Origin of the sequence: Flavobacterium luteolum (genome assembly GCF_027111275.1) — a bacterium.
GTDB lineage: Bacteria > Bacteroidota > Bacteroidia > Flavobacteriales > Flavobacteriaceae > Flavobacterium > Flavobacterium luteolum.
On the sequence record NZ_CP114286.1, the window covers coordinates 1,326,444 to 1,384,114 of the forward strand.

General features: G+C 31.8%; 56 protein-coding genes and 2 tRNA genes. 19 read left to right on the plus strand and 39 right to left on the minus strand.

The features are described from left to right. The first annotated feature begins 32 nt into the window (after nt 1–32). The 4 genes from htpG (at nt 33) to OZP10_RS05510 (ending at nt 5,221) form a co-directional block, all read left to right on the plus strand. Nucleotides 33–1,913: a molecular chaperone HtpG gene (gene htpG, locus OZP10_RS05495; RefSeq protein WP_281633839.1), complete on the plus strand. Its 1,881-nt coding sequence runs from the start codon at nt 33–35 to the stop codon at nt 1,911–1,913. Between the two features lie 177 nt (nt 1,914–2,090). After that, nucleotides 2,091–3,356 carry a patatin-like phospholipase family protein gene (locus tag OZP10_RS05500; protein ID WP_281633840.1) on the plus strand — a complete coding sequence of 422 codons (1,266 nt, stop codon included), beginning with the start codon at nt 2,091–2,093 and terminating at the stop codon, nt 3,354–3,356. A 146-nt stretch (nt 3,357–3,502) separates the two neighbouring features. After that, nucleotides 3,503–4,336: a hypothetical protein gene (locus OZP10_RS05505; RefSeq protein ID WP_281633841.1), complete on the plus strand. Its 834-nt coding sequence runs from the start codon at nt 3,503–3,505 to the stop codon at nt 4,334–4,336. 132 nt (nt 4,337–4,468) lie between these two features. After that, nucleotides 4,469–5,221 (plus strand): DUF4369 domain-containing protein, encoded by a 753-nt coding sequence (locus OZP10_RS05510; protein ID WP_281633842.1) that lies wholly within the window; start codon nt 4,469–4,471, stop codon nt 5,219–5,221. 247 nt (nt 5,222–5,468) lie between these two features. Here OZP10_RS05510 and OZP10_RS05515 read toward each other — a convergent pair. From OZP10_RS05515 to idi, 7 genes are all read right to left on the minus strand, one after another. Then, nucleotides 5,469–5,542, minus strand: a tRNA-Thr gene (locus tag OZP10_RS05515). A 112-nt stretch (nt 5,543–5,654) separates the two neighbouring features. Continuing rightward, a tRNA-Thr gene (locus OZP10_RS05520) sits at nt 5,655–5,728 on the minus strand. 76 nt (nt 5,729–5,804) lie between these two features. Continuing rightward, on the minus strand, nt 5,805–6,071 hold the full coding sequence (locus OZP10_RS05525; RefSeq protein WP_012022371.1) for a hypothetical protein: 267 nt from the start codon (nt 6,069–6,071) through the stop codon (nt 5,805–5,807). A 57-nt stretch (nt 6,072–6,128) separates the two neighbouring features. Further along, the gene (locus OZP10_RS05530; protein WP_281633843.1) at nt 6,129–7,097 is read right to left on the minus strand and encodes a type I phosphomannose isomerase catalytic subunit; all 969 of its coding nucleotides are present in this window, start codon (nt 7,095–7,097) and stop codon (nt 6,129–6,131) included. Nucleotides 7,098–7,153: 56 nt separating this feature from the next. Further along, entirely contained in the window at nt 7,154–7,612 is a 459-nt protein-coding gene (locus tag OZP10_RS05535) for a peroxiredoxin (RefSeq protein ID WP_177212126.1), read from the minus strand. A gap of 3 nt (nt 7,613–7,615) precedes the next feature. Further along, nucleotides 7,616–8,026: a 6-carboxytetrahydropterin synthase gene (locus OZP10_RS05540; protein WP_177212125.1), complete on the minus strand. Its 411-nt coding sequence runs from the start codon at nt 8,024–8,026 to the stop codon at nt 7,616–7,618. Between the two features lie 20 nt (nt 8,027–8,046). Beyond that, a complete protein-coding gene (gene idi, locus OZP10_RS05545) occupies nt 8,047–8,574 on the minus strand; it encodes an isopentenyl-diphosphate Delta-isomerase (protein WP_177212124.1) in 528 nt (175 codons plus the stop codon). Between the two features lie 294 nt (nt 8,575–8,868). Here idi and msrB point away from each other — a divergent pair, with 294 nt between their 5' ends. From msrB to OZP10_RS05570, 5 genes are all read left to right on the plus strand, one after another. Continuing rightward, complete coding sequence (msrB, locus tag OZP10_RS05550) at nt 8,869–9,423, plus strand: peptide-methionine (R)-S-oxide reductase MsrB (protein WP_281633844.1); 555 nt, start codon at nt 8,869–8,871, stop codon at nt 9,421–9,423. 7 nt (nt 9,424–9,430) lie between these two features. Beyond that, entirely contained in the window at nt 9,431–10,036 is a 606-nt protein-coding gene (gene msrA, locus OZP10_RS05555; RefSeq protein WP_203418280.1) for a peptide-methionine (S)-S-oxide reductase MsrA, read from the plus strand. Nucleotides 10,037–10,395: 359 nt separating this feature from the next. After that, complete coding sequence (locus tag OZP10_RS05560) at nt 10,396–10,848, plus strand: carboxymuconolactone decarboxylase family protein (RefSeq protein WP_177212121.1); 453 nt, start codon at nt 10,396–10,398, stop codon at nt 10,846–10,848. Nucleotides 10,849–10,930: 82 nt separating this feature from the next. After that, nucleotides 10,931–11,269 (plus strand): YciI family protein, encoded by a 339-nt coding sequence (locus OZP10_RS05565; RefSeq protein WP_281633845.1) that lies wholly within the window; start codon nt 10,931–10,933, stop codon nt 11,267–11,269. A gap of 62 nt (nt 11,270–11,331) precedes the next feature. After that, complete coding sequence (locus OZP10_RS05570; RefSeq protein ID WP_281633846.1) at nt 11,332–12,576, plus strand: RNA polymerase sigma factor; 1,245 nt, start codon at nt 11,332–11,334, stop codon at nt 12,574–12,576. A 66-nt stretch (nt 12,577–12,642) separates the two neighbouring features. On the opposite strand, the gene OZP10_RS05575 is transcribed toward OZP10_RS05570, so the two are convergent. Beyond that, nucleotides 12,643–13,080, minus strand: a complete 438-nt coding sequence (locus tag OZP10_RS05575; RefSeq protein ID WP_281633847.1) for an META domain-containing protein — start codon at nt 13,078–13,080, stop codon at nt 12,643–12,645. A gap of 261 nt (nt 13,081–13,341) precedes the next feature. Here OZP10_RS05575 and OZP10_RS05580 point away from each other — a divergent pair, with 261 nt between their 5' ends. Both OZP10_RS05580 and OZP10_RS05585 read left to right on the plus strand, forming a co-directional pair. Further along, on the plus strand, nt 13,342–14,754 hold the full coding sequence (locus OZP10_RS05580) for an aminopeptidase P N-terminal domain-containing protein (protein WP_281633848.1): 1,413 nt from the start codon (nt 13,342–13,344) through the stop codon (nt 14,752–14,754). A 169-nt stretch (nt 14,755–14,923) separates the two neighbouring features. Next, the gene (locus OZP10_RS05585; RefSeq protein WP_281633849.1) at nt 14,924–15,883 is read left to right on the plus strand and encodes a quinone oxidoreductase family protein; all 960 of its coding nucleotides are present in this window, start codon (nt 14,924–14,926) and stop codon (nt 15,881–15,883) included. Nucleotides 15,884–15,975: 92 nt separating this feature from the next. Here OZP10_RS05585 and OZP10_RS05590 read toward each other — a convergent pair whose 3' ends face one another. The 4 genes from OZP10_RS05590 to OZP10_RS05605 all read right to left on the minus strand — a co-directional run bounded on the left by OZP10_RS05590 (nt 15,976) and on the right by OZP10_RS05605 (nt 19,873). Beyond that, on the minus strand, nt 15,976–17,061 hold the full coding sequence (locus tag OZP10_RS05590; protein WP_281633850.1) for a DUF6630 family protein: 1,086 nt from the start codon (nt 17,059–17,061) through the stop codon (nt 15,976–15,978). Between the two features lie 23 nt (nt 17,062–17,084). Next, complete coding sequence (locus OZP10_RS05595) at nt 17,085–17,786, minus strand: SMI1/KNR4 family protein (protein ID WP_281633851.1); 702 nt, start codon at nt 17,784–17,786, stop codon at nt 17,085–17,087. Between the two features lie 76 nt (nt 17,787–17,862). Continuing rightward, nucleotides 17,863–19,422: an NAD(P)/FAD-dependent oxidoreductase gene (locus tag OZP10_RS05600; RefSeq protein ID WP_281633852.1), complete on the minus strand. Its 1,560-nt coding sequence runs from the start codon at nt 19,420–19,422 to the stop codon at nt 17,863–17,865. 25 nt (nt 19,423–19,447) lie between these two features. Further along, the gene (locus OZP10_RS05605; protein ID WP_281633853.1) at nt 19,448–19,873 is read right to left on the minus strand and encodes a hypothetical protein; all 426 of its coding nucleotides are present in this window, start codon (nt 19,871–19,873) and stop codon (nt 19,448–19,450) included. A gap of 245 nt (nt 19,874–20,118) precedes the next feature. On the opposite strand from OZP10_RS05605, the gene OZP10_RS05610 reads away from it, so the two are divergent. Beyond that, nucleotides 20,119–20,358: a hypothetical protein gene (locus OZP10_RS05610; protein ID WP_281633854.1), complete on the plus strand. Its 240-nt coding sequence runs from the start codon at nt 20,119–20,121 to the stop codon at nt 20,356–20,358. A gap of 71 nt (nt 20,359–20,429) precedes the next feature. On the opposite strand, the gene recQ is transcribed toward OZP10_RS05610, so the two are convergent. Beyond that, nucleotides 20,430–22,625, minus strand: coding sequence for a DNA helicase RecQ (gene recQ / locus OZP10_RS05615; protein WP_177212110.1), 2,196 nt, complete (start codon nt 22,623–22,625; stop codon nt 20,430–20,432). An 86-nt stretch (nt 22,626–22,711) separates the two neighbouring features. On the opposite strand from recQ, the gene OZP10_RS05620 reads away from it, so the two are divergent. The 5 genes from OZP10_RS05620 to OZP10_RS05640 all read left to right on the plus strand — a co-directional run bounded on the left by OZP10_RS05620 (nt 22,712) and on the right by OZP10_RS05640 (nt 26,171). Next, nucleotides 22,712–23,677: a KpsF/GutQ family sugar-phosphate isomerase gene (locus OZP10_RS05620; RefSeq protein ID WP_281633855.1), complete on the plus strand. Its 966-nt coding sequence runs from the start codon at nt 22,712–22,714 to the stop codon at nt 23,675–23,677. Next, complete coding sequence (gene tatC / locus OZP10_RS05625; RefSeq protein ID WP_177212108.1) at nt 23,677–24,495, plus strand: twin-arginine translocase subunit TatC; 819 nt, start codon at nt 23,677–23,679, stop codon at nt 24,493–24,495. Before OZP10_RS05620 ends, tatC begins: the two co-directional genes overlap by 1 nt. Continuing rightward, entirely contained in the window at nt 24,488–24,838 is a 351-nt protein-coding gene (locus OZP10_RS05630) for a carboxymuconolactone decarboxylase family protein (protein ID WP_111379891.1), read from the plus strand. The genes tatC and OZP10_RS05630 overlap by 8 nt, the downstream gene beginning before the upstream one ends. Nucleotides 24,839–25,071: 233 nt before the next feature. Further along, nucleotides 25,072–25,812 carry an LPS export ABC transporter ATP-binding protein gene (gene lptB / locus OZP10_RS05635; RefSeq protein ID WP_111379889.1) on the plus strand — a complete coding sequence of 247 codons (741 nt, stop codon included), beginning with the start codon at nt 25,072–25,074 and terminating at the stop codon, nt 25,810–25,812. A gap of 137 nt (nt 25,813–25,949) precedes the next feature. Continuing rightward, complete coding sequence (locus tag OZP10_RS05640) at nt 25,950–26,171, plus strand: DUF5808 domain-containing protein (RefSeq protein ID WP_281633856.1); 222 nt, start codon at nt 25,950–25,952, stop codon at nt 26,169–26,171. A gap of 127 nt (nt 26,172–26,298) precedes the next feature. Here OZP10_RS05640 and OZP10_RS05645 read toward each other — a convergent pair whose 3' ends face one another. Beyond that, nucleotides 26,299–27,153, minus strand: a complete 855-nt coding sequence (locus OZP10_RS05645; RefSeq protein ID WP_281633857.1) for a glycoside hydrolase family 25 protein — start codon at nt 27,151–27,153, stop codon at nt 26,299–26,301. Between the two features lie 9 nt (nt 27,154–27,162). Continuing rightward, entirely contained in the window at nt 27,163–27,873 is a 711-nt protein-coding gene (locus OZP10_RS05650; protein WP_281633858.1) for a CDP-alcohol phosphatidyltransferase family protein, read from the minus strand. Nucleotides 27,874–28,064: 191 nt separating this feature from the next. Here OZP10_RS05650 and OZP10_RS05655 point away from each other — a divergent pair, with 191 nt between their 5' ends. Beyond that, nucleotides 28,065–29,132, plus strand: coding sequence for a putative type IX sorting system protein PorV2 (locus OZP10_RS05655; RefSeq protein WP_489886151.1), 1,068 nt, complete (start codon nt 28,065–28,067; stop codon nt 29,130–29,132). A 35-nt stretch (nt 29,133–29,167) separates the two neighbouring features. Beyond that, complete coding sequence (locus tag OZP10_RS05660) at nt 29,168–30,304, plus strand: lipoprotein N-acyltransferase Lnb domain-containing protein (protein WP_281633859.1); 1,137 nt, start codon at nt 29,168–29,170, stop codon at nt 30,302–30,304. A 3-nt stretch (nt 30,305–30,307) separates the two neighbouring features. Here the strand turns inward: OZP10_RS05660 and OZP10_RS05665 are convergent, their stop codons facing one another. The 24 genes from OZP10_RS05665 to OZP10_RS05780 form a co-directional block, all read right to left on the minus strand. Beyond that, a complete protein-coding gene (locus tag OZP10_RS05665) occupies nt 30,308–31,702 on the minus strand; it encodes a sugar transferase (protein ID WP_281633860.1) in 1,395 nt (464 codons plus the stop codon). Between the two features lie 57 nt (nt 31,703–31,759). Then, on the minus strand, nt 31,760–33,109 hold the full coding sequence (locus tag OZP10_RS05670; protein WP_281633861.1) for an O-antigen ligase family protein: 1,350 nt from the start codon (nt 33,107–33,109) through the stop codon (nt 31,760–31,762). Between the two features lies 1 nt (nt 33,110). Beyond that, nucleotides 33,111–34,199: a glycosyltransferase gene (locus tag OZP10_RS05675; RefSeq protein ID WP_281633862.1), complete on the minus strand. Its 1,089-nt coding sequence runs from the start codon at nt 34,197–34,199 to the stop codon at nt 33,111–33,113. After that, nucleotides 34,184–35,173 (minus strand): glucosamine inositolphosphorylceramide transferase family protein, encoded by a 990-nt coding sequence (locus OZP10_RS05680; RefSeq protein ID WP_281633863.1) that lies wholly within the window; start codon nt 35,171–35,173, stop codon nt 34,184–34,186. Before OZP10_RS05680 ends, OZP10_RS05675 begins: the two co-directional genes overlap by 16 nt. Nucleotides 35,174–35,176: 3 nt before the next feature. Further along, a complete protein-coding gene (locus OZP10_RS05685) occupies nt 35,177–36,298 on the minus strand; it encodes a glycosyltransferase family 4 protein (RefSeq protein ID WP_281633864.1) in 1,122 nt (373 codons plus the stop codon). A 5-nt stretch (nt 36,299–36,303) separates the two neighbouring features. Next, entirely contained in the window at nt 36,304–37,320 is a 1,017-nt protein-coding gene (locus OZP10_RS05690) for a hypothetical protein (protein WP_281633865.1), read from the minus strand. A gap of 173 nt (nt 37,321–37,493) precedes the next feature. Beyond that, on the minus strand, nt 37,494–38,489 hold the full coding sequence (locus OZP10_RS05695; protein ID WP_281633866.1) for a glycosyltransferase family 2 protein: 996 nt from the start codon (nt 38,487–38,489) through the stop codon (nt 37,494–37,496). A 63-nt stretch (nt 38,490–38,552) separates the two neighbouring features. Then, entirely contained in the window at nt 38,553–39,701 is a 1,149-nt protein-coding gene (locus OZP10_RS05700) for a glycosyltransferase family 4 protein (RefSeq protein WP_281633867.1), read from the minus strand. Between the two features lie 2 nt (nt 39,702–39,703). Further along, nucleotides 39,704–40,585, minus strand: coding sequence for a hypothetical protein (locus OZP10_RS05705; RefSeq protein ID WP_281633868.1), 882 nt, complete (start codon nt 40,583–40,585; stop codon nt 39,704–39,706). Beyond that, complete coding sequence (locus OZP10_RS05710) at nt 40,585–42,018, minus strand: MBOAT family O-acyltransferase (RefSeq protein ID WP_281633869.1); 1,434 nt, start codon at nt 42,016–42,018, stop codon at nt 40,585–40,587. Before OZP10_RS05710 ends, OZP10_RS05705 begins: the two co-directional genes overlap by 1 nt. A gap of 31 nt (nt 42,019–42,049) precedes the next feature. Continuing rightward, nucleotides 42,050–43,447, minus strand: a complete 1,398-nt coding sequence (locus OZP10_RS05715) for a UDP-glycosyltransferase (protein ID WP_281633870.1) — start codon at nt 43,445–43,447, stop codon at nt 42,050–42,052. Nucleotides 43,448–43,639: 192 nt separating this feature from the next. Continuing rightward, nucleotides 43,640–44,425, minus strand: coding sequence for a glycosyltransferase family 2 protein (locus OZP10_RS05720; RefSeq protein ID WP_281633871.1), 786 nt, complete (start codon nt 44,423–44,425; stop codon nt 43,640–43,642). 9 nt (nt 44,426–44,434) lie between these two features. Beyond that, nucleotides 44,435–46,153, minus strand: a complete 1,719-nt coding sequence (gene asnB / locus OZP10_RS05725) for an asparagine synthase (glutamine-hydrolyzing) (RefSeq protein ID WP_281633872.1) — start codon at nt 46,151–46,153, stop codon at nt 44,435–44,437. Between the two features lie 36 nt (nt 46,154–46,189). Then, the gene (locus OZP10_RS05730) at nt 46,190–47,140 is read right to left on the minus strand and encodes an NAD(P)-dependent oxidoreductase (protein ID WP_281633873.1); all 951 of its coding nucleotides are present in this window, start codon (nt 47,138–47,140) and stop codon (nt 46,190–46,192) included. Continuing rightward, complete coding sequence (locus tag OZP10_RS05735) at nt 47,106–47,804, minus strand: acylneuraminate cytidylyltransferase family protein (RefSeq protein ID WP_281633874.1); 699 nt, start codon at nt 47,802–47,804, stop codon at nt 47,106–47,108. Before OZP10_RS05735 ends, OZP10_RS05730 begins: the two co-directional genes overlap by 35 nt. A gap of 1 nt (nt 47,805) precedes the next feature. Next, nucleotides 47,806–48,963: a UDP-N-acetylglucosamine 2-epimerase gene (gene neuC / locus OZP10_RS05740; protein ID WP_281633875.1), complete on the minus strand. Its 1,158-nt coding sequence runs from the start codon at nt 48,961–48,963 to the stop codon at nt 47,806–47,808. Nucleotides 48,964–49,058: 95 nt separating this feature from the next. Continuing rightward, entirely contained in the window at nt 49,059–50,102 is a 1,044-nt protein-coding gene (locus tag OZP10_RS05745) for an N-acetylneuraminate synthase family protein (RefSeq protein WP_281633876.1), read from the minus strand. A gap of 254 nt (nt 50,103–50,356) precedes the next feature. Next, nucleotides 50,357–51,208: a glycosyltransferase family 2 protein gene (locus OZP10_RS05750; protein ID WP_281633877.1), complete on the minus strand. Its 852-nt coding sequence runs from the start codon at nt 51,206–51,208 to the stop codon at nt 50,357–50,359. Further along, entirely contained in the window at nt 51,205–52,167 is a 963-nt protein-coding gene (locus tag OZP10_RS05755; protein ID WP_281633878.1) for a glycosyltransferase family 2 protein, read from the minus strand. Before OZP10_RS05755 ends, OZP10_RS05750 begins: the two co-directional genes overlap by 4 nt. 638 nt (nt 52,168–52,805) lie before the next feature. Further along, nucleotides 52,806–53,645, minus strand: coding sequence for a glycosyltransferase (locus tag OZP10_RS05760; protein WP_281633879.1), 840 nt, complete (start codon nt 53,643–53,645; stop codon nt 52,806–52,808). After that, complete coding sequence (locus OZP10_RS05765) at nt 53,642–54,625, minus strand: glycosyltransferase family 2 protein (protein WP_281633880.1); 984 nt, start codon at nt 54,623–54,625, stop codon at nt 53,642–53,644. Before OZP10_RS05765 ends, OZP10_RS05760 begins: the two co-directional genes overlap by 4 nt. Beyond that, nucleotides 54,626–55,459, minus strand: a complete 834-nt coding sequence (locus OZP10_RS05770; protein ID WP_281633881.1) for a class I SAM-dependent methyltransferase — start codon at nt 55,457–55,459, stop codon at nt 54,626–54,628. A 13-nt stretch (nt 55,460–55,472) separates the two neighbouring features. After that, nucleotides 55,473–56,762 (minus strand): ABC transporter ATP-binding protein, encoded by a 1,290-nt coding sequence (locus OZP10_RS05775; protein WP_281633882.1) that lies wholly within the window; start codon nt 56,760–56,762, stop codon nt 55,473–55,475. Further along, nucleotides 56,763–57,626, minus strand: a complete 864-nt coding sequence (locus tag OZP10_RS05780) for an ABC transporter permease (RefSeq protein WP_281633883.1) — start codon at nt 57,624–57,626, stop codon at nt 56,763–56,765. Between the last annotated feature and the right edge of the window lie 45 nt (nt 57,627–57,671).

Genomic DNA, 57,671 nt, shown 5'->3' on the forward strand with positions numbered 1-57,671 from the left:
AAATCATCAAATTAAATCAAAAATTAAAAAATATGGCAACAGGTAAAATTAATGTTTCAGTAGAAAACATTTTTCCCTTAATTAAAAAGTTCTTATACAGCGACCACGAAATTTTCTTACGCGAGCTTGTTTCTAATGGTACTGATGCTACTTTAAAATTAAAACACCTTATCAGCATTGGTGAAGCTAAAGTTGAATACGGAAACCCGATTATCGAAGTAAAAGTGGATAAAGAAGGAAAAAAAATCCACATTATCGATCAAGGTTTAGGTATGACTGCTGATGAAGTCGAAAAATATATTAATCAAGTAGCTTTTTCTGGCGCTGAAGAATTCTTAGACAAATACAAAGATTCTGCTAAAGATTCTGGTATTATCGGACATTTTGGTCTTGGTTTCTATTCTGCTTTTATGGTAGCTGAAAAAGTTGAAATCATTACAAAATCATACAAAGATGAGCCAGCTGCACACTGGACATGTGACGGAAGTCCTGAATTCACTCTAGAACCAGCTGACAAAACTTCACGCGGAACAGAAATCATTCTTCATATTGCAGAAGATTCTTTGGAATTCTTAGACGATTCTAAAATCAGCGGCTTATTAAACAAATACAATAAATTCATGCCTATTCCGATTAAATTCGGAACAAGAACTGAAACGCTTCCAAAACCAGAAGATGCTCCAGAAGATTATGTGAATGAAACTGTTGAAATTGACAACATCATCAACAACCCAAATCCAGCTTGGACAAAACAGCCTTCTGAATTAACTGATGAAGATTACAAAAACTTCTACAGAGAATTGTATCCAATGCAGTTTGAAGATCCGTTGTTTAACATTCATTTAAATGTAGATTATCCGTTTAACTTAACTGGTATTTTGTACTTCCCGAAATTAGGAAGCGACATGCAGATCCAGAAAGACAAAATTCAGCTGTACCAAAACCAAGTTTACGTTACAGATAACGTAGAAGGAATTGTACCTGAATTCTTGACGATGTTAAAAGGTGTAATCGATTCTCCAGATATTCCATTAAACGTTTCTCGTTCTGGTTTACAGGCTGACGGTGCGGTTAAGAAAATTTCGAACTACATTACTCGTAAAGTAGCCGATAAATTGAAAGCTTTATTCAATGAAAACCGTGCTGATTTTGAAGCAAAATGGAATGATATTAAAATCGTTTTAGAATACGGAATGCTTTCTGAAGATAAGTTCTACGAAAAAGCGGGCGCATTTGTTTTGTATCCAACTGTAGACGATAAATATTTTACTTTAGAAGAATTAAAAGAAAAACTAAAAGAGAACCAAACTGATAAAGATGGTAAACTTGTAGTTCTTTATGCTGGAAACAAAGATGCACAGCACTCTTATATTGAAGCGGCGAAAGACAAAGGATACGAAGTATTGCTTTTAGATTCTCCGATTATTTCGCATTTGATTCAAAAAATTGAAAACGACAATAAAGATGTAACTTTTGTTCGTGTAGATTCTGACCATATTGATAACTTAATCAAAAAAGAAGAAAATACGATTTCAAAATTATCTGATGACGAAAAAGCAGCTTTAAAAACTTCATTAGAAGCATATATTCCAAAAGCATACAGCGTTCAGCTAGAAGCTATGGATTCTAAGGCTGCTCCTTTCATTATAACGCAACCAGAATTTATGCGAAGAATGAAAGAAATGAGCCAGACAGGCGGCGGAATGTTCGGAATGGGCAATATGCCAGAAATGTACAATCTGGTTGTAAACACCAATTCTGATTTGGCTTCAAGCATCTTAAATACAGAAGACAAAACGCACCAAGAGCATTTGGTTAAACAAGCATTAGATTTAGCTAAATTGTCTCAAAACCTTTTAAAAGGTGAAGCGCTTACTGCTTTCGTAAAAAGAAGTTTTGAAATGATTAAATGATCATTCGAAAATAAATATTTCCAAAATCCTGCAAATTAAGTTTTGCAGGATTTTTTTTTGCCCTAAAATCACCCTTGAAAAAAGGGCTATTCTCCCCTTTTCTTGCAAAACATGATTGCATAATTTTGAAAGTCAATAAATTAAAACCAAAACAACAAATCTAAAATTCTAGAAATCATGGATAAAAGAAAGTTTACAGAAAATGGAGAAATTCTAGCAATTATAAAGGATTTAAAAGAACAGATTAAAGGCAAAAAATTCTCTGACATTGTCGACAACAACAATTGCCAATATGTAGATCTTGTACAAGAAGGCGGTGGCGTGCTTGGAATTGCACTTGTTGGATATGTATATGTATTAGAAAAAATGGGAATTCGGTTTTTAAGTCTCGCAGGAACTTCTGCAGGAAGCATCAATACTATGCTGATGGCTGCCGCGGGAACTTGTGATATTGAAAAATCGGAATGGATCCTGGATTGTTTATGCAATAAAAATTTATACGATTTTGTTGATGGCGATCATGATGCACGCGAATTTATTGACGCACTTTTAAGTGATGCCGGAAATCTGAAATTAATAATGAAAGGCTGTCAAGTGGTGGACAATTTTAAAGATGATTTAGGGCTGAATCCTGGAAATAATTTTCACCAATGGATGACAAATCTGCTTTCTCAAAAAGGGATAAAAAATTATGCCGATTTGAAAGCTTTGAGAGAAAAAGGGGTTTCAGACAAAAATCAACTATATCGAATAAACAGATTAAATAATGGAGACAAAGAAGAATATACTCGGATAGATCATTGGAGCCAAATGGCCATAATTACTGCCGATATTACTACCGAAAGCAAAATCATCTTTCCAAAAATGATCGATTTGTTTTACTCCAACCCTGATGTTCAAAATCCAGCCGATTTTGTTCGCGCTTCTATGTCGATTCCTTTATTTTTCACTCCTTTTAAAATTAAAAACATTCCAAGCGGAATTGATGCTTGGAACAAATGGAATGATGCAACCTGTCTACGAACATCAGTGCCTTCGGAAGTTATGTTTATGGATGGCGGTATTATTTCAAATTTCCCGATAGATATTTTTCATGAAAATATGAATGTTCCGGCTTCTCCAACTTTCGGAATCAAATTGGGTTACGACAAAAACGAAATCAATAAAAATGAAAAATTCTCCAATTTAATAGGCTCAATGTTTGACACTTCACGCTACGGTTACGATTCTGAATTCCTGCAGAAAAATCCAGATTTTAAAAACCTCATCGGATATATTGATACCGGAAGCCATAATTGGCTAAACTTTAATCTTACTGATGATGCAAAAATTGATCTGTTTATTCGTGGCGCTCAAAATGCGGCCGATTTCTTAAACCGATTTAATTGGGAAGAATACAAAAAAATCAGAAAGGCCAAAAGCAATTACTACAAATCTGTTTAAACTACTTCTAGCAACACCAACCATAATTTTTTCACCAAAAAACCGTTATAAAATCCTGTAACTAACCATTACAGGATTTTTTAATTGTAATTCGTTTTTTTATTACTTTTGATTGCCTTATTAATCTAATCCAAAACACCCCCATTATGAAAAAAACAGCTATTTTACTATCAGCTATTTGCGCTACAGCACTTTTATACGTTTCTTGCTCAAGCGACAATCACGAAGACACAGTCTCAACAAACCTAACAAGCATTGGAGCCTCAATTGCTGTTGACACTTCAAACGAAATGGATCTTAACACCGGTCTTTCAATCTCGACGACCACCTCAACAACTGGAAAAACTACAGAGACAGCACCTGGAGTTTGCGCAACGATTACCATTTCATCCCCAAATGGCACAGAATATCCAAAAGTTTTTCTCGCAGATTTCGGAACAGCGGGCTGTACAGACAACAACAAACTTACGCGAAAAGGAAAACTAAAAGTCACACTTTCTGGGCCAATTACTGCAACTGGAAGTAAAATGACAATTGAAAGAATTGATTATTCTATAAAAGACATCAAACTAGAAGGCACTATCGAGTACACCAATACCACAACTGTCGCTACTGTACCGCAATGGACTAGAAAAGTTACTAATGGTAAATTAACTGATCTGCAAGGAGGAGTTTATACTAATTCTGGAATTTACACTACCAAACAAACTGCCGGTGTAGATACCCCTTTTGTTTTATCTGATAATGTATACGAAGTTACAGAAGGAACTCACACAGTAACAGCATCAAATGGAGAAACCCTTACTTTGACTGTAAAAGAACCATTGATCAAAAAATATTCTTGCCTATTTATCTCTAAAGGACAATTAAAAGTACAAGGAGGCATTTTAAACGGCGTGGTAGATTATGGCAACAATGACTGTGACGCACTTTACACTTATACACACGAAAACGGCTCTTCATTTAATTTATCGATGTAAGACCTTTTATTGCACGACTTTAAAATCCCAATTTAGAAATAGATTGGGATTTATTTTTTTTATAAAAATAAAACATCTGCCTCTTTACATTTAAACTATTTTCTTTATTTTGCACCAAAATCTCAAAAACCAATGAAAAAAACATTAATTGCTTTTGTTACTCTTGCAGTATTAGCATCTTGCAGCAAAAAAGAAACAGCTGCTGATAATTTACACATCACAGGAAACATTAAAGGCTTAAAAACCGGAACTTTATATATCCAAAGAATTGTTGACACTTCCCTTGTTGCTATTGACAGCATCAAAATCGATGGAAACTCTACTTTTGAAAGAGATATTAAATTAGAATCTCCTGAAATGTTATATTTATATTTAGACAGAGGCGTAACAAATTCATTAGACAATAATATTTTATTCTTTGCTGAACCAGGAAATATTAATATTGAAACCAATTTAGACAACTTCATCGCTAGCGCAAAAATTACTGGATCTAAAAACCAGGAGTTATACGAAGAATATCAAAAAATAAACACTCGTTTTAGAGATGAGAACCTATCTATGGTTGAAGCAAAGTTTAAAGCTTTAAAAAGACAAGATCAAAAAGCTCTTGATAGCCTTGAGGCAAAACAAGACTCAAACATTAAAAGAAAATATTTGTACGCTACAAACTTCGCCATTAACAATAAAGATCACGAAGTAGCACCTTACATTGCTTTAGCAGAGATTTACGACATCAATATCAAATTCTTAGATACGATTCAAAAATCGATGACTCCAAAAGTAGCTCAATCACTTTATGGAAAAAAGCTTACCAAGTATGTAACTGAAATCAAAAAAGAACAAAAAGCTCCGGCAGCCGCAACAACTCCGACTCCAGCTGAATAAAACAAAAAAACGCCCTGAATTATCAGGGCGTTTTTTTTATATTTAAATCGATTAAATTTCCGCAAAACACATAACAATTACCACTAGCAGTTTTCAGCCTTTAAAACGCAAATAAATTACGACAATACCATTTATTCTTGCAATGTGTCTCCCGTGATCAAAACAACGCTATAATTTTAGAATTTTATTCTTGGGACTTTCAATTTCGGGCATAAAAAAAACCACCACATTCCTGTGATGGTTTTTGAGCCGATAGAGGGACTCGAACCCACGACCTGCTGATTACAAATCAGCTGCTCTAGCCAGCTGAGCTACATCGGCCTATTTTGCGAGTGCAAAGATATAAATGTTTTTTAATATTCCAAAAAAAATTTCACACCTCTCTCTATAATTAAAAAAACCATCATATTTCTATGATGGTTTCCGTTTTTTGAGCCGATAGAGGGACTCGAACCCACGACCTGCTGATTACAAATCAGCTGCTCTAGCCAGCTGAGCTACATCGGCGTCATTACGGGTGCAAATATAAAGCGGTTTTTCAATTTCCCAAAATATTTTTGCACTTTTTTACACTTTTTTTTGCTTAAAGCGCGTTGATTTTTTCAATCAATTGATTAGCAGTTTGTTCTAATTCAACATTGATTTGTTTGAAGTGTGCTTTTTTATTTTCAACGTTCTTAGCGTTCACTTTTGTAATCAAAGTATCAAATGCAGCGATAGCTTCATCGATTAAAGCATTCGTTTCTGGAGTTGGATTTCCTGTTGTAGACATCTCAAACAAGTAAACTGCCTCAATAATATCTCCTAATACAAAATTGATGTCTTTCTTTAAATTTTTAACGTTTGCCATTTTTATTTTAATTTTAATTTGCGTCTGCAAAAGTACATATTATCTTTAGAATAAGCGCTAAGAAATGTAAATTTCTAAAATTGAAGCTTTTCCGCTCAAATTAAATGCATTTATTGCAGCTGGAACTAAGACAGTATCACCTTTAATGTAGGTATGTTTAAAACCGTCATATTCGATTTCAAAGCTTCCTTCAATACACATATAAACAGTAAATGTTTCTCCAGATTTTGAAACTTCTACTTTATCTTCTAACGGAATAAAGTTTGTCGTGAAATAAGGACAATCTACCACAACATTTGATGTATTAGTTTTTGAATCGTATTTCTTTTGTGTATCTACTTTATTGTAGTTTATAGCATCAAGAGCTAAATCTACGTGTAATTCTCTTTTATTTCCTTGTGCATCTACACGGTCAAAATCGTATAATCTATAGGTAATATCAGATGTCTGCTGAATTTCGGCAACAACCAAACCAGCTCCAATTGCGTGAACTGTTCCAGTTTCTAAAAAGAAAATATCTCCAGCTTTTGCTTTTACGTCATCTAAAATAGACACCAAAGTATTGTCGTGTAAATGTTTCAAATATTCTTCTTTACTAGAATTTTCTTTAAAACCAACAATAATTCTAGCATCTGCATCTGCCTGCATTACATACCACATTTCGGTTTTACCAAATGAATTGTGACGCTCTTTTGCCAATTTATCGTTTGGATGCACTTGAATAGAAAGATCTTCTCTCGCATCTAAGTATTTAAAAAGCAACGGAAATTGTTTTCCAAATCTTTCATAAACTTTAGTCCCTAAAATGGCATCTGGCGTTTCATCTATTAAATCCATTAAAGATTTTCCTTTTAAAACTCCATTTGCAACCACACTTACATCTCCTTGCACGGTAGACAATTCCCAGCTTTCACCAGTAATTTTAGAAACGATTGGTTTGTTTAAAATTGTTTTAAGTTTTTCTCCTCCCCAGATTCTTTCTTTCAAAATCGGTTCAAATTGCAAAGGGTATAAATTCTGACTCATGTTTTTAGGCTAATATATTTGTTTAATTAATTCTATTCTGATACTATTTTGGTAATCTATAATACTAATTCCTTTACGGTTTCTAGTGCTTTCGGTATATGTTTAGCTGCATTTGCACTATCAAATATCGAAATGACCAAACCATTTTTATCTATTATATAGGTAATGCGTGCTGGCAGAAGTCCAAATAAAATATTACGGACACCAAAAAGTTTTCTTAATCTTTTATCCTGATCTGAAAGCAAAATAAAAGGTAATTCATGTTTCGCAGCAAATTTATGATGTGACTTTACACTATCGCTACTAATACCAATTACCTCAGCTCCCAAATCTTTAAAATCTTCGTATTGATCCCGAAAACTGCAAGCTTCGGTTGTACATCCTGGCGTATTATCTTTTGGGTAAAAATAAATCACCAGCGGCTTTCTTCCTAAAACGCTTTGGCTTTCAAAAAGTTCACCATTGTTGTCTTTCGCAGTAAAATTCGGAACTATATCTCCTATTTTTAATGACATTTTTTATTCTCCTTTATAAGTTACAAAATTTCGGTCCGTTTCGTTCAGCACGACTTCAAGGTCAAAGTCGGTATGAATTCGTTGTCTAATTTTATTCCATATCACAACAGCAATATTTTCTGCAGTCGGATTCAAATCTGCAAATTCTGGAACATCCAGATTAAGATTTTTGTGATCAAACGGAATTTCCACTTCTTCTCGTATAATATCCGCCAATACTTTCACATCTAAAACAAAACCAGTTTCCGGGTCAATCTTTCCTGTAACACTTACTGTTAAACCATAATTATGACCATGAAAGTTAGGATTATTGCATTTCCCAAAAACAGCATCGTTTTTTTCAAATGACCAATCTTTTCGATAAAGTCGATGTGCAGCATTAAAATGTGCTTTTCTTGATATGGTTACTCTCATTTATGTTTCTGGTTAGTTGGCTATAATTTATGGTCTTCTAGATAATGATCAAATTCATCAAAAATTATCTTAAACCATACGGTATAAATTTCGGGCTGTTTTTCAATATCTGCTTTAACATCTTCAATACTCATCCATTTCCAGTCTTCTACTTCATCTGGATTTATGTTTGGTTCGTCATTATAGTAACCAATCATAACATGGTCCAGTTCATGTTCTGTCAAGCCGTTATCAAAAGGCGCTTTATAAATAAAATGAAACAACTCCTTCAATTCGGCTTTAAAACCCATTTCCTCAAACAATCTTCGGCTTCCTGCCTCGATGTTTGTTTCCCCTTCTCTCTGATGGCTACAACAAGTGTTTGTCCAAAGCAAAGGAGAATGATATTTATGATGAGCACGCTGCTGCAGCATAATTTCGTTTTTACTATTCAAAATAAAAACCGAAAAGGCACGGTGCAAAAGCGCTTTTTCATGTGCTTCCAATTTTGGCATTAAGCCAATCTGTTCATCGTTTTGATTAACTAGTATTACGTTTTCTTCTGTCATAAGGCTTCTTAAGCAAACAAAAATACGAAAAAAGAAATGGCTTAAAAATGCTAATTAAGCTTGCTCAAAACTAAGCTTTTTACCTCGCTTCTATTTTCCTGATTTACAGTGTTATAATTTATGCTAAAATTTAAAAGCTGTTAAAATTAAGACATAAAAACTACATTGCCTTCTTTTACGTAACTAATAAAAAGTTAAAACACACTTAAAAAAATCTCAATAATAACACAGTCTGTAATTTGAAGCTAATTCTCAACGTATCTTTGATATACAGATTAATGCACTTAAAAACTTATGAAATCTAAAAATCTAATTTTCAGCCTTTGTTTTTTGTTGCCGCTTTTCATTTTACAGGCTTGCGGACAAAACACAAAAAAACAAGCTTCAAAAACTGCAGCTATGGAAAATAAAATCAGTAAACCCGGAAATCCTTATTATTCAAATACCGACACCACAAAACTTAACGTAAGCAACGCCGAATGGAAAAAGGTTCTTCCTGAAGATGTTTATGCCGTAATGCGTGAGGCCGATACTGAAAGACCTTTTACAGGTAAATATTGGAATACTGACGAAAAAGCAACTTATTACTGCGCTTCTTGCGGCAACTTGCTTTTTAGATCTACAGCTAAGTTTTCGAGCAGCTGCGGATGGCCAAGTTTTTTTGAACAGGAAAACAAAAAAAGCATTGTTTTTAAAGAAGATAATTCTCTTGGAATGGAAAGAACCGAAACTCTTTGCGGACGCTGCGGCGGACATTTAGGACACATCTTTGACGACGGTCCTGCTCCTACCGGAAAACGCTACTGTATGAATTCGATTGCCCTTGATTTTATTCCTGACAATAAATAATCACCAAATGAAAAATATACTTTTAATATGTCTTTTTGCGCTTTCGCTGAATGGCATTTCGCAAAATAAAAAAGCAAATCTAGAAACTATCACACTAGGCGGAGGATGTTACTGGTGCGTTGAAGCCGTTTACGAAAATCTGGACGGAGTAAAATCTGTTGTTTCAGGATTTTCTGGCGGAAAAGTCGCAAATCCGACTTATGAAGAAGTTTGCACAGGAGAAACAGGTCACGCCGAAGTGGTACAGATTACTTATGACAAAAATGTAACCGATATTAACGAAATCTTCAAAGTCTTTTTTACCGTTCATGATCCCACAACTTTAAATCGCCAAGGAGCTGATGTAGGAACGCAATATCGCTCTGTTATCTTTTATAAAAATGAAGAACAGAAAAAAGCGGCTCAAAGCATTATTGCAGACCTCAACAAAGCAAAAGTGTATAACAGTCCGATTGTAACAAAAGTGGAACCTTTTAAAGTTTTCTATAAAGCCGAAGATTACCATCAAAATTATTATGCCAACAATAAAAATCAGCCGTATTGCAAAATGGTGATTCAGCCTAAAATAGAAAAGTTTGAAAAGGTTTTTAAAGATAAGCTGAAAAAGAAATAAATAGTAACAATTGGCATTGTAAAGTTTCGGAGAAGCGAAATATTTATAGCAAGAATGTTTCTGCCATACAAAGCTCCAGACGAGCGACATATATTTAGGTTATAAAAATATATGTCGCTCCTCTGGAGCTTTTTTATTTGTCTTATGAAATTCTATAAATATTTTACCCCGCTGGGGCTTGCTAACAAGATAATTTTATAAATTCTTCGATTTAATCATACTTTTTTTTTGCTTACTAACCCTTATAAATATTGGGTTCTCCTATTAATTGAAAAATAATTTTATTTTTTTTTCTCTTTTTTGTCCAATCCTAAAAGTTCGATTGTTATTAGGGTATAAACAATTAAAAAATATACATCATGGAAACTAGACTTAATTTATTCGAACAAGGACAAAAAGCAGTTAGCACATTATTTGGAATCAGCGGTTACTTGAAAAAAGGAACAATTGAAGCATCTCTTATGGAATTAATAAATTTCAGAGTCTCTCAAATCAACAACTGCGGTTATTGTTTAGACATGCATTCAAAAGAAGCTTTAGCCGCTGGAGAAACAGCACAGCGTTTATTTGGATTAAGTGTTTGGAGAGAAACCCCTTATTATACAAAAAGAGAAAGAGTTGCTCTTGCTTTGGCAGAAGCAGTAAATGCATGCGATGTTCCAGACGAAATTTACGAAATTGCAAAAGCTGAATTTACAGAACAAGAATTAATAGATCTTACGCTTGCAGTTGCTGCAATCAACGCTTGGAATCGTCTTAACATCACTTTTTCCAATGTGCCTGGATCTTATAGAGTTGGACAGTTTGGATAAACAATAATTAATTTTTATTTTCTAAAAACAATTAACTTTATAAAACTTAAAAGCAAATTATTCAATTATAAAACATAAAAAAATGAATGAGTTTTTATTGATTTTCAGAAGAGACTTTAAAACAAAAGAAACACAACCATCTCCAGAAGAATTACAGCAGCATTTACAGCAATGGCAAAACTGGTTTGGAAGTCTTGCCGCTCAGGATAAACTGGCAAGACCTTTACAGAAATGGGACGGTCAGGGAAAACTTGTAAATTCAAATAAAGGAATTACAGACGGACCTTTTGTTGAAATTAAAGAATCTATTGGCGGATTAATAATCATCAAAGCTAAAGATTATGATGAAGCTGCCGAAATTGCACAAGGATGTCCGGTTTTAAATTTTGGCGGAAATGTCGAAATTAGAATGTCTGTTTAGATTTTAAACCAACATATAAAAATGCCTTTGTATCTTTACTTAGGCATTTTTTTCTTAAAAATATGGAGCAAAAAGAACTTATACCCAATTTATTTCGAACAGAATATCAAAAAATAGTTTCGGTTCTCTGCAGTTTGTTTGGCATTCATCATATCGAAATTGCCGAAGATATTGTTAGCGATACTTTTCTGACTGCCTCAGAAACTTGGGCAATTAAAGGAATTCCCGAAAATCCGACTGCTTGGCTGTACACGGTTGCGAAAAACAAAACCAAAAACTACCTGAAAAGAAACAACGTTTTTGAAACCAAAATCGTTACCGAAATAAAAAACAATACTCCATTAAACAATCCAGAAATCGACATTGATTTATCGGATCAAAATATTGCAGACAGTCAGCTTGCTATGATATTTACGGTTTGCAATCCGTGTAATTCTGAAGAAGCCCAAATTGCTCTTGCTCTAAATTTATTATGTGGTTTTGGAGTAAATGAAATCTCAGATGCTTTTTTATCTAACAGAGAAGTTATTTATAAAAGAATTAATCGCGCGAAAGAAAAGCTCAAAGAAGAAAACATAAAAATTCAACATCCGAACAATTCTGAAATAAAAGATAGAATACAAACAGTTTTAAAAACGATTTACCTGCTTTATTCTGAAGGCTACTATTCTATTTCGCAAAACACCACTTTACGAAAAGACCTTTGCACCGAAGCCATGCGTCTGACGTATTTATTAATTCAGAATGAAAGTACAAATCTGCCACAAACCAATGCACTAATGGCACTGATGTGTTTTCATTCTTCGAGATTTGATGCCAGAACTGGTTTAAATGGAGAAATTATTTTGTATGAAGATCAGGATCAATCGCTTTGGAATCAGGAATTAATTGATAGAGGAACTTATTTCCTAAGTCAATCCTCAACCGGAAATACACTTTCAAAATATCACTTAGAAGCTGGAATTGCTTATTGGCACACGATAAAAACAGAGATTTTAGAAAAATGGGAAAATATTCTGGAACTCTACAACAATCTAATCATTTTGGAATATTCGCCAATTGTTGCCTTAAACAGAACTTATGCTCTATCTAAAGTAAAAGGTAAAGAAGAAGCAATCAAAGAAGCCGAAAAATTGAATTTAACTGATAATCATTTTTATTATTCCTTACTCGGAAATCTTTATTCTGAAATTGACATCAAAAAGGCATTAAAACATTTTGAAACTGCAATAGATCTATCCAAAACAACTTCTGATAAAAATATTATTCGTAAAAACATTGAGCGCTTGCAATTAAATACAAATTAGATTTGGCATAAAAAAAAGTGAAATGATAAATTTCATTTCACTTTTCTTATATATTCACTTTTAAAACTATTGTTTAGCCACTTTTTTAAATCGCATCACTGGCACATTATCATGAATTAAATTTAGCTTTCCGTCTTTATCAACAGAATAACTTGTCACCAATTTAATTTGTTTTAAGAATTCCTGCTCTCCGCCACCTTCACAAAACATCATTGTAGTTGGTCCTGCTTCTCCAAAAGTCAAAGACTTTCCTTTTAAAGCATAAGGTGCACTGTAACCGTTGCATCCATTATTTCCATATACTTTTGTTTCTTTTTGATCGAAAGTAAGTTGTGGTTTTTTATGCGGATATAATCCTTGAAAAGCAATTCTTGGCCCAGAGATATATTCTAATTCCCAGGTTGTACCAAATAAATCATCGGCGCTTTTATCTGTTTTTGAGGTCTTGCATGAAGCAAATAATAGCGTTAAAACTGAAAGGACTGCAAATGCGTATTTTTTCATAAAAATGTTTTTTAAAGATTTATAATTTGTTTTGTTTTTTGAACTAAAATAATTCTATAAAAATCCTATTCTCAATATTCATGCCCAGTTACAGCATTTCTTTAGTTTAAATCTAACCCGAAGCTGTTATTTTCTATCTCTAAGTTACTACAAATTATTTAAAGTTTTATCAACCAGAAGTTTAAAATAAAACAAGCGAGGATATTTTTTTTGTACTTTGCATTGATCAAAAAACCAAAATCATCAATAAAAAACCAAAAAATGAAACAATTTCTATTTTTGTTTATGTTTGCATTGACAACTCCGTTTGTTCAATCGCAAGAAAACCTTCCAACAGATTATCTCACAAAAGAATTTCATCAAGGACGTCGCGAAGCCTTTAGAGCTTTAATGCCCGCTAATTCTGTCGCAGTCGTTTTTTCTTATCCCGAAAGAGTTTTTTCTAGAGACATCGATTATAATTACCATGCAAATCCAGACCTGTATTATTTATCAGGATACAAAGAACCAGATGCCGTGTTGCTAATTTTTAAAGAAGCACAAGGAACCGAAAAGTATAATGAAGTTCTTTTTGTTAGAGAAAGAAATGCAGCTCGTGAAATGTGGACAGGAAGACGCTTGGGAGTTGAAGGCGCAAAATCGAAACTAGGTTTTACAACTGTTTATAATGGAAAAGATTTTAATGCGTTTGCCATTGATTTCTCAAAATTTGATAAAGTAATTTATGACAAAATCCCAACAGATGTAGCAGAGAACAATAATCCTGATAATTTATATGCATTATTCAAATCATTTAAATCTAAAGCTGGAATTACACAAGCAAATGAAACTTCAACAGAATTATTCAATAAAATTACCAGTTCACTTCGCGAGATAAAAACTCCCGAAGAACTTGTTTTGATGCGCAAAACGGTTAAACTTTCCTGCATTGCACACAATGAAGTGATGAAAGCTGTAGGCCCAGACATGAGCGAAAACGAAGTTGATGGAATTCATGCTTACATTCATAAACATTACGGCGCAGAAGCCGAAGGTTATGGTCCGATTGTAGGCGCTGGAGCAAATGGATGCATCTTGCATTATTGGGAAAACAACGCTACAAAAATTGATAACCAATTATTACTAATGGATGTGGGTTCTGAATATCATGGCTATTCTGCAGACGTTACAAGAACAATTCCTGCAAACGGAAAATTTACTGAAGAACAAAAAGCAATTTATCAAATCGTTTATGATGCCCAAGAAGCGGTTTTTAAAATATGCAAAGCAGGAACTCCTCTTGTAGCCCTAAATGAAACTGCTAAAGATGTTATCGCAAAAGGTTTAATTAAATTGGGAATTATTACAGATCCAAAAGATGTAAAATTATACTATCCACACTCATGTTCACACTTTCTTGGCTTAGATGTTCACGACAAAGGAACTTACAACGGACCGCAAACTCTTATAAAAGAAAACATGATTCTTACTGTAGAACCTGGAATCTACATTCCTGCAAATAGTAAATGCGATAAAAAATGGTGGAATATTGGTGTTCGTATTGAAGACGATATCTTGATGCTTAAAGATTCTTACGAAAATCTTTCTGCAGATTCTCCAAGAAAATGGCAGGATATCGAAGCTTTGGCCAAACAAAAAAGCACTTTTAATGATATGAAATTCCCTAAGATATAATTAGTTTTTTTGCCACAGATTAAAAGGATTCTAAAGATTTTTAAATTAAAAAGTGAAAAAATCTGCGAAAATCCTTTTAATCTGTGGCCAAGAAAAAATAAAGCCTCAATATTTTGAGGCTTTTTCTTTTAAATTTTTCCCGAACTTTACATTCTTAAATCAATTAAAAATGAAAGCACTTACCTTCTCTACTTTCGGAGATTCAAATGTTTTAGAATATATAGAAATCCCTAATCCGCAATTAAAAAAAGAGGAGATTTTAGTCGAAATGAAAGCCATCGGGTTAAATTTTGCAGATGTGTATCGCCGAAAAGGAAATTATCATTTAAAAGGAAATCCGCCATTTATTGCTGGCTACGAAGGCGCGGGAATTGTGGTTGATGCCAATAATCATCCGGAATACAAAGTTGGTGATCGCGTTGCTTTTGCCGATGCTCCGTTTGCCAATGCAGAATTGGTTGCCGTAAATGTGAACCACATTATTCCGTTATCTGAAAACATTTCTTTTGAAACTGCAGCTTCTGTTTTACTTCAAGGTTTAACTGCTCATTATCTTGCAACAGATAGCCATAAAACTACCAAAGGAGAAACCGTTTTAATACATGCGGTTGCTGGCGGAGTTGGACAGATTCTAACTCAAATTAGTAAACTTCTTGGAGCAACCGTGATTGGCTTAACCTCATCTGCTGAAAAAGCAAAAATCGGATTTGAACAAGGTGCAGATCATGTTTTTCTTTATAACGACGATTGGAAATCGCAAGTTTTTAAAGTTGTTTCAAACGGTGTCGACGTTGTTTACGATAGTATAGGAAGTACTTTGATGGAAAGTTTTGAAGTCACTAAAGAATGCGGACAAGTAGTTTTCTTCGGAATGGCAGGCGGAGATCCAGCACCTGTAGATCCAAGAATGCTTATGGACGGTTCTAAAACTTTAACTGGAGGCGATTTATGGAGTTATTTAAATTCTAAAGAAGAACGAATCAAAAGAGCTACTCAATTATTCGATTGGATAATCGAAGGAAAAATCAAACTTTCAGAACCAACATCTTTTAAATTATCTGAAGGAAAACTGGCGCATGATTTTCTAGAAAGCAGAAAAAGCACGGGGAAAATTATTCTGATTCCGTAAAATGTTCACGCCACGAATTCACGAATTTTATTTAAAATCTATGCATAAAATTTTTAAATAAAATTCGTGAATTCGTGGCGATTAACCACACTTTACAACTGAGTAACCTCAATTTTTGTCAGTTCAGAGAATTCTAAAATCCTTTCTACTTCATTTTTGTTCGCAACAAAAAACAAATAGCTGTCTCCATAAGTTTCATAAGTCATCAGCTCCAGATTTGATTTTTCTAATTCTGACTGAATGTACGGGAACAAATCATGGCTATAGGTTTCTTCTGGATAATCAAATTTGAAATCTTCGCCAAGCATCTCAGAAATAAAATATTCTGCATCTTCTGGATCAAATTTCCAATCGCTATGCCAAGTATTTATTTCTTCAAAAAAACTAAAATGATCTTCTGTCGTTTCGTAATATTCTTTGGTTTCATCGTTGAAATTTTCAAAAAGTTTTTCTGCATATTTTTTTAGATCACTTTCTTCAATACTGTTTCTTGAAATCAACTTTATAAATTCTTCAAAATCCTCTACAGTTGCTTTTTCGTCCAACAGTAAATTTTCTGAAGACGGAAGCTTAACACCAGCCGGGATTTCAATATTTAAATACTGACAGATTCCCTGTAAAACTTTTTTAAAGTCTTTAATTCCTATTTCTTCGGTTTCATTTCCAGGATTATTAAAATCTAGGTATTCTGAGTCTAGTAAACCTTTAGTGTAATCTGAAAAATGATTGCTAGAATATAATATTCTGAAATCGTTTACTTCTAAACTGTTGGTACAACAAAAGAAAATCATAAAATTATTAATAACACTTTTAAAGTGTTTTTTCAACTCCTGACTTGGCTGTGAGTAAAACTGAACATGAATGAAATCAAATTCTAATTCTTCTTGAATTGTTTCTTCTGATAAACCTCCAATATTGAGCTTCTTGTATAATTCATTTAAAACTTCATAAGCATTATTGAATCCTGCTTTTTTAATTTCGGCTCTTCCTTCATCATGACCTAATGAAGAAGGAATAGAATATACATTTACAGTAACTGTATCATGAATTCCTTTAATTCTGAACTCGATACTTTTAGATTCATTGTATAAACCGCTATAAATTGAATCAATAACATCAAAAGAAATGATTGATTTTGGATTATTGTTACGACCGAATAAATTGGAGAAAAAGCCCATGAGAAATATTTTGTACTAAAGAATTAATCGTTTGAATATTTAAAACTCTGATTCATTTTATCAAAAGGAATTACTTCATTGACAATAGATTCCAATTCGAAATCAGTTAATAATCCTCTAGCCGACTCTACTATTTTTGGAGAAACATGTATTTCGTAATCAATAATATCTCGCTTTAAAATTTCTGATAGAATAGTATTCTGACGATCAGTCAGGTATTTTTTGTGCGATTTAAAAACCGATTCGATATCATCTCTAAATTCCTCATCGGTCAGTTCATTGTAGACATCTTGTTTTGACATATCAATCAATAAAACTTTGAAGATAAAATCCTGAAGGTTTTTTGCCAGATAATTGACTTCATTCATGTCGTGCCAAACAAAAACAATCGGAACATCACCATCATTTTCTTCATTTAAAAAAAAACAATAATGATCGCCTCCGCCACTTTTGGCAAACGGAATAAATTTAAATTCTGGATTTATATTTCGATAATCCTCAGGATCTCTGAGCTCTTCTATTTCTTCGGCAACCGACTTCAAATTCAACGATTCAAAATCGTAGGAATGCAAAAGCAAAGGTGGATTATCTTTTAAGGTTGGATAAACTTCTGTATACCAATTCGGGCCATATTCTCCGACATCCAACATACCGTCGGCGTCTAATTGTTTGTATAAAAGAGGAAAATGGAATCCGTATTTTGTTTCTATTTCTTGTACTGTCATCTTTTGGGGCAAATTCTATTACAATCAAACCACTAAGATAGCAATCTTTTTACTACACCAAAAAACCTGAGGTCAATTATTTCAAGGATTCCGCAATCATTAAGGCACATTTTTCGCCATCAATAGCTGCAGAAATAATTCCACCTGCATAACCTGCACCTTCTCCGCAAGGATATAAACCTTTGATTTGCAAATGCTCCAAAGTCATCGGATCTCTAGGAATTCTAACCGGCGATGAAGTTCTGCTTTCTGGCGCATGCAAGATTGCCTCGTTAGTTAAATAACCTCGCATTGATTTTCCAAAATCCTGAAACCCCTGACGCATAATCTGAGTTAGAAATCCTGGAAAAACTTGTCCCAATTCTACCGACGTGGTTCCTGGAACATAAGAAGTTTTCGGAATATCGGCTGAAACTTTGCTTTTAGTAAAATCAATCATTCGCTGTGCTGGAACTTTTTGGGTTTCTCCAGCCAAATGCCAAGCTTTTTGTTCGATGCTTTTTTGAAATTCCATTCCGGCCAAAGCACCAAATTTTGCAAAAGGCTTAAAATCTTCCAATTTTAATTCGACTACAATTCCAGAATTTGCTGTTGACTGATCACGCTTAGAAGGCGACCAACCATTTGTAACCACTTCTCCCGGACTTGTCGCACATGGTGCAATTACTCCGCCTGGACACATACAGAATGAATACATTCCGCGGCCGTTCACTTGTTTTACAATAGAATACGGCGCTGGAGGTAAATGTTCTCCACGAAAATCACAGCTGTACTGAATACTATCAATTAGTTCTTGAGCATGTTCTGCACGAACTCCTAAAGCAAAAGGTTTTGCTTCGATAAAAATTTTCTTTTTGTCTAATAATTCAAAAATATCGCGAGCCGAATGTCCTGTCGCTAAGATTAACTTATTGGCGTGAATTTTATCTCCGTTTTGAGTTACGATTCCTTCAACTTCATTATTCTTTACTAAAATATCGCTTACACGGGTTTCAAACAAAACCTGACCGCCAAACTCCCTAATTTTATTTCGAATATCTTCAATAATTTTAGGAAGTTTATTGGTTCCAATATGCGGATGCGCTTCTACCAAAATATCTTCAGAAGCTCCAAAAGCTACTAAAAGTTCTAAAATTCGAGTTACATCACCACGTTTTTTAGAACGAGTATATAATTTTCCATCAGAATATGTTCCTGCTCCTCCTTCACCAAAACAATAATTTGAATCTTCGTTTACAATATGTTCACGATTTATTGCTTTTAAGTCACGACGACGGCCACGAACGTCTTTTCCTCTTTCGAGTACAATTGGTTTTAAACCTAATTCAATTAATTGCAATGCCGCAAAAAGTCCAGCTGGACCAGCACCGACAACAATAACTTCCTGTGCATTGGAAACGTCCTTATATATAGGAAGCTCAATTTTAGTTTCTTGAAAAGGTTCACCTTTTAAATAAATAAGAACTTTCAAATTAATTTTAATCGCTTTCTGACGTGCATCAATAGAGCGTTTTAAAATTGAAACGTGATGAATTTCTTGAGCAGAAACTTTAATCTGCTTAGACAAATAATCTTTTAGCAATGATTCGTTTACAGCAATTTCGGGTGTAACTTGAAGTAAAAGTTCTTTAGGCATTTTTATAAAAAGGTAATTAATATTATTAAAAGAATTTAGACATTAAAAAATACACGACAACATATGCCAGCATTCCAATTCCTAAAGCCATATAATGCATTTTTAAATATCTAAACGAAATTTCTAATGCTTCTGAATCATCATCTCTAAATGCTATTTTGACATTTAAAGAAAATTTATATAAGTAATAAAGTGGAAAAAAAATTATCAAAAAGGTTAAGATATAAATAGGCAATATCCACATAATCATTGCATAACCAACCCCTCCTCCTGTTGGAACATCATCCCAACTAGATAACGACATATAATCATAAAGTAAACGAAGAATAAAAAAAGCAATAATTAACAATCCAATACTAGATATTACATAAACCCATTTTCCTGCTTTCTGTAAATGCAATTTTGCTGCTTCACTTAAAAACAACTCTTCTGAAACTGAATTATCCTCCATTTATAATTATTTTTTTATGATTTGAGAAACCGAAAATATTCTGCAAAAATAGTACTTTGAAATGAGATATTATCAATTGTAAATTTTATCCCATTCCAAATCCCGTTTTATCACATTAAGCGAATTTGAAATACATACCTGGTTCTCGACTCCGCTCGAACTGACAATTGACAAAAAGATAAAAATCAATTTTCAAAAGAGACTTTGTACCTTTGCTACTCAGAACCTTTGCACCTTTAAAAAAAATGTCACGAAAAATAAAACTAATCTGGGATTTCCGTGGACCAGCTTCTGCAAAAACAGCAGAGCATCACGAAATTCATTTGAAAGAATATATTACAATAGAAAAATTACCTCTAAATATTACTGGATTTAAAATCATAGACGAAATGTACGCCATAGCTTTCATGGTGGTAACAGATGAAAATATGATTCAGGTAAGAGATGCTTTGAAACCGCACCGAGGAGAAATTTATTCTGAGTAAGATGTAAAATGAAAAAAGTGAGATGTTTGTGTATCAAAGAACACATTTCACATCTCACTTTTAACTTATATCTAATTAGCTACTTCACTTATAAATTTAATACGCATTAAACGAAGTTCATCGATATCGTAGTCGCCATCAAATTCTTTTAGTGCATCTTCGATTTTATCAGATTCTGATTCCATGAAGTAATCATGGATTTCTTCCTGCTGGTCATCATCTAAAATATCATCTAACCAATATTTGATGTTTAATTTTGTTCCAGAATAAACAATTTGTTCCATTTCTTTGATCAAGGCATCCATCGTAAGTCCTTTCGCGGAAGCGATATCATTTAATGAAAGCTTTCTATCAATATTTTGGATAATATATAATTTGTTGGCAGAATTTACTCCTGTAGATTTAACCACTAAATCGTCTGGGCGAATAATATCGTTATCCTCAACATAACGGCTGATTAAAGCAACAAATTCGCTTCCGTATTTTTTTGCTTTTCCTTCACCAACACCATGAATATTATATAATTCCTGTATTGTTATCGGATATTTTAAAGCCATATCTTCGATTGAAGGATCTTGGAAAACCACAAACGGAGGAACTCCCAATTTTTTGGCTACTTTTTTACGAAGTTCACGAAGCATTCCGGTTAGAACTTCGTCTGCAGTTCCAGAAGATTTGCCTCCTGTTACAATAGTTTCATCATCGGCTTCAGTATATTCATGATCTTCAGACATCATAAACGAAACTGGCTTTTTAATAAAATCTAAACCAGCTTTTGTGATTTTGATTACTCCATACGTTTCAATGTCTTTAGACAAATAACCAGAAACCAAAACTTGTCTTAGCAATGCCATCCAATATTTTTCATCGTGGTCTGAACCCGAACCAAAATAAGGCTGTGTATCTGTTTTATGCGCTTTAATAACCGCATTAATACGGCCAATTAAAGTAAATACAATTTCTTTTGATTTATAAATATGTTTGGTATCGCGAACAATTTCCAGCAATTTAACCACTTGTTCTTTGGCTTCAACTTTATGTTTTGGATTACGAACGTTATCATCCATATCGGCTCCTTCGCCTGTTTCGCTGTCAAATTCTTCACCGAAATAATGAAGCAAGAATTTTCTACGTGACATTGAAGTTTCGGCGTAAGCCACAACTTCCTGCAAAAGTGCAAAACCAATCTCTTGTTCAGCAACTGGTTTTCCAGACATAAATTTTTCCAGCTTTTCTACATCTTTATAAGAGTAGTACGCCAGACAATGTCCTTCTCCACCATCACGACCTGCACGACCCGTTTCCTGATAGTAGCTTTCTAATGATTTTGGAATATCATGGTGAATTACAAAACGAACGTCTGGTTTATCAATTCCCATTCCGAATGCAATTGTTGCCACAACGACATCAACATCTTCCATCAAGAACATATCCTGATGTTTGGCCCGGGTTTTGGCATCTAAACCTGCGTGATAAGGAACAGCACTGATTCCGTTTACTTGTAAAACTTCGGCAATCGATTCTACTTTTTTACGGCTTAAGCAGTAAATAATTCCAGATTTGCCTTTATGCTGTTTGATAAATCGAATAATATCCGACTCGATGTTTTTTGTTTTTGTACGAACTTCATAGTACAAGTTCGGTCTATTAAACGATGCTTTAAAAGTATTTGCATCGGCCATATCAAGGTTTTTCAGAATATCTTCCTGAACCTTTGGCGTTGCAGTTGCGGTAAGTCCAATAATTGGAACTTTACCCAGCTGCTTTATTATATTTCTCAGATTTCTATACTCTGGTCTAAAGTCATGTCCCCATTCTGAGATACAGTGCGCTTCATCGATAGCAACAAAAGAAATAGGAACACTTTGTAAAAAGGCTACGTATTCTTCTTTTGTTAATGATTCGGGGGCGACATACAAAAGTTTGGTCAATCCAGACGTAATATCTTTTTTAACCTGAGCAATTTCTGTTTTGGTTAGAGAGGAGTTTAATACATGTGCAATTCCATTTTCAGACGAAAGGCTTCGAATTGCATCAACCTGATTTTTCATCAAAGCAATTAAAGGAGAAACAACAATTGCTGTTCCTTCTTGAATTAAAGCTGGCAGTTGATAACAAAGAGACTTTCCTCCGCCAGTCGGCATTATTACGAACGTATTCTTCTCGTCTAAAATACTCGTAATGACTTGCTCCTGCAAGCCTTTAAATTGGCTAAAGCCGAAATACTTCTTTAATTCTTTATGTATTTCAATTTCATTTGAATTCATTCTCTATATTAACTGTATTTTGTATAAATTTGCAACACATAAAGATACAACTTTCTTTTATACATACAAATTTTAAATATTCTGTTTTGATCACAAAAGAAAATATATTGGCGATTGCCAAGAAAACAATACTCTCTGAAAGTGAAGCAATTACAAAACTAATTGATTTTTTGGACGAAAATTTTTACGAAGCTGTCCAACGTATATACGAATCTAAAGGTCGTTTGATCGTTACAGGAATTGGAAAAAGCGCGATCATTGCACAAAAAATGGTGGCTACTTTTAACTCAACTGGAACTCCTTCCATGTTTTTGCATGCAGCAGAAGCTATTCACGGTGATTTAGGAATGATCCAAAATGATGACGTCATTATCTGCATTTCTAAAAGCGGGAACAGTCCAGAAATTAAAGTCCTAGTTCCTTTATTAAAAAGATTCGGAAACACTTTGATTGCCATTACAGGAAATACAACTTCATTTTTGGCAAAAGGCTCTGATATAGTTTTAAATACAACTGTTGACACAGAAGCTTGCCCTATCAATTTAGCTCCTACAAATAGCACAACAGCACAGCTTGTAATGGGTGATGCTTTAGCAGTTTGCTTAATGGAAATGCGTGATTTTAAACCAGAAGATTTTGCGGTTTATCATCCAGGAGGCGCTTTAGGAAAAAAATTACTGCTTCGTGTAAAAGACATGATCGAGCATTCATTAAAACCAGCTGTCACTCCAGAAACTTCTATCAAAAAAGCAATTTTTGAAATCTCTGAAAAAAGATTAGGAGTTACTGCAGTAATTGAAGACCATAAAATTGTTGGAATTATTACTGATGGAGACATCCGAAGAATGCTAAATGACGTAGATAGTATTGCCAACTTAACTGCAAGGGATATTATGTCTAAAAATCCAAAAGTAGTTTCGTCTGAAACTATGGCTATCGATGCATTAAACATCTTAGAAGACTTTTCGATTACACAATTGATCGTTGCGGATAACGGAGAATATAAAGGAGTTTTACATTTACATGACATTTTAAAAGAAGGAATCGTATAATGGCAAAGAAAAATCTTGGCGAAATGTCATTTTTGGATCATCTTGAAGAACTAAGATGGTTATTGGTTAGAAGTACACTTGCAACAATTATCATGGCAATTGTTACTTATTTTATTAGTGATTATTTATTTGATCAAATTATTTTAGGTCCAATTAGACCAACATTCTTTACGTATGTTTGGTTTTGCGACTTATCTCATTCATTAGGATTTGCAGACAGCATCTGTATTACAGAACTGAACTTCATTATTCAAAATACTGAAATGGAAGGCCAGGTAAATATTTTTGTCTGGATGTGTCTTTTGGCAGGTTTCATCTTAAGCTTCCCTTATATTTTATGGGAAATTTGGAAGTTTATCAGCCCTGCACTTTATGAGAAAGAAAGAAAAAATGCGAAACTATTCATCTTCGTATCTTCCTTACTTTTCTTCTTAGGAGTATTATTTGGATACTTTGTTGTAATTCCTATGTCGGTAAACTTCGTTGCTACTTTCTCTATCAGTGATGTGGTAAAAAACCAGTTTACATTAGAATCTTATATGGGAATGGTTAAAACAAGTATTCTTGGAAGTGCCATCTTTTTTGAACTTCCAATTGCTATTTATTTCTTAACAAAATTAGGATTAGTAACTCCTCAATTCTTAAGAAAATATTGGAAATATGCCGTCGTAATTATTTTAATTATTGCTGCAATCGTAACGCCACCAGATGTTGTGAGCCAGACTATTGTTGCAATTCCGATGTTGCTTATTTATGAGGTTAGTATTCTAATTTCGAAGATTGTCTATAAAAATAAATTAAAAGAAGAAAATGTCTGATATAGTTCAAGAATTTAACGACTATCGTTCTAAAATGAACGAAAAACTGCTTGCTGACAACAACAAAATTGTAAAGCGAATTTTTAATCTTGACACCAATGCGTATGCAGAAGGTGCTCTTGATGTAAAAACAAAAGAGCTTTTAGGTTTGGTAGCATCAGCAGTTTTAAGATGTGACGACTGTGTAAAATACCATTTAGAAACTAGCTATAAAGAAGGTGTTTCTAAAGAAGAAATGATGGAAGCAATGGGAATTGCCACTCTTGTTGGAGGAACAATTGTAGTTCCTCATTTAAGAAGAGCTTACGAATTCTGGGAAGCGCTTGAAGAGCAAGGCAAATAATTAGAAAATGTGTCAATTTGATAATTAGATAATTTCTCTTGAAATGCGCTAATTATTTAATTTTGAAATACAAGTTCTAAATTTTGAAAACGCAATAATTTGTTAATTGATTCATTCTATTGAATATTTTACACTTATTTTGCCTTTCAAATCAAATTATAAAATTGATCCTGATTTAGTTTTTTAAAAAAAATTATCTCATTTTCAAATTATCTAATTTTCACATTAAACAAATGAAGCTAAGAGCCGATAATTTAATCAAAACCTATAAAGGACGAAGCGTTGTAAAAGGAATTTCTGTTGAAGTAAATCAAGGAGAAATCGTAGGGCTTTTGGGGCCAAATGGAGCTGGAAAAACAACGTCTTTCTATATGATTGTAGGATTGGTAAAACCAAATCAAGGAAATATTTTTCTAGATGATTTAAATATTACCGACTATCCGATGTATAAACGTGCTCAACAGGGAATTGGTTATTTGGCACAAGAAGCTTCTGTTTTTAGAAAATTAAGCATTGAAGACAATATCTTGAGCGTTTTACAATTAACTAAACTTTCTAAAGAAGAGCAAATTGCCAAAATGGAAAGTTTAATTGAGGAATTCAGTTTAGAACATATTCGTACCAACCGAGGCGATTTACTTTCTGGAGGTGAGCGTCGTCGTACAGAAATCGCTCGCGCATTGGCTACCGATCCAAAATTTATTTTACTGGATGAGCCTTTTGCTGGAGTTGACCCTGTTGCGGTTGAAGATATTCAGCGAATTGTAGCACAATTAAAAAATAAAAACATCGGAATCTTAATTACTGATCACAACGTTCAAGAAACTCTAGCAATTACCGATAAAACATATTTAATGTTTGAAGGAGGAATTCTTAAAGCTGGAGTTCCAGAAGAACTGGTAGAAGACGAAATGGTTCGTCGCGTTTATCTTGGACAAAACTTTGAGCTTCGTAAAAAGAAATTGGAATTTTAAAAAAAGTATTCAGTGTTCAGTTTTTTAATGATCAGTTCATTAAAATAATTATGAATCAGTTTTTTAGTATTCAGTTTTGAACTGAAATTAAGAAACTGATTTTTTTGGCAAATAACTGAACACTAAATACTATCCTAATGAAATCAGAAAAACCAACTCAGGAAGATTACGATAATTGGCATAAAGACCCAAAGAATTGGTATTTCTTCAATAGCTTTTACTATAATCCGAAAGACAAAAGATTACTTCCTCCCAAAAAGATTCAATGGATGGGCTATACAGTAAATTTTGCCAATCCATATTCCGTAATGCTTTTATTGCCTTTTGTAATAATTGTTATTTTGGTTTTATCGAAATAACTTTAAAAAAGTAGTATTCAGTGTTCAGATTTTTAGTAATCAGTTCTTAAAAAGTAAGCAGTATTCAGTTTCAAACTGATCGCTAAAAAACTTTTTTTTATCCTAGAGACTAAACGCTAAGACACTTTTACTCCACTGTAATAAAATGCAATTGTTCTAAATCACCATTATAGATATTAACATCAACACGATGCTTGATTCCTGGTAAAGAAGCCTTTTCTGTAAACTGCCAAAACAGCCAATCATCTTCAATTTTTTCTCTGTAGAAGTTGTAATTGGCAATCCAGAACAAATAATCTCCAAATTCTTCTTTTAAAAAATCAGAATAATATCTTTCTCCTGAATAAATTATTGGGCGAACTTGATAATGTTTTTCTACTTTAACGAGCCAACGCTTTAATCCCTTTTTCAAACTGTCTAAAGATTGATTTTTAGGCAATTTTTCGATATCCAAAACAGGCGGGAGATCTCCCTTCTGCAATTTTACTGTTTTGATAAAAAGATCAGCTTGCTCTATTGAATTTTCGTTAGGACGATAATAGTGGTAAGCACCGCGTATTATTTTATTCTCTTTTGCGCCTTCCCAGTTTTTTTTGAATTGCCTGTCTACACGATCATTTCCTGCAGTTGCTCGAATAAAAACAAACTGGACAGGATATTTTTCATCCAAGATTTCAACTTCTTCCCAATCTACTTTTCCTTGAAATTCAGATACGTCTATTCCAATTACTTTTCCTTTATGATTTTCTAGAACTCGAATATTTCGCACATCAGAAAGATGTTTGTCTACCTCATCTTCATCTAAAACTTTTTCTGTTTTAAAACCTAAGTAATAAGCAAGTCCCTTGCGATAATGATAGATTAATGCAATGAATAAAAGTCCGAAAAAAATCAGCAAAAGTCCTCGAAAAAGTCTACTCAGAAAAGATCTTCCTACTGGTTTTCTTGAATATGTTTTACGATAAGTCGTTTTTCTTGCCATTAAACAGAATTACTTTTTCAAAAAAAGATTATTGATGATAGACAGTAATACATAAAAAGCAATAATCAGTGGAATCGCTATATATTGAAGGAAAACAATCATTAATACAGAAATAATCAAAAATACAATTTGAAGTGCATTTTCTTTCAAACTGAATTTTTTAATTTTTAAAGCAAACAACGGAATTTCAGCATTTAAAATATAAGCACTGCATAATGTGATCATTAACAAAACCCATTGATTGGTTAAGATTTCTAAAACCATCAAAGAATCTGAAAATGAAATAACTAAAGGAAGACTTAAAATAAACAAAGCGTTCGCAGGTGTTGGCAGCCCGATGAAAGAATCAGTCTGACGAGTATCGATATTAAAATTAGCCAAACGATAGCAAGATCCTAAAGTGATAATAAATCCTAAAAACGGAATTGCTGGATGTGTTCCAAATTCGTGAGCGCTATTAGTAAACATGCTATACATAACATATCCTGGAGTTACACCGCTCGTAACCATATCTGCAAGAGAATCCAACTGTAAGCCAAGCGGACTTGACACTTTAAATAATCTGGCAAAAAAGCCATCAAAGAAATCAAAAAAGATTCCCAAACAAACCATATAAAAAGCCATTAAATAATTGTTCTGAGAAACATAAACTATTGCGACACAGCCGCAGAAAAGATTTATTAATGTAATTAGATTTGGAATATGCTTTTTAATGTTCATAGCTTTAATTTTTGATAATCGCAGAGAACAAATTTAGCATAATAACTCGATGAAAAACGAGTTTTTTTGAGAGTTTTTTATTTCTAAGTACGACTTTGGGAATATTTAAGTAAAGGAACTTATTAGATGAGTAAAATATTATATTTTTGATGAAAATTTAAAACAGGCCTCGATCTGCAAAAACATATCAGTTGAAGAAATATTTAGTGTTTTTATTATTTTGGAGTTGTACTTTTCAATATGCACAAAGCGTTCGAAAATATTCGAATGAATTTATGAATATTGGAGTTGATGCCGCTTCTCTTGGAATGGCAAGTGCCGTAACTGCTTCTTCAAATGATGTAAATGCAGTTTACTGGAATCCGGCAGGTTTAACACATCTAGAAGATCATCAGATTGCTTTAATGCATGCTAGTTATTTTGCCAATATTGCACAGTACGATTATATAGGTTACGCAAGTCCGATTGATGACAGAAGTGCGTGGGGAATTTCGATGATTCGTTTTGGAGTAGACGACATCATGGACACGACGCAATTAATCGATAACCAAGGAAATATTGATTACAATAGAATCAGCCTCTTCTCTACTGCAGATTATGGTTTTACTTTTTCTTATGCTCGTAAACTGCCTGTTGACGGATTTCAATATGGAGTAAATGCTAAAGTAATTCGAAGAGTAATTGGAAAATTTGCCAATTCGTGGGGTTTTGGATTTGATATCGGACTTCAGTTTGAAAGAAATGACTGGAAGTTTGGTTTAATGCTTCGCGACATCACTACAACCTACAACGTCTGGAATATTGATGAAGAAGAATATCAAAAAATTGCCAACGCTATTCCAGGAGAAAACAATACTTTACCAGAAAGCACCGAAATTACATTGCCAAAAGCGCAATTAGGAGTTTCAAAACGATTTGATTTTCATAATGAATGCAGTCTTGTAACTTCTGCAAATTTAAATATGCGATTTGAACAGACAAACGATATTATCTCATCAAAAGCTATAAGTATAGACCCAGCTCTAGGGTTTGAGTTTGGTTATACCGATTTGGTTTTCGTAAGAGCTGGTGCAGGGAATTTTCAGAATGTAATGCAGTTGGATAATACCGAAAAAGTAAATTTTCAGCCTAATATTGGTTTAGGCTTTAGATATAAAGGCATACAAATTGATTATGCACTGACTGATTTAGGAAACCAAAGCACTGCATTGTATTCTAATATTTTTTCGCTGAAAGTAGATTTAGGTATCTTTAGATAATTTAGAAACCATAAAACAATTAAAATTTTAAAATCATGAAAACTGTCATTTTCAAAAAAGCACTTTTTATTTTATTCTTCTTATCAAGCTTCATTGGCTTCAGCCAAAGTTTAGCTTTATCAAAAGAAGCAAAAATAAGCATTTTGACTTGCGGTCTTGGAAATGAAACTTATTCTTATTTTGGACATACCGGAATTAGAGTTTTAGATCCTGTAAACAATTTTGACGTTGTTTACAATTACGGAACTTTTGATTTTAGAACCCCAAATTTTGTTTTGAAGTTTGCTAAAGGAGATTTGCAATATTTTGCAACTGTGCATTCGTTTGCCGATTTTTTTAATGAATACACTTACGAGAAAAGAAGTATTTATGAGCAGGAATTACTGATCTCTCAAGATTTAAAACAAAAGCTATTCAACCAATTAAATGCTGTTTTAGATTCTGAAGAGCGTTATTACACTTATAAATTCATCGATAAAAACTGTACTTCAATGGTTGTTGATGTAGTGAATAAAACTCTAGGCGGAAATGTAATTGTAAAAAAAGAAGACACAGACAAAACCTATCGTTCTATCTTATTTCCATACTTTGATGGTCATTTTTACGATCAGTTAGGTACCAGTATTATTTTTGGAACTAAAGTGGATCAAATGGGAACTCGAATTTTTCTTCCTTTTGAATTAAAAAACAGTTTAGACAAAACTACTTTCCAAAACAGACCTTTATCCGCTAAAAGCAAAACACTATTAGAGTTTACAAAAGAAACACCTAAATCTTGGTGGAATAACATTTACACGTATCTTTTTATTTTGCTTTTTGTAATTTTTGCCAAAAACAAAACAGTCGATAAAATCTATTTTCTGATTCTATCTTTAATTGGAATATTCTTCGTTATTATGGGATTTTATTCGTTTCACCAAGAACTGGCGATGAATTATAACGTACTGCTTTTTAGTCCGTTTTTATTGATTTTAGTTTTGTTTTCAATTTTCAAAAACAAACTTTGGACTTATAGATTTTCGTTGATCAACTTTGTAATGCTTGTGATTTACTTTTTGTTTTTAATCAACAAGGCACATTTCTTTATCACCTTACCATTAATCATTACAAGCGGGGTGGTTTTAGTACGAACAGCAATTCGCAACAAAAAACCTATTCCGATTATAATCTAAAGTTTACTGACCTCTGTAAAATAAAACTGTGGTAATGGTTTTAAAAGTAATAATCAGATCTAGAAATATACTTCTGTGCTTGATATAATACAAATCATACTGAAGTTTAACCAAGCTCTCGTCTATTGATTCTCCATACGAATAATTAACCTGCGCCCAGCCCGTAAGCCCTGGCTTAATTACATGGCGGGTTTCATAAAAAGGCATTACAGCAGCAATTTCTTCAACAAAAAATGGTCGCTCAGGTCTTGGTCCAATTACGCCCATATCTCCTTTTAAAACATTAATAAACTGAGGAAATTCATCAATTCTAGATTTCCGCATAAATTTACCAAAAGGAGTAACTCTTTTATCATTATGAACGGCAAAAACGGCTCCATTTGTCTCTGAGTTTTCAGTCATTGTTCTAAACTTATAGATCTTAAAAATAGCTCCATTTTTCCCTACTCGTTCCTGAGTGTAAAAAAGACTCCCTTTATTTGCAAAAAAATTACAAATAAAAATTATCGGAATAAAAACTAAACTGATTAAAAGTCCTAGAACAGAAAACATAAGTTCTATAAGACGCACGAAAAACAAATACAGTTTATTGCTATTGCTTCTGCTAAAGGGAAAAAATCTATAAAAATCTCGTTCTATATGATGAACTGGAATTCGCTGTGTTTTGGTTTCGTAAACTTGAGTATACTCACGTATACTATTTCCAGATTCTAATAAATGAAGTAATTGCTGATATAAATCGGGTGTAATACCATCTGTTTTCTGAGAAGCAATTACAATCTCTGAAACATTATGCGTATACACGAAACGTTCTAAAGCTTCCTTTTTTATTTCACTTACATAATGAAAATCTAAATTTTCATCTGTAATAGAATCAGAGTTAACAAATCCAATAATTTTATAATGCGGATCTACATTTTCCAATCCTAAAACTAATTCTTCAACTTCTCTCTGATCACAAATCAAGACAACATTTTGAGAAAATCGATGAGATGCTAGGAAATAACAATAAAATAAACGCCATAAAAGCAATGTAATTAATATTGTAAAATAAAATATTGCAATTATTAATCGTTGTTTGGGTAATACAGGAGAAAGAACTGGCGTAAACAAATAAGCCAAAACAGTGGCAGTAGCAGTAAAAATGACATTCTGCAAAATCTGTAGATGATTACTTGCTACCTGCAAATTATAGATTTCGAAAATTACGCCAAAAACATAAAGATAGCTAACGAATAAAAGTATACTGTACGAGCTATTCAAATCGAAAGCGAAATAATGATAATCAAATATCGCGCTTAATAGATATAAAGCAAATAAAATAAAAACAGCATCAAAAGCAAGGAGTAATATCTTCCTCTCCGAAATTTCGAAATGCATTCTAGACTTTGACAACATTATTTTTCAGTTTGTTAGGGGCTTAAACTTGAGGCAAATGTATTATAAAAAAAGAATTTAACTAATGGAGTTTTCGCTTTTTTCAGGACTTTTTAGTTGAACAGAAAGAAGGCACAATGCATATACAAAAGCAGGCGCGGTTGTCCTCATTGCTGCGTGATTTATTGTTAAAATCCAAAATATATAAAAAGAATATGCTAATATATTTTGTCGATCTTTCATAAATACAAATAAAGGAGTAAAAATCAAAATCAATAAATCAATAATTCCAATTGAGCCATGTTCTGCCAACATTCGGGTAATCTCACTATGGGTAGGTAAATCAATACCAGTTTGCTCCCTTCTTAACTCCTTATTCTTTCCAACACCCACTCCAAAAATTGGGTTATCTAAAAACATTTGAATTTCCGTTTCCATAAGTACTTCTCTTCCACCTAACCGACTTTTTTTTTCCCTTCCAAACGCATCTTCATTTGCATAACGTTTGTTAATCATTCCCTTCGTTTCAAAAGAACTATATGCCCAAACTCCCAATCCACTTAAAAATAACATCAAGATAATAAATCCTATTTTAGGTTTAACATTAGGCTTTGCTTGAAAATACAGTACCATAGTAAGAATTAAAATCATTACAATTGCAGTAATTACTCCACCTCTTGAAAAAGTAATAACTCCTCTAAAAGCAAAAACAAAAACAAACCCTATATTAATCAATCTAATTAACTTATTTTTGGAATCAAAGAGCACTTTAAAAAAGAAAACGAACATTCCTAATCCTAGTACAGTAGATACTTGATTAGGTCCAAATCCTCCTGATGTACTAAAATTCGATTCTGTTCCCCTAATAACTTCCCTTATACTTGGTGTGTACAAAAAAAGATAAATTACCATTGTGACTAATGGCAAAGCAAATGATGTCATGATTTCTTTTAGCCTATCAAATGATATTTTTCTTTGATAACAATATATTGAAGAAATTGCTAGACAAACTGGCCCTAAAATATTAAAAGCAATTGCTTTACGCATATCTGTGTCAAAATTTAAGGAAACTGTTGACAAAATGATACTTGGAACAAGCAATAACAGAAAAATCCAATACAAAAATCCATTTTTGGAAAATCCAGAATAAACCATTCCAAGAAACATAAAAATTAACATCGAATACTTCCCAAATTCATTCAGAGTTCCTCCATTTGTCATTCTTAAAAGAACCTCCACTCCAACTATGTATGCTGAAATAACTAGAACTTGATTATTTCTGTTTTTAGTTTTAACGATGTAGTAAAAACCAAAAAAAAATATTAGCAGGGTATAAAGTTTTGGTATAGATGGCAATACAAATATCAACACTCCTAAAAGAGCATGACATAAGAGTAGAAAAATATACGAAGAATCCTCTTTTTTCATTTTAACTTGCTTGAAGCCAATTTAAATAGTTCTTTATAATTATTTTTTTAGAAAAGTTTTTTGAAATAGTTTCAGATAACTTCTCTCCAAAAGACAGACGAAGTTCTACATTTTCAATACACTCGATTAGCGACTCATAAAAAAGTTCTCCATTCATGCTTGGAACAAGCATCCCATTAATTCTATGTTTTACAATGGAATGGTTTTCTCCTACATCTGTTACCACAACTGCCATTCTATTCTGCCCATATTCCAAAAGGGTAACAGGTAATCCTTCTGATTTAGATGTCAAAATTGCGATATCAGCTTGATTTAAAATATTTGAAACATCATCCCTTGATCCGTATAGAAATACATTACCATGTAATTCATATTCATCAATTTTTTCCTTAATCTCTCTTGAGTAATGATCTTCAAAATCTTTTCCCACTAGATGAAAACTCCAATCAGAATGAGATTGTTTTAGTTTTTTCGCGACTTTCAATAGCAAAAAGTGATTCTTTTGAGGCCTTAAATTAGCCAAAGATATAATTCTTTTCCCTTCAATACCGTTTAAGATTGTGTGAACCCCTATATTTACTTCTTCTGAGGGGAAATTTGAAAAATAAACTACATTTTTGGCCTTTAATCTAGTTTCTGACCAATTTTTGAGATTTTGATTAACAGCAATTATACCGTTGAAGAAAAAAGCACTAAGCTTTAAAATAAAATGAGGCCGATCAGCCAAAAATTCATTATTGCCATAGTGATCATGCCAAATAATTCTTAGAGAAGGTAATGTCAATTTCAAAAGAAAAGCTAAAAAAAAAGAAGTGCTATGGGCGTGAAGATGGCTAACCCTATTTTTTTTTACGTAAGAACGTAATTTACAAAAAGCTTTTCTATCCAACTGCTTTTTTTTGTTCAAAAACAAATACGAAACAGATTGATTAATTTGTTTTTGCAACGGGCCCTCTTTGCGTGTGGCAATAAGTCCTGAAAATTCAATTTCCTCTGCTAATGCATTCGCATAGCTTACCGCCATTCGCTCTGCTCCCCCAGCATCGAGGGAATCGATAATTTGGAGAATTCTCATTAATTTAAAATCCAATTTTTTAAGTCAATCCAAGTCCCTTTTAATGGACCAACAATATTAAAACTCTTTGATTGACTCTTTAGTCGATTACCATCATAAACATAATAGTAGCTATTATCATCTAATTTTTGAATATCAAACTGATGCATACCTGCGCTAAATTCTTTAATTTCTTTATGTGATTTTAAAAAATAAGGGGAAATTCTTTTTGTTGTATAGTTTCCGCCTTTAAAAGAAAAACGATATAAAGATAAACCAAACCCGTATCCATTAGTACAATTTTGCACTGGTAAAATTAAACCTTTCTTATCTGCAAAAAAACGGCCTCCAGGTCTTGCTTCAGTTCCCATTAAAGCTATAGGTCGTTTATGTAACTTCCATTTACCAAAGAGAGAATCCGCTTGGTAAACAAACATATTTAATTTATCATCCGAGGCTACCATAATATTTAAAGAATCAGACAAATAAATTGTAGGATCTTTTAATTTTACATTATTCAGCAATGTGTCACATACTTTCCACTTAAATGGAAAATTTTGCGCTTTATACAACAAAACTGCGTTAGCTTGCTTACTTTCAGGAATCATATAAAAATTGTTTTTATACTTAAAAACCTGTGGGTAAGACAAATGAAATTTTTGAGTTAATACAGTTCCTCTATATTGATAATTTTTCCCATCTGTCGAAGTCAATAAACCTACATCAGCATTTGTTTTTGTCTTCTGATGCTCAAAAAACAAATAAAAAGTATCTTTTTCTTTTAAAAAGAAAGGATCTGCAAGAAACGATGTACTGTCATTTTCTGCTTTTAACTTTTCAATCGAATAAATTTTATTTTTTTTTACATCTATATTTTGAGGATAAATCTTGTCTTGACCATATCCTATCGACCAACCTCCACTATCATTTTGAAAGAAGGGTGTTCTATAATTTATAATTAAAATTGTTAAAATACCTAAAAACAGGAGTATGTAAACTAATCTCTTCATACATTATTGGTTTATTATCTTTTTTATTTCTGATTCAAAAACATTTAAAGTATATTTTCTCGACCAGTTTGATGCTTTTTCTCTCATTAAATGAAAATCCTCCGTGCTATTCAAAATATCCTCCAACTGCTGAATATCTCTTTCTAATTTTTTTTCTAATAAAAGACCTCTTTCGCCATATTCAAGCATAAATGGGACACAAGAAATAGAAGTTGCAATTGGGACACATCCCCAAAACATTCCTTCGGCTAGTACTTTTGGCCAGCCTTCACTTTTAGAAGGCAGAATAACAAAATAACTATATTGAAAAGCTTTGGTAATAGTTTTCCTGTCTTGATTCCCTTTTAATATAACATAATTTTGTAACCGATTTGTAATGATATAATCTTCTAGAACTTTACGCTCTGGACCTTCTCCATATAAGTCCAAAGATACATTATATCCTTTTTTAAGCAGACCTTCAACTAACTGAATTGCATATAATGGATCTTTACCAAAGGATAATGTTCCAACAAAAACAAAATTAATGGTATCTTTGAAGTCCATTTTTTTTAAAGGTACTTTTTCACTCTCAAAATAAGATGCAGTAAAGAAAGGTTTTATATTCTTGCTCATTTCCTCCCACTCTCCGTAAACTAAAACTTGCATATTTCGAGTTAAGAAAGTATTATTCAAAATCCATTTTTGTAAACGATATGTAAATGGCTGGATACTTTTAGGATCCCAATTACCTGCATATTTAGCTGTTTTGCTTTTTTTAGGAAAAACAATTTGAACTAAACATCCAATTAAACCAACGTTTCCTGGACAACGCAAATGAATATGATCCGACCGTTTCATTGCCCAGAAAATTTTCCAAAAAATTACAGGAAATGCAAGTATTGATTTTACAATATTGTGTAAATTGGTAATATTAAAATTAGGAATCTGTTTAAAATCAATATCTTCAAAATCGTAAAAATCGTCAATTTCAGATACAACTTTGTTAGATGCTAATGGCGCAACAATAAATAATTTATCGACGTATTTTAACCAAATATTCATTTCCTTCACATATGGTGAATATCCAAAATACCTGCCCTCTTTTTTAATATGGACAACATGAGTGATAATAGCGAATTTCATTTGATTTATGTTAATACTTGATCTTCTACTATGGATAATATTCTCTTTATATAATTTCTGGGGTGTAAATAAATTTCACTCCATTTTAAATTGTTATGGGCTAGTTCGAGGTATCTTTTTTGACTTAGTAAGTATTCAATTTTTTCAGGTAATTCATTATAGGAATTACGACTAGATAATTTTTCATAATTTAGATGCTCAATAAAATTTTCTACTTTGGTATTTAAAGGAGTTGTAATAACTGCTTTTCCAAACAATAAGTATTCACCAACTTTCCATCCAGGAGTATCTTTTAGTCCATCATCAGCAATACCAATGTCTGCTTTACCCAAAGATTTAAAATACTCTTTCTTTGAAGTTTTTTTCACATCCAATAAAAGGTCTGGTGCTGTCTTTAGAGAAAGATTGTCGGGAAAAATACCCACAGAAACATTATTAAAATTATTTTTTATAATCCTACAAGCTTCTATACGAAATTCATTTTGAATTTCTCTTCTCTGCTTTTCTTCCAAATCACAAGACTTTTCTGGGTTCCATAATCTTGTCTGAAAAATTATTTTGCCACTATTGTCCTCTATTCTTTTTGGAAAAAATCGCGCATCCATAGCATTATGTGACAGATTGGTAAAAATATTAAAGTAATCCATACACCTAAATATCTCAATTCTATTACTAGCGTTTATCAAATCATTAAAACTTAGTCGTTTTAAAAAATTTAATGCTTTATATGAATAATTTACTTGAAAATTTAGAGGATAAACATTTCTCGTATTACATCTAAAATCTAATGATCTCTTAAAATAGTAATTATATCGTATCGGCTCATCAATAAAAACAACATTGTCTGAATAATCAAAAAAAAATGTTTCATTTTTAAAATACAGAATTGCGCCATTAGATGGGAGTTTCTTATTAAAAACAATCTCGAAATCATGTTCATTTTCATCACAATAAAATAGCAATGAATAAATTATCATGTTATGATGTGAAGTCCAATAAGGTAATTCTAATTTAATTGACATTTTTTTTGTTTATTTAATACAAATTTCCATTCCTAATCAACTTTTCAATTTTATCATTCTACGTTTATAAATGATAATTTTATTTGCCATCCCTTCTTTCATACTCATCAGTCTACATAAGAAATTTAATACTAAATCTATTAGCGTTGTCAAGTTTTTGATGTACATACAATTTAAATTTGTGGTTTACTAAACAACAAACTCCACCATCCTATTGTTCTTCCCCATGCTTCTTTAAATGCACTTTCTTTATCAGGTTTGGTTATTGCGTTACTATATTTAATCAACGTTAACAAAAAAGTAATTGCATTCCATTTAAAATGATCCTTTAAACTTGGATTAGTATTTTTTACTCTCCAAACATACCAACCGTTTCGCACTACCATTTTACCGTATTTATATTTATTTGGTCTTCCTGCAGGATCATGCAAATGGTACAATTTGGCATTAGTATTAATGACATTTTTACCAAATTTTAAGGCTCTCAAACTAAAATCTGCATCTTCGTAAAGACCATAACCATCAAAAAAAATTGAAAATTTATTTTTCTCAAGCACATTTTTCCTGAAAGACATTGACATTCCTATTAACAAATCTACTTCATAAGTCTTACCTGTTAGGGGAAATCCACAAGTCCTTCCATGAGAATAAGACGGCATTCTTCCTGGGCCTAAATTGGAAGCAAGATTCAAATAATTACGAACAATATTCCTTAAACCTTCAGGATAAAAATATCCTTCAAACAAATAATATTTTTTAGTATTATAAACAACTTCTGGATTTTGAAACTGCCACCTATTCTCATTTATAGCTACACCACCAACACCTACCACATCAAATCTATTTTGAAATATTTTAATAATCTCAAAGAAATACTCTGGTTCTAAAACAGTATCATCATCCAGAAAACATACAATATCACTTTGAATATTTACCTTAGAAATTCCGAAATTGCGTTGCTTTGTTAATCCTCTATTCTCATCTGAAACTAAAAAATATTGCAAATTCTTAAAATTATTATCAGCTACCATATTCTTTGTTTCATCATCCAATGACCCATCAATAATTAAAATTTCATTTGGGTATAGAACTTGATTCTCAACAGATTTCAATAATTTCAACACTGCCTCTGAACGCATATAGGTACAGATAATTAAAGAAAAATTCATTTACTTTTTAATTATTCATTACTAATTTGAGCAAAACAGTCGCTCTACTCAATTTTTATGATACTACTTTTTGATTATTTTTTGATAAAATTCGATGTTTGCATTTGCCAAAGTATATATATCAAATTTATCCTCAACTCTAGCTCTGGCTTGCTTACCTATTTCTAAACAGAGTAAATCATTTTGCAACAACTGAATTATTCTATCCGAATACATCTGATGATCTGAAGGATGCACCAAAAAACCACTTTCTTCATTAATAATCAATTCTTTAGACCAGCCTATAGTACTATTAACGACAGCTTTCTGCATGGCCATTGCTTCTATTGTTACCATTCCGAAAGTTTCTGCATAGGTTGGAAAAACACATACATTTGCTTTTTTTATATGCTCCTGAATTTCATTGTATGGGATTTTTCCAAGATAATCTACATAATTTAGATCATCTTTTGTAAATAAGTTCTTTATTAACTCCCAAGTCGATTTAGATTTGGTTTTCAAATCTGATGCATCGCCTCCTATTAAAATCAATTTGGCATCCGAAAAATCATTACGGACTTTATTAAAAATTCCTGGCAGTTCTAAAACTCCTTTTTTTCTAATTAAAGTTCCTATGTAAAGAATTGTATTTTTTGCGAACTTTTCTGGAGAATTATTTTCAAATTTCTCAAGATCTAGACCATTATGAATTGTTAAGATTTCTTTTTTCTTTATCTTAAAAAGTTTTTTTGAAACTTCTCCTGCGAATGATGTTGGCGCAATAAATGCATCTGCTTGATTTATTGCTAGTTTTTCAAACCAAAAATTTTTTAGTTTTTGTTTTCTGTTTTCTAAATGACAAAAATAAGCATCACTCCCATGAAATCTAATTATTAAAGGGATTTTAAAATGCATGAAAGCCGTAATTCCTGTCCAGTCTGGCGCTTCAATTATTGTAATATTCTCTTGCCGTATTATTTGGTTACAATATTTTTCAATGTGTTTTCGATATAAATACCATCCGAAAAATTTATATCTTTTCTTTTTTATACTATGAATTATGATTCCATTATCATTTATGATTTCTTGTACAGGCTGATCATAAATAAAAATTGTTATCGCATTTCCATGCTTATGCAAAGAGGTTGCCAAGTTTTTAATACTTGAGCCTATCCCTGCAGAGTGCAAAATATCACGATGAGGGTATTCTGGGGTTAGAAACGCAATATGCATATTTACTTATTAAAAAAATCTTTAATAATTCTTGCCGTAAATAATCTCGCACCATCATTTGTCATATGCCCGCAAGAAGAGAAGTATTTATTTTCTACTACTACATTTTCATAATTGTAAATTTCCGGATATGCTTTTTTTACTTTATCAAAATAATTCATGCCTACAACATTCTCACACATAGGAGTCATTACAGAAATAAAATTGATATTATTCTTTTTGCATATATCTTTAATCTCTTCGTAGTATTTATTATGTGGCAACGGATTTAAATTGACAATGTTATTTTTCATATTGCCATTTTTGTGTTTTTCTAATGGGTGGTATCCTAAATTTTCTAGACTGTTTGTTTTCCTCTGAATTGCTGTAAAAAACATTTCTCTGAACCCTATCTTGCTATCAAATTTCACATATCTATAAAAAGGAATATAGTATAATTCATAAAAATTACTTTCATTTTTGTAGTGTTTCCTAATAATTTCTGAATTATGAATGTAAGGTAAAAACAGCGCTGCAATTCCTTCCGCTTGATGATCATTAGCTAAATTCAAATCAGCTTCAAGAATTAAATTTTTTATTTCGTATTTTCTTTCAATCATTAATTTCAGCATTAATGAAGCTTCAAACAAATGACCGCCACTCATTCCGTAATTAAACGTTTTTAATCCTTTATCCTCAAACATTTGCGATACAAAATGATTGTTAGCTCTAGAAGAACCTAAAATAACTACGTCATACTTTTTTGCCGTAGAATTAAAAACCGTCTCGATTTTTCCACGGTTTCTAGACTGCATAAAAACGTAAGTATACAAACCATCTAGAATAACTGCTATCAAAACTGTTAAAAGAAAAATCCCTAAGATGTATAATAAAAACTTCTTCATTAAAATTGGAAATAAATAAATTCTTTGTAGTCTGAATAAGTCCCAAAAGCAATAATAGCCATAATAGCCAGTGCCATTTTTAGCATGCTTCTTTTTCCTGAAATTGGTTCAACTTTGGTTTTGTTATTCCATTCAACCAATACAAATAAACCAATCATCAATAACAGTTCATAATTATATCTTTCGTTATCTAAATACTGCGAATTAAATTCTCCGCTGGTAAATATTCTTTTTAAATATAAAACAGCATCCGTGATTGTACGCGCTCTGAAAAATACCCAAGCTACGCAAGTCAATAAAAACGTTGTTAAAATACTAAATAGCACCCTAACAGAATCCCAATTCCATTTTAAAATAATAGAATCCATGTTATTCCTATTACTATTGGACAATAATAAAGGAAGAAAATAAACGGCATTTATAAATCCCCAAACAATGTAGGTCCAATTGGCACCATGCCAAAAACCACTTACAATAAAAATGATGAAAGTATTTCTAATTTTCATCATGAGTCCTCCTTTACTTCCTCCTAACGGAATGTATAAATAATCTCTAAACCAAGATGACAACGAGATATGCCAGCGACGCCAAAACTCTGCTATGTCTCTTGAAAAATACGGATAGTTGAAGTTTCTCAACAAATCTAGACCAAATAATTTGGAAACCCCAAGCGCAATATCTGAATATCCCGAAAAATCGCCATAAATCTGAAATGCGAAATAAACTGCTCCTAAAATCAGTGAAAGAGAGTTCATTGAGTGATAATGGTCAAAAATTGCATTTGCATAAACGGCACAAGTATCTGCAATCACTACTTTTTTTACCAATCCCCAAACGATTTGATAGACTCCTTCTTTTGCTTTTTCAATATTAAATTCACGTTTTTCTTTTAACTCTGGCAATAAATGTGTTGCCCTTTCAATTGGTCCAGCAACTAAAAGTGGAAAGTAACTCACAAATAAGGAATAATCTATAAAATTGTATTCTGCTTTAATTCTTTTATAATAAATATCAATCACATAAGACAAGCCGTGAAAAGTGTAAAATGAAATTCCAACAGGAAGAATAACATTCAATAACATTGGACTTACCTTAAAGCCAAAAGAAGAAAACATTTCTGCAAATGAAGTTGCAAAGAAATTATAGTATTTAAAAATGCCTAAAAATCCTAGATTCACTAAAATGCTAAGCCAGAACCAGAATTTTCGTCTTTTATCTGAATTACTTTTTTCAATTTGTATTCCAGTGAAATAATCTAAAAATGTAGAAAAAACCAATAAAAATAGAAATCGCCAATCCCAGCAAGAATAAAAATAATAACTGGCAACAATTAATAAAGCATTTTGAGTGCTTTTAGTTTTATTGAAGACAAACCAATACAAGAAAAAAACGATTGGTAGAAATACGGCAAAAGCCAAAGAGTTAAAAAACATTAGATTAATTTAATTTTATAATAGAATAGACCTAATTCGCAAGAATGGTTTGAATTGTCTTGCATATTCTTTTCGAAGAATCTTCTGGCGGATGTTGATTAATAATTTCAAACCAATTTTTCGCGTTTTCAACTGTTTCAAAAGATTCCTGCAATCCTAACTTAATTTTATCTTCTATTTCCTTTGCATTGTTCAACCAAATAACGGTCTTTTTATTTGGCATCGAACGAAAATGAACAAAATTGTAAATCTTACTAACAGACCAATTCTTATCTATCTTATTTGCCACATCATAATTAAGATATACACATGGTTTTTTAAAAGACGCATAATCAAAAATCATTGAAGAGCCTAGATTAACCACTAACTCTGTATGTGCAATTGTATTCATTTGCAAATGAACATCTTCCTGAGTTGGCAATATTGTATTCCATTCTTCTTTAATCTTTTCCCAAAGTGGATTAATCGCTTTAATAACATCTTTATAATCGTCAATCACTTTGTCAAAACGGCCAGAAAAATCGACAGGACAACGACGGAAAATAATTCCTAACGAATCTCCTTTTTTATTCAACTCTCTTACCGCAATGGCAACATCCTCCAAATATTTTGGATCATCTGGACATGTAGTCACATCGTCACCTGAATAACAGATGTATTTTTTATTTATATCTAAGCCATACTGTTCAAAAAATACTTCTTTTGAAAGTATTTTACTTTTATCAAAATGAGATTCAAATTGTGGAGTTCCAGTAACAAAAACCTGTGCTTCTTTAATATTTGGATAATAAAAAAGTAATTCTTTTTTCATAAAATCACTCCATACAAAATAATAATCAGTTTCTATTACCATAGTAGCCTTAGGTAAATTATCCCAAGAGAAAATAAATGTTGCGGTTGGAATTCCTAAATCCTGAGCTGCTAAAATTGGGGCAATTGCTAGAACAGGACGCTGATTAGTACAGAAAACAAACTCGGGTTTTTCTTTTTTGAGTGTTTCAATACAATCTTGATAATAGGCAGTTTTTCTTTCTGCCTTATTCATCTTTTTTCGAATTTTGAGCAATCCATTATCTGAAAAATAAAAAAGGCTCAAACTTTGAACCAATAGGCTTTTTGCCGTCTTTTTAATAGTAGAATAAGAAAAAGGAAAACGATACGAATTATACACATTGTCTTTCGTTTTCTTAATATTTAATTTTATTTCAGTTTGAATCTTTACATTTTTATAGATGTCTGTCCAAGGACTTATTTTGGCATTTTTCATTGGTATTTCATTAAATCCCAAATCCGCTACAGGAAAGGGAGTATTATTCCAGAAAACCACATCAAGTCCTTGCTCACTTGCATGATTATAAAAACCTGAATAAGCGAAATTACGCAAACCAATTCCATCTGGTAGTAATATAAATATTTTATTCTTAGACATTATATTCTTAAAAATTTATTTTATTAACTCTTTTTAATACTTTTTGATTGCTGCAAATTGTCAATTCACCTTTGTTGAAATAAGAAAAGTCATAATCATCAAGAATTTTATAGACCGCTTGTCTACCATCAAAAAATCATGAATTCCCATCACAATAAATCTTAATCCTTTAAATCCGAAATCTTGTTGGTTTTAATCATTACTTTTTATTCCCTTTCTAATTTCTAAATTAGTTCTCAAAACCTTAACTGCGTATCCAATGGTTTTAAAATAATTGATTGTATTAAAAAAAATAATTTTTTTTAAAAATGATCCAAATATACGAGCTAGTGAAGGAGCTTTTTTATTTGTCAATCGAGATGAAGCGATTGTCTCAATTCTATATTTTTTTAAACTTGCATTGGTATCTCTATTAATAAAGTAAAAAAAGGTTTCATTTAAATCTATAATATCATAACCTTTCTCCATTACTCTAACTGACCATTCTTTATCTTCTACCGCTAATAGAGTTTCATCAAATTTATTTTCTTTCCATGTTTCTTTATTAATAATGCAGCAGCTTGCTAGCAAACCACAATTTATAGGATTCTGAATTTTAAAATTATTTTGAATCGCTCTATTGTAATTTTCAATACTATTAATATATCTAACTCCTGCAATATTATCAGATTTGCCCAATGCTAACAATGTATTCTTAAAGAAATTATTACCAATAGGAATCGAGTGCGAACTTAATAATAAAATATACTTACAAGCGGCTTTTTCAATACCAAAATTTATTGCTCGCCCATAACTAAAATTATCGATGGTTACTATTTTGCAATTATATTTTTTTGCAACTTCAATACTATTATCTGTAGAATTATTATCAACAATTATTATTTCTTCAAAGTCATTTGAATACAATCTGGTTAAAATTGACAACGTATTTTCAAGGGCTCGACCCTCGTTTTTATTTCTAATAACTATTGATATCATATTACAATTTTAATTACTTATTGGAACAGACAATTCCATTTGGCACAAACTTATACATTGCCAAATATGAAAACTGGATTGAATATTACCACTAAAGTAAAAATCAAATTCTCTTTCTAATTCAGCTTTTACAAACCACTCAGAAAAACAGGAATTTTCGATAATCTTTAAACATCCATTAACCCATTCTTTTAGATCGTCTGCCAACCACTCACGCTGTGGGGTCTGTAAAGGTCTTTTAGGTGCAAAAGCTACATCGTTGCTAAGAAATTCTGAAGCAATTTCTCTTAAAATATATTTAGCAATTCCATCTTTAATTTTAAACTCCAAAGGCAAGGAAAAAGCAAATTCAACCAACCGATGATCTAAAAAAGGTTCTCGCAGTTCAGTGGAATACATCATTGAAACACGATCGTTAAATCGTAATGCACGAGGAATTTTAGTATAAAATAAATCTCGATATTGCTTATTTAAAATCTCATCATCGAAAATCTTAGGGTATAAAGGTTTTTCAGCTTTAGACAAAAAAGAATCTGAAAGCATTTTTATTTTATATGGCGAATTCTCAACTCCTTGAATTGTGGCATCATTTTTTTGAGTATAATAATCATATCCAGCCCATTGTTCATCCATTCCTTGTCCATCCAAAAGAACTAAAACGCCATCTTTTCTAGCTTTTTCGAAAATTTTAGCATAGGCTAAGGTTGGGATCCCTCCAAATGGTTCGTCTTGTTGCAAAGCCATTTTTTTTGTAAAAGCAGGAATTTCATTTGCCTGAAGCAATACTTCTGCTAATGGATTATTAGTAGTTGCAATCATTTTTTCAACCCAGGGTAATTCATCATAATCAGAATTATTTGTGTAAAAAGTATAGGCATTAATTCTGGAATTATTCTCTTGAAGATTAACCAAAGCTAATAAAACAGAACTGTCCAATCCACCACTCACATTAAAACCAACCGAAACGTCTGACCTAAAACGTAAATTAATACTATCCTTTAAAAGAGATATGTAATATTCCTTAGCTTCTTTTAAAGTTATTTTTTTTTGCTGTTTAGCAACTTCTTCTTCAAAAAAGTACCATTTCTTTATGTTTATATTCTGGTTTTCATATTTTAAAAAATGGCCTCCTGGTAGTTGCATGATATCCTCCCAAAAAGTTTCATTTGGCATTCCGTAAGAGCCAAAAGCAAAATAAGAAGCCCAAACTTTTTCATTAGGTTTTTTGGGGATTTCAGCAGCATGCAGTGCTTTTATTTCTGAAGAAAAAAATAAAGAATTATTCAGTACACTATAATAAAAAGGTTTCACTCCAAATCGATCTCGTGCAGCAAAAAGCTTCTTTTCTTGATTATCCCAAATAGCAAAAGCAAACATCCCGTTGAATTTTTCCAAACAAGATTCCCCATAAATAATGAATGCTGCTAACAAGACCTCAGTATCAGAATCTGTCTTAAATTTATACTGATTTTTTAGAGTCTCTCTAATTTCAATATAGTTGTAAATTTCTCCATTAAATACCAAAACATATCGTCCTGAATTATCTATGAATGGCTGATTGGATTGTGAAGATAAATCAATAATTGCCAAACGGTTATGCCCTAAGGTTGCAAAGCAATCGTCATTATATTTTTTCGTAGTATCTGGACCGCGATGATGCTGACTTATAAGCATTGCATCTAGTTGATGCTCTTTATAATCTCCTACAATCCCTGCAATCCCACACATTCTTATTTTTTTAATTAATTATATAATATCCTACTTTTAGATCTGATCTAAAAATTTTTGCACAATGAATTCTTCTGTCATTTCCATAGATTCTTTAGATGCTCCGGCAACGTGAGGAGTAATAATCACATTAAAATCTTGATTTGCCAGAAGCACTAATGGATTTGATGAAATAGATTTTAAATTTAATTCATTCTTCAAAACGTCTGTCGCAACACCACTAATGATGCCTTTTTCAATTAAAAAAGCGACTTCTTCCTCATCCCAAATGCCACCTCTCGAAGTATTAATAATTACTGAATTACTTTTCAAATATGAAAGTAATTCTTTATTAACAAAATTTTTATTTGTCTCAGTGTAAGGAATATGTATACTAATTATGTCTGCCCAAGCAAACAATTCTTGCGAAGTTTTGAATTTATTAAACTGACTTTCAATATCTTTTACATCAAAAAAACCAACCTCCATATCAAAGGTTTTTGCAAAATTTGCTACTTGCATGCCTACTCTGCCTAAACCTAAAATACCGATTTTTTTACATTTCAGATTCGTATTAATGTATAAATTCCTATTCCATTCGCCCTTTTTTACGTGATCAAATGAACTTGGGATTTTTTTTAGCAATGCTAACAATAATGCCCACGTATGCTCTGCAGTAGAAGGAATACTTTTAAGAAAATCTACTTCGTTTCTAAGTGAAATAACTTTCCCGCCAATGCTTTCAAAATAAGTTACATCTATATGGTCTAGACCAGTTGTAGCACTTAAAATGAATTTTAAATTAGGGGCTTTTTCAATAATTTCTTTATCAATTACAAATCCTAATCTGACAAAAATTATATCTGAATCAGCAATTTCTATCTTCAACTCATCTCGACTCTCTATTCTTCCCTGTTTTACCTGAAAAAAATCGTTCAAAGTTGTCAAAGCATTTTTACTAAAATTATTAGATTCAGTTATTAATAACTTCTTTTTGCCAATCGTCATATAAAAGTGTTGCTAATTTAAAATCTCTCGTTGTATCGATGTTCACCAACCAGTCGGGGTTCATTATATAGGCCATTTTTTTTTGGACCATAAACGTTTTTTGGTCTAAAAAAGCTTTAACCCTTACAGCATAAAAACATCCATTTCTATAATATACAGGTTTTATATCCTGTCTTCTTGAAGTCTCACCACTATGATCTAACGGAATCAATTTATTATCATCCATTAAATTATACATTCTCGCCGGATTAATATCGTTCATTGGCACGACACTAATCACGCCATCAATTTCGGTTTTCTCAGCTAATAGATTGATAATATTATTTAGGTCATGATATGTACGCAATGGCGATGTTGGTTGCAATAGAATGACAATATCAAAATCTTCCTGACATTGGTCAATGACAAGCTCAACAGTATCAACAACATTGCTCTTATCATCTGCCAAATAATCTGGTCTTTTTAAAACGTCTATATTGTATCGATTGGCTACCGCAGCAATATCATCATCATCCGTTGATACAACAATTTTAGATACCAAATTAGACTCTAAAGCACATTCTATTGCATGCGATATTAAAGGCTTTCCTCCCAAATCTTTAATATTCTTACCTGGTACTCCTTTGGAACCACCACGGGCAGGAACTATAGCCAGTACTTTCATATTAATAAACAATTGTTTTATGAAATTGTAAAGGAACTTCTGTCAACAATTTAGCTATTTTTACTCCAGCTTTTCCATCACCATAGATAGAAGATGAATCAACTTTTCCTTTTTTCATCATTTTATTAATTGCCAAACCAATTTCTTCTTCTGAATAATCTGTATCTATGCTATTTCCTCCTCGGTCTCTTCTATTCTGACGGGAACCAATGTTAACAACTGGAACACCCAGAAAAGCACATTCACGTATACCTACACTTGAATTCCCAATTAAACAATCGCTATGTTTCAACAATTGCAGAAAATCTTTGCCTTCCATGTTCTTGAAAAAATGAACATTTGGTAATAAATGTTGCTCTCTAAAAGCACGTATTCCTGTAGAAGTTCCATCTGCTCCAGCATCTACATTTGGCCAAAACCAAAGTGTTGGCTTATTTAATTTATAGATTGCTTCCAGTGTAACTTCGATATGTTTTCTTGAGTCTTGATATTCTGTTGTAACCGGATGCTGCATTACAACCAGATAACCTTTAGATAAATCTGGTTTTGTTCCTACACCTCCATATTTTTGATAAGGGTCAAAAGGAAGTTCTTCAGTCTCTAATATTTCCAATGCCAAATCGATAGAAGGACATCCTGTATTGAAAACCATTTTAGAATCTTCCCCTAGTTTTATTACTCTTTCTTTTGCATTTTCTGAGGCAACAAAATGGTAATCTGCCAACTTTGTAATTGCATGACGAACCTTTTCATCAATATTACCAGTTACTTCTCCACCTTGAATATGCGCCAAAGGAATATTCATATATGAAGCGGCAATAGCGGTTGCCATTGTCTCGAACCTATCTGCAACAGTTACCACAATATCTGGTTTCAAATTATCAAAAACAGTAGATAATTCAAGAATACCAATTCCAGTAGTTTTTGCAGCTGCAGTTAGATTTTCTCCTTCTAATACATTAAAAACCTTTGCTGCAATATGAAAACCATCTTTTTCAATATAATTTACAGCTGAACCATAACGATCCAATAATGCAGAAGCAGCAATAATTAATTGCAATTCTAAATCTTGATGTTCCTGAATGGCTGATAATACCGTCTTTACTCGACTATATGAAGGACGAGCTGTTATTACTACAGCTATTTTTCTTTTTGGCATTTTAATTATATTAAACTTGGGCTAAAAGTAGTCAAAAAAAAACATGCTGAAAAAAGATTAATTTTAACTTTCTTTTTAAACTGTCGAAACTAGATTTATATCAAATCTGTCTCATTTAAAAAATCCCACTTTTTCAAATCTTTGTTTAAAGTATTTCCAATAATCTCATGAAATCGAAACGCGTCAATTCCAAAACCTTTTGGTTTTTTAGATTCTAAGTCATCGAAAGTCAGAACATGATTTTTTGATAAATCTTTATTAATTGCCAATGATTTTTCAAAAATTTGCTTTAGTGAAGAAAATGCTTCATTATTATTTTTATCTACGGGACTGGATAATGAAGTTTTTATATTTCTAACCGCTTTTACAAGCTCTTTGGTTTCTAAAATGGTCAATGAAGATTTTGAATCTGGCCCAAACATTTGTCTATCAAATACCACATGAAATTCTAAAATATCAGCACCTAAAGCTGTTGCTGCTATGCAAGTTTCGATCTTTGCAGAATGATCAGAAAACCCTACTTTAACATTATAACGATCTTTTAATTCTTGGATAACGTTTAAACCATACTGATCTGGCTGTGTCGGGTATGCTGTTGTACATTGCAAAATAGAGAATTCAACATTTCTTTCTTCTAAAAATTCAACTGTTTTATTTAATTCCTCGTATGAACTCATTCCTGATGACAAAATCACTGGCTTTCCAGTTCGAGCTATTTTTTCTAAAATTAAAAAATTATTAACTTCGCCAGAACCTATTTTATATTGTTCTACTCCTAATTCTTCTAGCCAATCAACTGCCAAATTGCTAAACGGAGAGCAAATAAATCTTAAACCTACCTCATCACAATACTTTTTTATAGCTTTCCATTGCTCTAAAGAAAATCCCATTCGTTTCCAGTAATCAAATCTTGTTTTGTCCTCCAACGAAAACTTTACACGAAAGGGTTCATGTATACTGCTTTCAGCTTCGGCAATATGCATTTGAAATTTCACAGCATCGACACCAGTTTGGGCTAGAGCATCAATATATGAATACAAAACCCCAAGACTACCATCATGTGCCTGACCAATTTCGGCAATAATAAATGGCAAATTTGATTCATTTTTTTTATCAGCTGTTTTCAAAAAAGTGTCCATAAAGTTAAATTAAGTTTTTTCTTTGCTTTTCAATCATTCTATTCATTTCATCACTCTCGTTTTTCATCAAATATAAATGTTTGTCATGATCCGTTTGATTACCTTCTAAAATGATTTTATATCGTTATAAAACTTTCCTATAAATTAGATTTCTTAACGAGTTTCCACCTTAACAATAATCCAAAATTTCAGGGATATTACCACTCTTAAATCTTTTTATTGCAAAGTTTAGTTATGTTACAGCATCAATCTGATCACAAAATCGGCATTTTTGATGCCGCCTTATGAGCTTTCAGTAAAATTCTAATGGTTGATAATTCTCCAGCTAAAAAAAGAAGTTTAATAGCCTGAATAAACTTTACAAAAAATTGTTGTTTGACTACAGTTTTGGAAAAATGTTTTTTTAAAAAATAAAAATATAATGTCTCTTTTTCTAATTTCGTATTTAACAATGTCCATTTATCTCTTTGCCCTCCAACTGAAGCTGACAAATGTTCAACTAAAATTTTAGGCTGAAAATAAATATTTGCCCCCGCTTGCAGTAAGCGCATTCCATAATCCCAATCATCTCCCCAAATTGTAAAATTTTCATCAAATAAAAAACCTGCTTCCTTAAAAATTTCTCTTTTTGCAACATTTAAACCTGAACAGACTTGAAGTCTAAATCGAGGCTTTGAAAAATTACTAGGTTTAGAGATTGTATCTAAAATTGTATGATATTTAAATTCTGTAGTTTCCATTCCCTCAAATTGAATTCCAGGTATTAGAACATCAATAATATTAGGTTTTAATGTTTCAACAATTTGCTCAAATGCAACACTTGAAATTCTTAAATCATCATCTAGAAAAAATAACCATTCCTCTTCTTCATAAAACTTTAAAGCCTGATTTCTGGAATGATTTACTGAATTTTCTCGTGCGTTCTTTACAAAAGTAAATTTATAATTCAGCGGTAATTTATTTACATCTGCCTCGATATCCTGTTGACTTTGATCTACAATGACAACTTGAGAAATATGTTTTTCGAATGCATTTAAGTCAATAAGTAAATTAGACAAATAGGATAGTCTGTCTCTTGTTGGAATAACTAAAAAAAAGTTTTTCATTTATTTAGTAATTTGGCATATATCGCATAAATGCCATTAAAAATCTTAAGTTTTCGCAAGATCAAAATTATACGATATTTTATTAAAAGCAACTGAAAGTTTATTGCAGACCAAAACCCGATTTGTTCAAAATAATAGCTTGTTATTTTTTGATATGCATTAAAAGACGGAATATTTAAAAAAGCAACTTCCAGTTTTTTTAAAATTATTTTCTTTTGAAGTTTTGTAAAAAGTAAAGTATGATCCTTGAACAAAATTTCGCAAAATTCGAAAGTTGCCCAGTTCTTTTGATTGTTAGAACTAGCATCACCTGTTATACTTAAATTTGAAACTCTAATTAATAATTGAGCTTCATTAATTGAATAAATAAAATTTGGAATAGAGAATTCTAAAACCGCCAAATCATCCGAATGCCAAGCCAAAGGCAAATCCTTAAATTTTATACTTTCTATTCTATTTCTTTTAAAAACATATTCACTTAACGAGCTCCTTGTTCTTTTTGAAAATTTTCTGGTCAAAAAGTCCTGTGCTGATTCTAAAACTGGATGCTCATATTTTGGAGAAATAGTCTCTTCTTTTTCATTTATAACTGTCGTCGCAAAACGAACTACATTTATTTCGTTCTTGTTTATATCTCCTAAATTTCTATAAAAAGATGCCACTACATTTTCATCAAGAACATCGTCATCTCCGAGGATCATGATCCAATCTTCATCTTCTACTAAATTTAAACATCTCTCCCATTGTTTTACCAATGAAATTCCACCTAAATTCTGCTCAAAATGATGATATTTAAAACTAAAGTCGCTTTTATATTTTTCTAATAAAAAAATTGGATTTTCTGGACTTGAATCATTTCCTATGTAAACCTTAAATCTTTTATCAATTTGTTTTTTTAAAGATTCTAAAGTCTTCTCAAAAAACTCAAGTTTATAATACGGTATTACTATAGCTATCACTTTTTAACCTTTTTAAGTATCCAATTTCCAAATGAAAGCAAATGTAAATTGATTAGAATTTTTCTAACCTTATTTCCTAATCTATATGACCCAGAATTTTTATATTTCTTTACTTCAATTCCTCTTTCCCTTGACTGCTGATAATATTTCTCAATTAAAAAAATTAAAAATTTCTCAAAATCATTTTCTGTCAATAATGCTTTTAGAATTGGAAAAGAATAAAAGAAATTACTTTTCATATGTACAAAATCTTTGGTCATATTTTTTTCGTGGTATCTGTAATATGCCAAAGGGAGATCTAAAAAAATAACGTCTGGATTATTTTTGAAAATTTTCAACCACATAACCCAATCTTCTTTTGCTCCTAGTTCTGCTGAAAATTTGAAATCTTTAAAAATACTTTTATCAAAAAAACCGCAATGAATTGGTATATTAATGAGTTTAGAGTAAGGATCACCATAAATACAATTAAATAAAAATCAACCTTACTGTTATTTTTTTCTAGTTATCAATAGGTATTGAATGGCATCATTTCCTATGTAAAACTTAAGTCTTTTATCAATTTATTTTTTTCTGTAATTATAAATATCTTTTCAAAAAATATTATTTTATGATATTGGAATAATTGTAACGAAATATCATTTAAAAAAGGATCTAAAAAAGGTAAAATGGAATTTGCTAATTGGATTAATAAGAAATACTTTTTTCCACAAATTAAACCCCTCTCTTTTTTTTTTATATTTCAAAAGTTTTTCAATAAAATTGGTTCCATTACTAAACTCATAATTTTTCAAAGAAACAAAACTAGATTTATTTAAAGGCAAAAAATCACGATAGAATTTATGAATTTGTAAAGTAGATGTGTACCAATCTTCATTTAAATTTCCAATAGAAAAATGCTCTAATAGAATATTTTTTGTTACAACTACCCTATAACCATTTTTTAAATATTCAAATGAAAAATTTAAATCATAATTATGAAAACCTTTTAACTCCCTATTGAACGAAATTGTGTTCTCTTTTTTAGCAGCCATAAAAACTCCATCTATGGCAACAACATCTTCTAAATCACTATATTCAAAACCCTTACACCAATGCTCTTTTTTTCCGTTTTTAAAATATTGCAAAATATTCATGCATTTATCTTCTTCTGGGCAATTCCACCAGGCCGACGGCATTTTTGTTTTACTCTTGGCCCCAGCAACACCTATTAGTCCAATATTTGGATTTTTATTAAAAATTTCGATTAATATACCTCCCCAATCTCTAGTAACAAAATGAATATCGTCATGTAAAAAACAAATTATATTTTTCTTGCTTTTAGCTATACCAATATTGTATGCTTCGAAAATAGAATACTTATGTTCAGAATTATCAATTATAATCAATTCATATTCTATACCAATAGTCTTCTTTAAATTATCCAGTAAACTATCTGGTATTGATTTTGTTCTCGAACAAATAATTATCGAAATCATGAAATGATTTTTTTTAATTTCAGTATTATTTTTTTTCCAATTTTATATCTTCTGAGGAATTCGTCAAATACACTTATGATTACAAGGAATCCTTTCAGCTTGTGATTTTTTTGTATTAATAAAATTCCTTTTTTGCACTTTAAAGATTTTATTATGGCTTTATTATTTGAAATAATTTTCAAACAATTATATATTTTCTTTTGCTTTAAAAGCCTCATTAATTCTGCCCTCATATCAATTTCAATGTCTATGATGCCAATTCTTGATTCCACTTTCCCAGCTGTCGCTATAACACTTTTATCATGATGTCTAAAAGAATTTAGACTTTCATTTATAAATGCTACTTTATTGTTTAATATTATTTTAAAATAGAAAATCCAATCGCCGCAGTATCTAAACCTGTTCTCTGTTTGTAGATATTTATCTAAATCTATACTGTTCTTAAATATTACTGCACTAGCATTTGGAATAACATTTCTGAAAATCAAAAAATTTTCAATAAAATGATTACCTTCAATTACAAAATCTTGAGAAAAAATATCAGTTTGGAAATAATCGGTATGAGTAATCCAATTGCCTGTAATTTCTCCATTTTGATTTACCCTCTGAGATTGACAATAAGACAAAACAATCTCTAAATTTTCCAATAGTGGCTTAATAAGAATTTCTATAAAGCGGGAGTCACAAAAATCATCAGATTCGGCAATCCAAATATACTCACCATTTGCTAATGAAATTCCTTTTCTCCACTGATCAAATGTATTTTTAGTGTTTTTATCATTAAAAACTATGTGAGAAACTCTCGGATTTTTTGATGCTTTAGATAATATTTCACGACTCTCATCGGTACTACAATCGTCTAATAAAATTACTTCAAAATTTTGATACGTTTGATTAAAAATAGAATCTAAACGTTGTTTTAAATAATTTTCATGATTGTAATTTGGAACGATTACAGAAACTAGAGGACAATTTGACATTTAAAGAAACAATCTTTTTATAATTTTCTTTGTAACAAACAACGGATAAACAATAACTTTTCCAACTTTAAAGGTATTGGATGACTTCACTTTTTTAATAAAATCATCATAAATCCTACCATTTATCTCGCAACCATTAAAAAATGAATTTTGCATTTCTGGATAATCTATATCAGAACCGATTACTATATTATAAACGGGAAAATTTAATTCTGATACTATATTTAATTCGCTTCCAGAATAAACCTTATTTGACGAAAACAAATCGGATTTCCATATATAAGAATTTAGATTAAATGAATTTTGAAAAAAATAGTTCGTGAAATTAAAATAACTGTCTATTAAAACTTTAAATTCGTGAAAGTATAATTCTTTTACATGAAAAGGGTTATTTTGTCCTGTTAAATCTGAATAATATTTTTTATCAGGGGAAGACATTAGTAAAATACCATCTTTTTTTAAAACCCTTTTTATCTCCTGTAACATTTCATGATGTTTATCATGATGTTCTATGGTTTCAAAACTAACAACAACATCAATAGAATTAGATTCAATCGGAATTTTATCTGCACTTCCAACTATAAATTTCAAATTGTTTTTACGATATTTTTTACTTGCTTCATTGACTGATTCTACATCAATATCAACACCAAAAACTTCAAGAGCTTTTTTAGATAAAATGTGAGATCCATATCCTTCTCCTGAGGCAATATCCAAGACAACTTTGTTGGTTACAAACTCTTCCGCAATAGCATATCTATGGAGGTGCTCAACGGTAACATTCGAAAATTGATAAAACTCTAACCTTTCTCCAGTAGATTTTTTTTTAGTCATTACTTTTTTTCTTTTAACTTGTCCAAATTAATTCAGGTCTTACCAATCCTGGATAATGTCCTGAATAATTACCTCTTACTGTCTTGTCGCCAAATTCGTCAATTACATTAAACCCAACAATATTCATCTCATGTAACTCAACCAAAAATGGATTATATTTCATTATTGCGAAACTGCAAGAATAATTTCCTTCTGCCAAAAGATTACCAGGAATAACAACTGATTTTTTATGTATTCCTTTTGAATGTGGCATAATTAATGTCTCTGACTCTTTATCGTGTGAACTTAATATGTGAATATTTTCTGCATTGAATAAATTAAATCCGTGAGTAAATAACTTTCCTTCTTTCAAAATTTCATAAGTAAACTCAATAGTTATATCTTCAAAAATATTATGGTTCACTTTAATTTCTTCTTCTTTATTCAGAACTTTTACCTCGATTAATTCTATAAAATCGCCTTTAGGAATATTGCCGTTTGATTTCTCCCAAATACGATGGGCAGTTGAATTCTCATTTTCAAGATACTTTTGCATGCAATTATCAATGCTTCCTTCAAAAACAACTTTTCCATGCTCCAAAACAATTCCTTTTGTACATAAACTTTTCACCGCCGCCATATTATGGCTTACAAAAAGAACTGTTCTTCCCTCACCTTTAGAAATATCTTGCATTTTACCAATAGCCTTTTTCTGAAATTCAGCATCACCAACAGCAAGAACTTCATCAATAACTAAAATTTCTGGTTCAAGAAAAGCGGCAACAGCAAATGCCAAGCGAACTGTCATTCCAGAGCTATATCTTTTTACAGGAGTGTCTATATAACGTTCGCATCCCGAAAATTCAATAATTTCATCTAGTTTTGATGTAATTTCTTTTTTGGTCATTCCTAAAATGGCCCCGTTTAGAAATATATTTTCTCGTCCAGTCATTTCTCCATTAAAGCCTGTCCCTACCTCTAATAATGAAGCAATACGGCCTCGAGATTTTATACTTCCGGTTGTAGGAGCTGTTACTTTCGAAAGTATTTTTAAAAGTGTAGATTTTCCTGCACCATTTTTCCCGATAATACCTAAAACTTCACCTCTTTCAACTTCAAAATTAATGTCTTGCAAGGCCCAAACATAATCTGAAGTTCCTTTTTTTGAACGATCATTTGTGTCCCCAATCTTTAAATATGGATCTTCTTTTCCTCTAATTATATGCCACCATCTATTTAAATCGTGACTTAAAGTTCCTGTGCCAACTTCTCCTAAACGATATTGTTTTGAAATATTTTCGGCTTTTAATATTATATCTTTCATCTATACAGTATCTATAAAGCTTTTCTCTGTTCTATTAAAAACCAATAATCCAACAAAGAAAACAACCAATGTAACTACTGCTGTATATAATAGACCTAAAATTGAAATACTACCAATATTTAAAAGCATATAACGAGAAGTTTCTATTACGTAAGCTAAAGGATTATATTGCACTAGCCAACCAAATTTCGGAAGTTTCTCTTTTATTAATTCCATTGGGTACATTACCGCCGAAACATACATTAATAATTGGACTCCAAATCCGACCAAATTGTTTAGATCTCTATATTTCGTAACCATCGAAGAAATCATCATTCCTAAACCCAGTCCCAAAATTCCCATAAATACTATTAAGACTGGAAAAAATATTAATGATGCGTTTAAGCTTAAATCTGCTCCCTGCCAAAAAAAGAAAATGTAAAAAACAATAAATATGCAAAATTGAATTGCAAATTTAATCAAGTTTGAAATCACTATAGATAGTGGAGTAATGATTCTTGGAAAATATACTTTACCAAATATAGCTGCGTTAGATTTAAATGTATCTGAAGTTCCATTTAAACAAGCTGTAAAATAATTCCAAACCATGATTCCTGCCAAATTAAATAAAAATGGTGGAATTGTCCCAGTCTTAATTCCAGCAACATTATTAAATATAATAGTAAATGTTATCGATGTAAACAAAGGTTGAATCAGATACCAAAGTGGCCCCAAAACCGTTTGCTTATAAACTGTAATTATATCTCTTTTTACAAAAAGCATCAATAAATCTCTATACTGCCAAATTTCTTTAAAATTCAGAGAGAAAAATTTATTCTTGGGTGTTATTTCAAACAGCCAGTCATTTGTGTTTTTAGAATCCATTTAAAAGAACTAAAAAATCTTACCTTAAAATTAACAAGATTTTTA

Coding starts and splice junctions, on each gene's coding strand:
- htpG (WP_281633839.1), top strand. CDS start 33: ATGGCAACAGGTAAAATTAATGTTTCAGTAGAAAACATTTTTCCCTTA.
- OZP10_RS05500 (WP_281633840.1), top strand. CDS start 2,091: ATGGATAAAAGAAAGTTTACAGAAAATGGAGAAATTCTAGCAATTATA.
- OZP10_RS05505 (WP_281633841.1), top strand. CDS start 3,503: ATGAAAAAAACAGCTATTTTACTATCAGCTATTTGCGCTACAGCACTT.
- OZP10_RS05510 (WP_281633842.1), top strand. CDS start 4,469: ATGAAAAAAACATTAATTGCTTTTGTTACTCTTGCAGTATTAGCATCT.
- OZP10_RS05525 (WP_012022371.1), bottom strand. CDS start 6,071: ATGGCAAACGTTAAAAATTTAAAGAAAGACATCAATTTTGTATTAGGA.
- OZP10_RS05530 (WP_281633843.1), bottom strand. CDS start 7,097: ATGAGTCAGAATTTATACCCTTTGCAATTTGAACCGATTTTGAAAGAA.
- OZP10_RS05535 (WP_177212126.1), bottom strand. CDS start 7,612: ATGTCATTAAAAATAGGAGATATAGTTCCGAATTTTACTGCGAAAGAC.
- OZP10_RS05540 (WP_177212125.1), bottom strand. CDS start 8,026: ATGAGAGTAACCATATCAAGAAAAGCACATTTTAATGCTGCACATCGA.
- idi (WP_177212124.1), bottom strand. CDS start 8,574: ATGACAGAAGAAAACGTAATACTAGTTAATCAAAACGATGAACAGATT.
- msrB (WP_281633844.1), top strand. CDS start 8,869: ATGAAATCTAAAAATCTAATTTTCAGCCTTTGTTTTTTGTTGCCGCTT.
- msrA (WP_203418280.1), top strand. CDS start 9,431: ATGAAAAATATACTTTTAATATGTCTTTTTGCGCTTTCGCTGAATGGC.
- OZP10_RS05560 (WP_177212121.1), top strand. CDS start 10,396: ATGGAAACTAGACTTAATTTATTCGAACAAGGACAAAAAGCAGTTAGC.
- OZP10_RS05565 (WP_281633845.1), top strand. CDS start 10,931: ATGAATGAGTTTTTATTGATTTTCAGAAGAGACTTTAAAACAAAAGAA.
- OZP10_RS05570 (WP_281633846.1), top strand. CDS start 11,332: ATGGAGCAAAAAGAACTTATACCCAATTTATTTCGAACAGAATATCAA.
- OZP10_RS05575 (WP_281633847.1), bottom strand. CDS start 13,080: ATGAAAAAATACGCATTTGCAGTCCTTTCAGTTTTAACGCTATTATTT.
- OZP10_RS05580 (WP_281633848.1), top strand. CDS start 13,342: ATGAAACAATTTCTATTTTTGTTTATGTTTGCATTGACAACTCCGTTT.
- OZP10_RS05585 (WP_281633849.1), top strand. CDS start 14,924: ATGAAAGCACTTACCTTCTCTACTTTCGGAGATTCAAATGTTTTAGAA.
- OZP10_RS05590 (WP_281633850.1), bottom strand. CDS start 17,061: ATGGGCTTTTTCTCCAATTTATTCGGTCGTAACAATAATCCAAAATCA.
- OZP10_RS05595 (WP_281633851.1), bottom strand. CDS start 17,786: ATGACAGTACAAGAAATAGAAACAAAATACGGATTCCATTTTCCTCTT.
- OZP10_RS05600 (WP_281633852.1), bottom strand. CDS start 19,422: ATGCCTAAAGAACTTTTACTTCAAGTTACACCCGAAATTGCTGTAAAC.
- OZP10_RS05605 (WP_281633853.1), bottom strand. CDS start 19,873: ATGGAGGATAATTCAGTTTCAGAAGAGTTGTTTTTAAGTGAAGCAGCA.
- OZP10_RS05610 (WP_281633854.1), top strand. CDS start 20,119: ATGTCACGAAAAATAAAACTAATCTGGGATTTCCGTGGACCAGCTTCT.
- recQ (WP_177212110.1), bottom strand. CDS start 22,625: ATGAATTCAAATGAAATTGAAATACATAAAGAATTAAAGAAGTATTTC.
- tatC (WP_177212108.1), top strand. CDS start 23,677: ATGGCAAAGAAAAATCTTGGCGAAATGTCATTTTTGGATCATCTTGAA.
- OZP10_RS05630 (WP_111379891.1), top strand. CDS start 24,488: ATGTCTGATATAGTTCAAGAATTTAACGACTATCGTTCTAAAATGAAC.
- lptB (WP_111379889.1), top strand. CDS start 25,072: ATGAAGCTAAGAGCCGATAATTTAATCAAAACCTATAAAGGACGAAGC.
- OZP10_RS05640 (WP_281633856.1), top strand. CDS start 25,950: ATGAAATCAGAAAAACCAACTCAGGAAGATTACGATAATTGGCATAAA.
- OZP10_RS05645 (WP_281633857.1), bottom strand. CDS start 27,153: ATGGCAAGAAAAACGACTTATCGTAAAACATATTCAAGAAAACCAGTA.
- OZP10_RS05650 (WP_281633858.1), bottom strand. CDS start 27,873: ATGAACATTAAAAAGCATATTCCAAATCTAATTACATTAATAAATCTT.
- OZP10_RS05660 (WP_281633859.1), top strand. CDS start 29,168: ATGAAAACTGTCATTTTCAAAAAAGCACTTTTTATTTTATTCTTCTTA.
- OZP10_RS05665 (WP_281633860.1), bottom strand. CDS start 31,702: ATGTTGTCAAAGTCTAGAATGCATTTCGAAATTTCGGAGAGGAAGATA.
- OZP10_RS05670 (WP_281633861.1), bottom strand. CDS start 33,109: ATGAAAAAAGAGGATTCTTCGTATATTTTTCTACTCTTATGTCATGCT.
- OZP10_RS05680 (WP_281633863.1), bottom strand. CDS start 35,173: ATGAAGAGATTAGTTTACATACTCCTGTTTTTAGGTATTTTAACAATT.
- OZP10_RS05685 (WP_281633864.1), bottom strand. CDS start 36,298: ATGAAATTCGCTATTATCACTCATGTTGTCCATATTAAAAAAGAGGGC.
- OZP10_RS05690 (WP_281633865.1), bottom strand. CDS start 37,320: ATGTCAATTAAATTAGAATTACCTTATTGGACTTCACATCATAACATG.
- OZP10_RS05695 (WP_281633866.1), bottom strand. CDS start 38,489: ATGAATTTTTCTTTAATTATCTGTACCTATATGCGTTCAGAGGCAGTG.
- OZP10_RS05700 (WP_281633867.1), bottom strand. CDS start 39,701: ATGCATATTGCGTTTCTAACCCCAGAATACCCTCATCGTGATATTTTG.
- OZP10_RS05705 (WP_281633868.1), bottom strand. CDS start 40,585: ATGAAGAAGTTTTTATTATACATCTTAGGGATTTTTCTTTTAACAGTT.
- OZP10_RS05710 (WP_281633869.1), bottom strand. CDS start 42,018: ATGTTTTTTAACTCTTTGGCTTTTGCCGTATTTCTACCAATCGTTTTT.
- OZP10_RS05715 (WP_281633870.1), bottom strand. CDS start 43,447: ATGTCTAAGAATAAAATATTTATATTACTACCAGATGGAATTGGTTTG.
- OZP10_RS05720 (WP_281633871.1), bottom strand. CDS start 44,425: ATGATATCAATAGTTATTAGAAATAAAAACGAGGGTCGAGCCCTTGAA.
- asnB (WP_281633872.1), bottom strand. CDS start 46,153: ATGTGTGGGATTGCAGGGATTGTAGGAGATTATAAAGAGCATCAACTA.
- OZP10_RS05730 (WP_281633873.1), bottom strand. CDS start 47,140: ATGACGATTGGCAAAAAGAAGTTATTAATAACTGAATCTAATAATTTT.
- OZP10_RS05735 (WP_281633874.1), bottom strand. CDS start 47,804: ATGAAAGTACTGGCTATAGTTCCTGCCCGTGGTGGTTCCAAAGGAGTA.
- neuC (WP_281633875.1), bottom strand. CDS start 48,963: ATGCCAAAAAGAAAAATAGCTGTAGTAATAACAGCTCGTCCTTCATAT.
- OZP10_RS05745 (WP_281633876.1), bottom strand. CDS start 50,102: ATGGACACTTTTTTGAAAACAGCTGATAAAAAAAATGAATCAAATTTG.
- OZP10_RS05750 (WP_281633877.1), bottom strand. CDS start 51,208: ATGAAAAACTTTTTTTTAGTTATTCCAACAAGAGACAGACTATCCTAT.
- OZP10_RS05760 (WP_281633879.1), bottom strand. CDS start 53,645: ATGATTTCGATAATTATTTGTTCGAGAACAAAATCAATACCAGATAGT.
- OZP10_RS05765 (WP_281633880.1), bottom strand. CDS start 54,625: ATGTCAAATTGTCCTCTAGTTTCTGTAATCGTTCCAAATTACAATCAT.
- OZP10_RS05770 (WP_281633881.1), bottom strand. CDS start 55,459: ATGACTAAAAAAAAATCTACTGGAGAAAGGTTAGAGTTTTATCAATTT.
- OZP10_RS05775 (WP_281633882.1), bottom strand. CDS start 56,762: ATGAAAGATATAATATTAAAAGCCGAAAATATTTCAAAACAATATCGT.
- OZP10_RS05780 (WP_281633883.1), bottom strand. CDS start 57,626: ATGGATTCTAAAAACACAAATGACTGGCTGTTTGAAATAACACCCAAG.